The sequence below is a fragment of the [Clostridium] celerecrescens 18A genome (genome assembly GCF_002797975.1).
GTDB classification, from domain to species: domain Bacteria; phylum Bacillota; class Clostridia; order Lachnospirales; family Lachnospiraceae; genus Lacrimispora; species Lacrimispora celerecrescens.
Genome location: NZ_PGET01000001.1, coordinates 3,344,947 through 3,402,617 on the forward strand (window position 1 = coordinate 3,344,947; position 57,671 = coordinate 3,402,617).

Consider the following 57,671-nt stretch of genomic DNA (forward strand, 5'->3'; position numbering starts at 1 on the left):
TAAGCAGCAGCACCCTTCTAACAGCGCTTCGCAGCCATAGGCAAGAAGCTTTTTCACCGCTTCCTCCTCTCTGGTCCGCTTTTCCACCAGCCGCTGAAAGAAGCTTTCCATTAAAATGTCCTTGTCGGCAGACACACTCTGCTTTAACATCTCCACCTCCTTACGGTGGTCCTTTTCCTTTATGATTTTTCCCCTGATCTTAAGAGCGATTTCCTTCAGCTCATTCATATCAATGGGCTTTAACAGAAAATCCTCTACCCCCAGCTTTACCGCCCGCCTTGCGTATTCAAATTCCCGGTAACCTGTGATCATGATCACATGAATGCTTTCATCCAAAACTGAAATATGTTCCGCAAGCTCCAGACCATCCATATGGGGCATATTGATATCCGTCAAAACCAACTCCGGCTTTCTGTATTTTATAAATTCCAATGCTTCCGCACCGGAGGAAGCCTCCCCAATGACTGAAAATCCATGATCTTCCCAGGGAAATCCCCGTTTGATCAGCACCCGTTCCAATTTTTCATCATCCACAATCAGTACCTTGATCTCCATGCTCCACTCCCTTTGCTTCCATTCGTTTTACTCGTACTGCTATTTCCGTCCCATTTCCGATTTCACTATGGATAAGGACCGGCTGCCTGATCCCATGGTAGAGGGTGATCCGCTGCATCAGGTTATAAAGGCCGAATCCTGACTTACCGGTCACTGTCCTGCCTTCCATGATTTCTTCGATCTTTTCCTCGCTCATGCCGACCCCATCATCAGACACCAGAAAAATAATTTCATCCTCATCGGAAAAGGCCTTGATGGAAATGGTTCCTTTTCCTTCCCTTGGCTTAATACCATGGTGAACGGCATTCTCCACCAACGGCTGCAAAAGCAGCTTTAATATCCTGCAATCCTTCACCTCATCTTCTACATCCATCTCTACCTTTATTTCATTGTCATATCGGATATTTAAGATAGTCAAGTAGCTTTGTATGCAGCTTATTTCATCCTTTACCGTAATAAAATCCAATCCGCTGTTTAAGCTGTTCCTGTAAAAGCTTCCCAGAGCCTGAGTCATTTTAAAGCAATTATCATAATCCCGCATGAGAGCAAGAGCGGATACCGCATCAAGGGTATTGTACAGGAAATGGGGGTTAATCTGGGCCTGAAGCAGATCCAGTTCCACCTTTGCAATGATCTGCTCTTCTTCCTTCACCTTTTGGATCAGGTTTTTAATGGATCTTGCCATATGATTAAATACCCGCTTTAAATTATTGATCTCATCTTTCTGCCGGTCCACCTCCATTTCATCAAACTGACCTTTTTCCACAAGCATCATATGCTTTTCCACCTTTAACAGGGGATGGAAGATAAAACGGGTGAGCATGACCGAGCAGATGAAGACAAAAGCAACGTTCATACACATGATCAGCAGGATTACGGTGGAATAATAGGGCGCCATGGCTGTCATATTATCCAGTTGAAAGGATCCGGCCAGTTTCCAGTTTTCTATGCCGATGTCCTGAGTGATCACCAGCCGGTTTTCGCCGTTCCGCTGTCCGGGATTCCCAGGGGCCACAATGTATTCATCCTCATCACCCAGGATATAAAAATCACTGTCACTGGAATTGCTGACCCCATTAAAGTAATTGCGTATTGTCTCCTCATTGACCGTAACCAGCAGGATGGCCAAAGGCTTATATGTATTTTCATCCCGGATCTCCCGGATATAGGTAATATAAGGGGTATCTCCATAAAATTCAATGACCCCCTCGCTGCCTTTCATAAAAAAACCGTTTCCCCTGTGCTCACTTAAGTGCCGGTACCACTCAGACTCCAGAATCTTTTCTCCGTCAATACCCTTGGGTGTCTTTTTATAGGAGCTGTACACATTATGATAGGAATCCATAATTAAAACGCTGGAAATATATTCTCCTGACAGGATCATATTCACCAGACTTTGCTTGATGGTTCTCTGGATCGACGGATCAATGGCCCTGTTATCCACATTTCTTAAAGCCTCCTGAACATTTTTGTCAAAATAGATCAGGTTTGAAAACTGGGTCACATTATCAAAGATCAGGGACAAATTTCCCTTAAGGGCGCTGACCGTCTGAGTTCCTGCTCCCATAATTTCTTTTTTCGTGTAGGAGCTGTTAATAACAGATATGACCGAAAAGGTGATTACAAAGGATAATAATACGACCGTTAAATACATAATCAGGATCTTTGTCTTAATCCTCATATTCTTCCATACATCCATCAGACCAGCCATAGCAGCCTCCCCATTCATATGATTTTTCACCCTTATTCTAGCGAGTTTGGCAGGGGTTGTCAAAAGAAAGTTCGGATCATTTCATTCCGGTGGTTTTCTTAAAGTATATCCCAGGCAGACGAATTACTGAATTTAATTATTTTGCTGAAAAGGTTATTTTTTTTACTTTGTCAGATTCCTTTTGATAAAAACTCCGCTTCCCTGCGTTGCTTTTCTTCTTTAGATTGATTATAATGAATTTAATTTGTGAAAGGAGAACCCCATGCTGCCAGATTATCATTTTCATACAAACTTTTCAGGAGACTCCGAAACCCCAATGCGGGCCCAATTGGACCGGGCCATAAGCCTTGGAATGACTTCCCTCTGTGTAACGGACCACCACGATTATGACGTGGACTCAATCATCGATTTTACCCTTCAGACAGACCAGTATTTTGAAGCAATGTCTGCCTTAAGGGAAGAATACAAAGACCGGATCGACCTTCGCATAGGGATCGAACTGGGACTTCAGACCCATTTAATAGAATATTACAGGGAGTTGTTAGCAAGCTATCCCTTTGATTTTGTCATCGGCTCCACCCACTTTATTAACAGAAAAGATCCTGCTTATCCGGAGTTTTTTAAAGGAAGAGAGGAGCAGAAAGCATATCTTCAGTATTTCCAGGCCACACTGGATAATGTGAAAAATATTGATAACTATGACGTAGCAGGCCATATCGACTACATCGTCCGTTATGGCCCGAATAAAGCCCGTTACTACAGCTATGAAGCATACCGTGAAATTTTAGATGACATTTTAAGAGCGATTATTGAGCGGGGCAAAGGAATTGAATGCAACACAGCCGGTTTCCGGAAAGGGATCGGTCAGCCAAACCCATGTAATGATATTTTAAAGCGCTATAAGGAATTAGGCGGGGAGATCATAACCATCGGTTCTGACGCCCATATACCGGAAGATCTAGGGGCAGACTTTCAGACAGCGGGTGAACTTCTAAGGCAATGCGGATTTTCCTATTATACGGAGTTCCGCGGGCGAAAGCCGGAATTTAAACCCCTGTAAACAAATGAGAGAAACCATACTTGGAATGGAGAATTGCCATGAATGTATTTAATATTATCGGTCCTGTTATGATCGGACCTTCCAGCTCCCATACGGCCGGCGCTGCCCGCATCGGTAAAACGGCCGCCCTGCTTCTAGGTGCTCCTGTTGCAAAAGCAGATATCCTGTTTCACGGCTCCTTTGCAAAAACCTACAAAGGGCACGGCACGGACAAAGCCATTGTGGGGGGGATCTTAAAACTGGACCCCTGGGACCCGGGAATCCGAACAAGCCTTGATACCGCCAAGGAACAGGGGATATCCGTCACGATCCATACCGGAATCATTGAAAATGCCCATCCAAACACGGCGTTGGTCACCCTTACCTCAGATCAGGGCAGTACCATCTCCGTCCAGGGAGCATCTGTAGGAGGCGGCAACATCGTCATAAACAAGGTAAATGACATGGAAGTTTATTTTACCGGGCAGAATACCACCCTGATCGTCATGCACCAGGATGTTCCCGGAATCATTGCTCATGTGACGAACCTGGTGGCCGTGGGCAATGCCAACATCTGCAATTTCCGCTTAAACAGGCAGGAAAAACGCGGACTTGCCATCATGACCATTGAAATGGACTCTGACTTTGACCAGTCTCTGGTCTCCCAGATCCAAACCATCCCTTATGTATACAACACGATTTTGTTAAAATTAAACTGACCAGGAGGAACCTATGCAATTAAAATATAATTCCGTGGAAGAGCTTGTGGCCGCCGCTTCATCTTCCAATAAAAAAATATCGGAAATTGTGATAGAGCAGCAGGCCGAGGATATGGAGACCAGAACGGAAGATGTCTACTCCACCATGGAAAGCAGTTTTGAGGTTATGAGGCAGTCTGTGTTAAACGGCATGGATGAAGCTCTCCGTTCTTCCAGCGGACTTTCAGGAGGAGCCGCCGCCAAATTAAAAAAGGCGGTAGAGGAGGGAAAAAACCATTACGGCCATCTCCTTGGAAATGCCATCAGCATGGCTCTTGCCGTGACGGAATACAATTCCTGCATGGGTCAGATCGTGGCGGCTCCTACGGCCGGCTCATGCGGTGTCATTCCGGCAGCTCTCATTTCCGTTATGGAAGAATTTGACTTACCAAAACATGATATCATCATGTCCCTGTTCACTGCATCGGCCATTGGCATGGTCATTGCCAAATGCGCCAGCATCGCCGGAGCGGAGGGAGGGTGCCAGGCCGAGGTGGGATCCGCGTCCGCCATGGCTGCTGCAGCTCTTACGGAAATCTTTGGCGGAACGCCTCAGATGGTTTCCGACAGCTGCGCCATCGCCCTGAAAAATACCATGGGTCTTGTGTGCGACCCGGTGGCAGGTCTGGTAGAGGTTCCCTGTATTAAACGCAATGCCATGGGAGTAGCCAATGCATTTACTGCTTCGGAGCTTGCCTGTGCCGGTATCACAAGCGCCATTCCCGCAGATGAGGTGATCTTTGCCATGAAGCAGGTGGGAAACCTCATGTCCTCTTCCTTAAAGGAAACTTCAGAGGGCGGCCTTGCCGCGACCCCTACCGGCTGCCGCTTACGTAAGCAGATCTTCGGATAAGCAATGAATACCATAAAAAACCGGAAAACAGCGGCAGACTCTTCCGCTGTTTTCCGGTTTTTTCTAATAATTATATTTATCAAGCTTCTTTTTATAAATTTCAATAACTCTTTTCATTGCCTCCTGGCCAGGAGCTCCAATGGTCATTCTTTTTTCCACACAGGTTTTTAAGCTGATGGCGTCATAAATATCTTCCTCAAACACCGGGCTGATGGCCTTATATTCTTCCAGACTCATATCATCCAGGGCAATGCCCTTTTCAATGCAGAAAAGTACAAGCTGTCCAACGATTCCATGGGCATCCCGGAAGGCTACTCCATGATTTACCAGATAATCAGCCGCATCGGTTGCATTGGTAAAACCGTTTTTGGCGCTGGCTTCCATCACATCCTTTCGGAAGGTCATGGTGGAAATCATTCCTGTAAACAGGGCAAGGCAGCCTTTCACCGTGTCAATGGCATCAAAGGCCAGCTCCTTATCCTCCTGCATGTCCTTGTTGTAGGCAAGAGGTATTCCCTTCATGGTGGTCAACAGCGATACCAGGGCACCGTAAACCCTGCCGGTCTTTCCCCGGATCAGTTCCGCTATGTCCGGGTTCTTTTTCTGAGGCATGATGCTGCTTCCGGTACTGTAGGAATCATCAATTTCCACAAACCGGTATTCATTGGTATTCCAGATAATGATCTCTTCGCAGAATCTGCTTAAATGCATGGAAATGGTGGATAATGCACTTAAAAGCTCGATTAGGTAATCCCGGTCGGCCACGGAATCCATGCTGTTAAGAGTCGGCCCTGCAAATCCCAGAAGCTCTGCCGTGTATTCCCGATCCAGTGGATAAGTGGTACCAGCCAGGGCGCCAGAGCCAAGGGGACAATAGTTCATCCTCTTTTTAATGTCATGCAGGCGGGAATGATCCCTGTCAAACATTTCAAAGTAAGCCCCCAGGTGGTGAGCCAGGGTGATTGGCTGCGCTTTTTGCAGATGGGTAAATCCAGGCATGTAAGTGTCAAGATTTTCCTCCATGAGCTTTAAAAGCTCAGAGAGAAGTCCAGCCACCAAAAGGGTAAGCTCATCGATCTCATCTCTGGTATACAGCTTCATGTCAAGAGCCACCTGGTCATTGCGGCTCCGTCCGGTATGAAGGCGCTTTCCAGCCTCCCCGATCCGTTCCGTTAATACTGCTTCCACGAAAGAATGAATGTCTTCATGTTCCCCCGTTATTACCAGGGCTCCGCTTTCTAAATCCTCCCGGATCTCCATAAGGCCTTTTACGATCTTATCTTTATCTTCCTCCGTAAGAAGTCCTTGTTTTGCCAGCATCTTCACATGAGCAATGCTGCCCTCAATATCCTGATGATAGAATTTTTGATCAAATGATATAGATGCATTAAAGTTATGAACCAGCTGATTGGTTTCTTTTGTGAAGCGTCCGCCCCATAGTTTCATAATTGAGAAATCTCCTTTCCTTTGTATTGCTGCTACGATTTAATTGGTAGAGTGAACCCGCATGGGTCTGCGCTTTTTCCCTATTCCTGAGGATATACCTGCAAGTATCAGCAGAAAGACCACGCTTCCAGCCGTTATGATACCCCCTGTTTTAAGTCCCTCTGGCATATATTCCAGAGAAATATCATGGGTCCCGGCAGTCATATGCACGCTTAAAAACGTATCAAATAATTTATAAGGCTCTACGACTTTTCCGTCAACCCTGATCGTCCAGCCCTTGTCATAGGGAATGCTTAAAAACAGCAGGCCGGCCTTATCAGCCGTAACGGTTCCCTGTATCTGCGTATCCGTCCATTTTGTAAGCTTCATGGAATTCCTGTCTAAAATGTTGTACACAGACTCAAGGCCCTCAGGAATAAAACGGTAAGCGACCGCTACCAGATCCTGATCATTGTCATCGTTTCGCAGGGTAATCTTTTCCCCTGCTTTTAAATAGCCCAGTTCCAGCAGGTAGCCGCGGCTTACATTATCAAAGTTTTTGGTCTTTTCTCCTAACAGGGCATTTACCTTTTCCACCTTTTTATTGCTGACAAATACATAATAGTCTCCATCCGCTTCCGGTGTAAACGTAAAGCTGGTTCCGGTGATTTCACTTGGAACCTCAGACAGTACCGGATTGGCTCCTAATATCACGGAAAAATCATTCTGTACCTCCGCCGGATTTGTTAAATCCAGCTGCCAGTTATCTTCAAAGTCATATGGTAACACAAACCCCAAAGACAAGGCATAGGTATTTTCCCGGAGATACATCTCATCCTTTGAAGCAACCGGTACGGATACGCCATCATCCTCAGTTTCTTCCGAGTAAAGCCCGTATTTGACCGCAAAAAGGGCATCTATCAGGGGCGTGCTTCCCGTAATGCTGTAAGCATTGGTAGAGCTTTCACAGCCCAGCTTTTTAAAGAATGCCGTAAGATCTGCATTGGCTGTGGAAGAAAAGAGGGAGACCGTAGGAAAATTCAGCCAGGCACCGTCATTTTTTGTTTTTCGGGTAACCTTTTCGATCCGGTAAAAAGAGGTACCCGGCATCAGGCTTTCTGCCAGCTCCGAAGAAGCCTTATTATCCTTTACATAGCTGGTCCTGCTGGTGGTCGTCACGCTGGTGACCGTGGTATTAACCGCGGCTTCTAAGGAGACCACACCAAGAGCCAGTAGTACCAACACATTCCGGCTGACTCCCCTTTGGTAAAGGCTGATAAGGCCGGCATAAATGGATAGGAACAAAATAGCCACATAAAATACAGAAAAGTGATAAGCCTCATCCGTTATAAGCTTCTGCGCCATCAAAACAAAGATCACCGAAGCAAAAAAGGCAATTACAACATGCTTCCATGGAATCTCATGCAAGTGAATGTAAGCCTGATAGCAGGTAAACAGCATGAGAAAAATATAAATAAAAGACTGTCTGCATGGCAGGCTGTTTGGATAATGAAATCCATGCCAGATAAAATTCAGTGTATTAACGGAAAAGCTGGCAAAGAAAAACAGCAGCAGGGAGCACATAACAATCTTTTCCTTCTGTCTGATCTGTTTACAGCCCAGGTAAAGAAGGAAAAACATAAGAACTGCCACACCGCAGTAGATATTAGGCCAGTGGTCCAGCCCGATTTCCGGTTCCACCGCCGGAAGGTGTCTGGCGATCATGTCAAATATGGAAAAGTAAGAGCTGATTGTCTGGGGAAAATTAAAATCTCCCGATGCAGTTGACTGCAGCGCATAAATTTCAGGAAGCAGAACTACAGCAGAAAGACTTCCTGCTAATAAGGAAAACAGTGCAAACAGTCCCCCGCGGATAAAGATTTCCTTCCAGGATCTCAAGCCTTCTAATATAAGAAGAGCAATAAAATAGAATACCATAAAAATACATATCATAATGGATATGTAATAATTTGATAAAATTGATAATCCCAGTGTAATACAGTATAAGAAACATTTCTTTTCTTTTACCAGCTTCTCAAGGCCCAGCATAATGAGCGGGAATAGCAGAATGCAATCCAGCCACATGATATTCCAGCTGTAAGCCGCCATATATCCGGACAGAGCATATAAGATGCCAAAAAAAGCGACTCCAAAGTCCATGGTCTTGTTATGCCTGCGCAGATACCAGGAAAAGGAAAGTCCGCTTAATCCGATCTTAAATACGATCAGATAGGTCATAAATTCAATGACATAATTCTTCGGGCAAAGTACCAGCAGCCAGTTTAAAGGGCTTGCCAGATAATAAGCATAAAGAGCTGCAAAATTCACGCCCATTCCGATATCCCAGCTGTAAAGAAGGCTTCCTCCATGGGTCAGTTTATAACGGAACTCAGAAAAAAACGGAGCATACTGATGATACATGTCAGTCCTTAAAAAGCTTTCCTCACCAAAAGGAAAAATCCCCCGCTGGGCAAATATGATGACCATGATCACCATTGGCACGAAAAAAGCTGCAAGGAGTCCGTCGGAGGGCCTTACCAGGCTGTTGCCTGTCCCCTCTTTTTTAGCGAATATCCTTTCTTTGTAGCTTTCTAACTGCCCGGTTTCCAATTCTTCCTCAGCTTCATCGTTTTCCGGTTCCTCCTGAATGTCCATGAAATCAGTAACAGGAACGGCCTCTTTCTCCTGCTCCAAGTTTTCTCTGTAATTCAAATCATCATAATCCAGATCTCCATCATACAGCTCCTCCATCCCGTCAACCGGAATATCAAGGCGTATCCTGGGCGCAGAGGCTAGGTCAAATTCCTGTTCTGCTCTCTCCTCTATCGGATCGTAAGCTACCTTCTCCTTATCATTTCCTTGCTTCAAGTCATTTTCCCCTGTTGTAATTTCTTTTTCACCTGATGTCATTCGCAGCATATCCTCTAGTTCTTTCGATATCTTTTCAATCTCGTCATCGTGTTCCATTTCATTTACCTCTCTTTACAGGGGTTCTTCCTCTCTCTTCCGGAATATGAAAACCTTGCTGAATCCATAGTTTGCAATTACAACAACCACGGATACCAGAATTTTACTTACATATTCATCCATTTTGAGCCAGGAAACCATTATCACCATAAGAATCATTTCCATGACGCCTGACGCTGCTCTGCATGCAGTAAACGATAGAATCTCCTTCATGACAAAGCTCAGATGCAGGTCATAGCTTTGAAAAACAAAGATTTTATTTACAACAAAGGCAAAGAGGACGGAAACAACCCATGCTGCCGCAGTTGCGGCACGGTAGTCAATGCCCGCCTTCACCATAAACCAATAGACAACCCAGTTAACCAGGGTCGTCAGCACTCCAAATATCAAATAGGATATGACTTCCCGGTTCATGACCTTGTCCCAGATTTTTCTAATCATCTTTTCTCTCCTGCAAAATTAGATTTCCTCTTTCCTGCCCATACTTTTTGGGCATACAGGCAAACCCGCAGGGTGTCTCCTCTTTCCTGCCCTTACTTATTGGGCATACAGATATACCCGCAGGGTATTTCCTCTATTGTATTATAGGGAAAGAAAATTGTAAAGGGATTCTAAGGCTTCCCAACCAGAAACTCCCTGGCTCCCTGGGAATAGTAAACCTCCCCATCCTCTGTAATAAATACGCCGTATACGCCATCCGTGGAATCCAGAAGCTCCATTCCCTTATTAAGGCCAAGGGAAAAACAGGTGGTGGAAAGGGCGTCCCCGTCTGTGGACAACTCTGACAAAATGGTGACGGACACAAGCCCATTTTCATATGGGTAGCCATCCCCCGGGTTTAATATATGATGGTAGTTCACACCATCTTTAACAAAATGACGCTCATACACTCCTGATGATACCACAGACATGTCGTTGATATTCATGATCTCTATGGTTTCATTCCGGTCTGCATAGGGCTTTTGAAGGCCGATTTTAAATGGTGTTCCGTCAGGCTTCTTCCCTACACAAAGGACATTTCCGCCCAGATTGATCACGGCACTCTTTACTCCCTGTTCTATAAGAAAATCCTTCATCCGGTCCGCAATATATCCCTTGGCGATTGCCCCAAAATCCAGGGAAGTATCCGGGGATAAAAATGTAAGTGTATTTCCCTCAAGTTTTAAATTCCGGTAATCTATCTTTTTCCTGGCCTCCTGGATCTTTGCATCAGGCGGTACAACCGGATCAGGGGCTGTAAAATCCCATAGAGAAGACAAGGGCTCCACGGTAATGTCAAAAGCCCCGTCTGATATCTGGGAATAATAAAGGCCCTTGGAAATAAGAGCCACCACATCCGGGGATAGTGTCACGGTATTTTCACCGGCAGGTCTGTGATTTAATTTATAAACCTCACTGCCCTCAATGGTTTTACTGAAAATATTTTCATAGGACCGGCATAAATCCAGACAGTCAGATAAAATTTTAGGATCGTCCTCATCGTAAAGAGTCACAGTTACAAAGGTGTTCAGCATAAAACCGGATTTGCTGAGCGGTTCCACCCTTCTTTCACAGCCCATAAGCAAAAGAGCTGTTATACCTGCGATCAAAACAACTGCTCTCCCTTTTTTCATCCCATATCCTCCAGCTTCTTACATGCTTCTTCGGTATGATCAAGGAACATCTGGCGTACTCCCTCCAGTTCTCCCATGCCCTTTAACCGGCAGACTACCTGAAAGCCGTCAGACTCCAGCTGGCTTTTCCAGGATTCTTCTCCGTCTCCTGCCATATCATTGTGGGCATGGTCACCGGATACGATCATAAGCGGCTGCAGCACCATACGGCTGGAACCGGTTCTCTCAACCTCTTCTTTTAAGGATTCAAAGGTTGGTTCCGCCTCCACGGTTCCTATATGATACCTGTTGTATCCATTCTGCCTGAAAACCTCCGCCAAACGCGGATAGCACTCATTTGCCTCATGCTCCGTACCATGTCCCATGAGTAGAATCTCCGTTCCTTCTCTGTCATATTCCTTCGTGTCCTCTGCCAGCACACTGCAAAGCCTTTTATAGTCCTCTTCCTCTGAAAGCAGCGGCTTTCCCCACAGGATCCGGCGGAACCGGTTCTCATATTGTTGCACGGCAGCTACTATACCGTCATTCTCTTCCCCTCCCATAACCAGGGTGGGCTGCACGACCACACGCTGAAATCCTTCCTGTGCCAGCTTTTCTAAGGCTTCCCCCACACTGTCTATGTAAATGTTGTCTCTTTTTTTCAATATTCCGATAATGATCCGGCTTGTAAATGCCCGGCGCACCTCATAATGTGTAAATTCTTCCTTAATGGACTGCTCAATGGCTTCTATGGTTTTCATTCTGCTTTCATGATAAGTTGTCCCAAAACTTACTACTAAAATTGCCTGCTTCATTCTGATATCCCATGCTTTCTGTTATGGTTCGGTTTGCTTAAACTTCAATTATTTTCCCGATTACCATATCATAGATGAACTTTACTGTCAAACCTCTTTTCACGCACAACAGGCGCAAAACCAAAGGGTTTCGCGCCTGCCGCACACATTGCATTCATTTACTGGAGATTATTTAAAAATCTACCTCTTTATCATAGTAACAACAGGTTAACAGTTTCTCCATCTCAGCGGCCGTGATCGGTCTTGGGTTGGAGCCGGTGCATGCATCACCTACTGCCAGCTCTGCTACTGTCCCTAATTTATCATTGAACTCTGCTTCGTCAATGATTCCGCCTTCGTATTCCTTAATACAAGCAGGAATATTCAGCTTTTCGTTCATGGAACGGATCTCTGCGATCAATGCATCAACCAGTTCCTCATCATTATTCCCCTTCAGATCAATGAAGCGGGCAATATCTGCATAACGCTTTGCAGCCTCCGGTACCTTGGAATTAAATTTAACTACCTTAGGCAGGTACATGGCGTTTGCACATCCATGAACAATATGTCCCCCTGAATAAGCAGCGCCTGTTTTATGAGCCATGGAATGAACAATGCCTAAAAGGGCATTGGAGAATGCCATACCGGCAAGACACTGGGCATTATGCATACGGGCACGTGCTTCCATGTCCCCGTTATAGGAATCAATTAAGTCATTATGTATCATCTTAATAGCATGAAGTGCCAAAGGATCGGTGTAGTCACAATGGAGGGTTGATACGTAAGCTTCCACCGCATGAGTCAGAGCATCCATACCGGTATGGGCGGTCAGCTTCTGAGGCATGGTCTCAGCCAGGTCCGGATCAACGATTGCGATATCCGGTGTGATATTGAAATCTGCAAGCGGATATTTCACTCCTTTTTTATAATCCGTAATGACACTGAATGCCGTTACCTCGGTAGCCGTACCGGAAGTGGACGGAATGGCGCAGAATCTTGCCTTTGTTCTCAAAGTCGGGAAATTAAAGGGAATGCATAAGTCCTCGAAAGTGGTATCAGGATATTCATAAAATGCCCACATTGCCTTTGCCGCATCAATAGGAGATCCGCCGCCGATTGCAACGATCCAATCCGGCTCAAATTCCCGCATCATTTCTGCACCTTTCATCACCGTATCCACGCTGGGATCCGGCTCTACTCCTTCAAACAGCTTTACTTCCATTCCGGCTTCTTTCAGGCATGTCTCCACCCTGTCAAGAAATCCAAAACGTTTCATGGAACCGCCGCCGACAACCACGATCGCCTTTTTTCCTTTTATATTCTTAAGCTCTTCCAGGGCGCCCTTTCCGTGATATAGGTCTCTCGGTAATGTAAATCTAGCCATCGTATAATCCTCCTTGTGAGTTTCCAGTTCTTTGCTATAGCTGTATTGTAGCTCAAACAGACAGGAAATACAAAGGTAAAAAAATATATATCAGTATATAAATACTGATATATATTTAACGTTCTTATTTCAAAAAAATATTCTTCACTGTTTCCAGCTGATTCAGAAACCCTTTATCCCAGTCTGTAAACGAATATCCCTTTCTGTAGATCAGCGCATCCTGATATGTCCCGGCCTTTTTTTTGCACTGCCGTTCCACCAGACCATACCTTGTAAGGAGCTCTTCTGGCATGGGAGAGACCCACATATACGTGTGAGGATCTTCCTCTAAAAGGTCGAACTGGCTTCCCCGTTCAAATACGTAAACATGTTTTTGGGATTCTGAAACCTTTCCTTTCTTTTCAAAATTCTCCCGGCGGCCAGATGGCCCGTCGCCATGGGCAATCTCAATATAAGGCAGCAAGTCTTCTCCCATGATTTCCTTTTTCCCTGCCAGGGGATGATTTCCGGACATGAGAAGCCTTAGGGAGTATTCCAGAACCGGCTCCAGTAATAGGCCCTTTGCCACAGCTGCCTGGGCATAATATCCTTCTAAAGAGGACTGATACCGGATAATACCCAGATTATATTCTCCGGTTTCCACATCCTTTAAGGTATCTGCAGAATTTGTCTCCCTCAGCCACACATTCATTCCCTCTTCCTTATCCAGGCTTCGGATAAACCGGGAAAATGCAAGGCTTAAATAACTAGCCCTTGGCATAGAAAGGGAAAATTCCACCCCTCCCACCTGATCTGGTTTATATAGATGTTCCATCTTTTCGATCTGGTCCAGGACATTTCTGGCATGCTCCAGAAAAATCCTTCCCCTCGCCGTAGGAACCACGCCCTTGGAAGTCCGCCTGAAAATCGGTGCGCCAAGGCTTTCTTCCAACGTTTTAATCGCCTTGCTTAAATTAGGCTGGTCCATGTAGAGGTTGGCAGCCGCCTTGGTTATGGAACCTGTTTTTTCCACCTCCACGGCATATTGTAACAATACAGTATTCAATTATCTTCCTCCTCAGTCCACTGACTGCCTTCTTTGTCAACCTCATAGAGATATTTGGACAGAGCCGCAAGCGACACAGCCATGTTCTCATTCTGCACCAGAACATGGTCTGGTACGGTTAAGTGGGTGGGAGCAAAGTTCCATATGGCCCTTACACCGCCGCCTACCAGGCGATTGCATACCTCCTGGGCATATTCCGCCGGAACCGTGATGATTCCGATGTGAATGTTCATTCTCCTGCAGAGGTTTTCCAGCTTGTCCATGGGAAAAACCGGCTTGCCCCCTGTTTTTGTATTCACCCTTCTTCCATCGGAATCAAAGGCCAGGACAATCTCCACTCCGTACTGCTCAAACCCTTTGTAAGACAGCAAGGCTTTTCCCAGGGATCCAACTCCTACCAGAGCCGCCTGGTTCGTATTATGGAACCCTAAAAACTCTTCCATGTCTCTGATTAGGTCCTTCACCACATATCCCAATTTAGGCTTTCCAGCTGTTTTTGCCACCATCGCCAGATCCTTGCGCACCTGGACCTCATTTAGCTGAAGATCCAGAGCAATGGCCGGCGCTGATATTGTCTCTGTTCCTTCCCTGTATTTCCGTTCCAGATAATGATGATACATTGGAAGACGCTCCAGGGTCTTCCTGGATATGCCTCCTACCAAGTTTTTTTTCTCTTCCATAAGCGTGCCCCCTACCTCTTATTAACTACAGGATTCTACATTCTCCCTTAACATAAGTAATCTTGCATTCCAGTCCTTAAGACTCCCCCTCATAACGAAGGTCCGTAAGAAGCATGGCGTCGCCGAAACTGAAAAAACGATAACGCTCTTTAATGGCTTCCGCATAGGCATGGAGCACATGATCCCTCCCTGCAAGAGCGGATACCAACATTACCAACGTAGATTCAGGCAAGTGGAAATTCGTAATCAGACAATCCAGAATCGTAAAACGATATCCAGGATAAATGAATATCTCCGTCCATCCGCTTCCTGCCTTTAATATCCCCTCTTCCGTAGAGGCAGACTCCACCGTACGGCAGCTGGTGGTTCCCACACAGACAATGCGGCCACCATTTTGCTTTGCCTCATTGACCTTTTTTGCCTCTTCCTCTTCTATAATATAGAATTCAGAATGCATATGATGCGCTTCGATCTCATCTACCTTCACCGGACGAAAGGTTCCAAGCCCCACGTGAAGAGTTACATGGGCGATGGCCACCCCCATATCCTCAATTTCCTCTAACAGCTCTTTTGTAAAATGCAGCCCTGCGGTAGGCGCCGCCGCTGATCCTTCATGCTTTGCGTAAACCGTCTGATAACGGTTCTTATCCTTTAGCTGGTGGGTAATATAAGGCGGCAGAGGCATCTGCCCCAAACGATCCAGTATTTCTTCAAAAATCCCCTCATAAGAGAACTGGATCAACCGGTTTCCTTCTTCTACCACATCGATCACGGTTCCTTTTAACAGGCCCTCTCCAAAGGTTATCACGGTTCCCACCTTTGCCTTTTTTCCCGGTTTTACCAGGGTTTCCCAAATATCATTCTCTTTTCTCTTTAATAAGAGGATTTCGATCTTTGCCTCTGTTCCCTCTTTCACTCCAAACAATCTGGCCGGAATGACCTTGGTATCATTAATGACCAGACAATCCCCTTTCCGCAAGTAGGAAAGGATATCCCTAAAATGTCTGTGCTGGATCTCTCCCGTATGTTTATCTAAGACCAGAAGCCTGGATGCAGAACGGTCCTCAAGGGGGTCCTGGGCAATCAACTCCTGCGGCAGATCAAAATAAAAGTCCCTAACGTTCATTAACTTGCTCTCCTTTACCAAAAATGCTCCTCTGCAGGGTGCCACGCAGAGAAGCATCTGTTTTACGTATTGTTTGGTTGGCTGACTGAATCAGTTGTATCCTCCGGTTCTTCCTTCTCATCCATCAGTATGTGATAGACAGCCAGAAGATTTTCGTCAGACTTTAAAGCATTCTCAAGACCGCCGTTTACCTCTTTTGCCTGCTTTTGCACCGCCTCAGACTGGTTTGCCTTCTCCATAAATTCAGATTGTTCTGCGCTGGTATCTGCAACCAGATAATAGCTACCATCTGCTGCCGTTTTTACATAACATACAACAAGACTGGGCGCCAAAGTTTCAGCCTGACGGAATTTGATATCAAATCTGGCATATACCACATAATCGCCCTCTTCCAATCCGGTTGCCGTATAGCATACCAGGTTTTCAAAACTCTGGTAAAATTTCACTTCCTCTTCCATTCTGGCTCCCTGTTCTCTTATAGCCTCTAAAGAACCGGTATTGCCAAATACCTTTGAAAGTGCCTCTATATCACAGGTCTTCCTGGCTTTAAAGTAAGCTTCCATCAGATCATGAATTGCCGGTATGGCCTCTTCCTGCAGCGTAATTTCCTTTGCTGCCTCTGATGGCGTGCCCTCTGCCTCTCCTGGATCCACTGCTTCCGTGGATGCATTAGCCGAATTATTTCCTGTCTGTTCGGGCTTATCCAAAACAATAACGGCAAAAATCAGTATAACCGCTGCCAAGGGAAAAAACAAAAATTTCAGCAGCCGTCTGATTTCTTCCTTGGAAACGTTCTTCCATTTTTCAATTAAGTCCTTCATATGGGCTTGACCTCCTGGAGAATCAATCTCCTTTTCATTCTAACAAAAAAACAGACAAAAATCAACAAATACTATTGCGCTTTAAAAGAATCTATAGTAGAATATAAAAGATGCATCTGTAGCTCAGTGGATAGAGCAGTGGCCTCCGGAGCCGCGTGCGTAGGTTCGATTCCTATCAGATGCACTTTTTATTTTCTGGATTATTTATCTAAAACCCTTGATTTTACGGGCTTTCTTATACCTATCCGTTTATTAATCCCATGTCAAAGCCAGAGCTTTTCCAATTTTCATTCCTGTGTTAAGAATAAGACATAATATTATGAATTCCACTTTTACAGTGTATTTCATGTTGTCCTCATTATATTCCTTAATTTTACATTTCGCATTCTTTTACTCTTAACAGAGAATCATCTATCGGTTGTTTAGTCTCTGTCCCATTGTCTGATAAGCCCGTCTTACGATTGCCGGTGAATTTAACATTCACCACTTGATTAAATCCTGAAGTCTCTTCATTTCTCTGTGTTCAAATCCCAGTTCTTTTAAAGCCTTACAAATACCTTCTGCATATCCCCAATGCCTGTCTGATTTTCGCTGACTCCTCTCACAGCCATACATATCATCATTTTTAAAACACTGCCTTACAATTTTAAACTCTTCTCTTGACTGTTCTGCTATTCTGATTGCTTCATATAGCAAATCCTCACATCTTAAAGTTTCACGTTGTGTCATAGTGCAATCCTCCTGTGCTAAACTATAATATACTTTCTATCATTAAGCCGCTGGTAATTATTTCCAGAAGGGGCACATAACATGTGTTTTATCTAAATCTATTCTTGTTGTAACTCTGCATCAAGCAGTTTACATAAACAAACCTAAGGAGGTATCCATATGGTATACGAAACATTTCTGGAAACGATCAAACATTCCCTGAAAGAAAGGCTGGGGCCGGAATTTACCCTAACGCTCCAGCCTGTCACCAAGAACAACGGGCTTATCCTTAATGGGCTATGCATTGGGAAAGCCAACGAACGGGCAGCCCCCACCATCTATTTAAACCATTTCTATGAATCCTATCAAAAGGGCAGGCCTTTTCATGCTATCATTGATGACATTACGGCTCTTTACCAAAGCAGCCCCCTGCCGGATGAACTTCCCATTGAAGAATTCCTGTCACAGGAACAGATTACGGAAAAAATCATCTTCAGGCTTATCAACGAACCGGCCAACCGGGAACTGTTAAAAGAAGTCCCCCATATTTCTTATCCGGAACTGGATCTATCTATTACATTCTACCTTTCCCTTCAAAGAGACGAAGACAGTCACCTTACCGCTCTCATCCACAACCGCCATCAAAAAGCCTGGAACCGGTCAACGGAAGAATTATTCTTAGCAGCCAGGTCAAATACGCCCCGCCTTTTTCCATCCCGTATCCGTTCTCTTTCCGAAGCCATAAAGGACATTGTAAAAAAGTCGTCCGAACGTGGAATGAACGAAGAATCCCTGGAGGAATTCTTTGATATCACGCCTCTGTCTCCTCCTATGTACGTACTGTCCAATTCCTCTGGATTAAATGGAGCCGGCTGCCTGCTTTATGAAGGCATATTAAAAGACTTCGCATCATGCACCGGCAGCGATTTAATCATACTGCCTTCAAGCATTCACGAAGTCCTTATCATTCCATATAGTAAAGATATTTCTTTTGATGAATTAGCAGAAACCGTTTTCTCCATTAACCAGGAAGAAGTACCAGAAGAAGACCGTCTTTCCAATCACATCTATTTCTATTCCGGAAGCAGCGATAAGCTGTCCATTGCATTCACCTCTTCTGCCCCAATCGGAACAAAGAATCCATAATAAAGATAGCCATTGCTATGGCGCCCGAAACCTGCAGCGTTTCCACCAGATAATGACTGGAAAGCTCCGGGTTGTTTGCGATCACATAGGATACGCTCCGGTAAATGGATGTTCCCGGGACCGACGGCAGGATGCCTGCCACCAGGAACACTGTGACCGGAGCTTTAAAAATCCGTGCAAAGATGTGGCTGGATAAAGCCACCAGCAGACTGGATAAAAAAGCCGCAGCTATGACAGAACCGGATGATGCCTGCACCAGAAGATAGACAAGCCAGCTGGCTGCTCCGATTCCTCCCGCCAGAATCACATGCCTTTTGGGAAGCTCCAATATTAATGAAAAGCTGATTACCGCCAGAAAGGCTCCTATCGTCTGTACTACCATGACAGCCCTCCTGTCATCCACTGAAATAAGCCCATGCCCGCTCCCACGCCTGCAGCTACTGCAAGTGCGATCACTACCGCCTCCATGATTCTTGCCGTTCCCGAGGCATAGTCACCATTTAAGGTATCCCGGATCGCCGTAGTAAATATAACACCGGGAACCAGAGGCATGATTGCTCCGATAATAATGATGTCACTTTTGATTCCCGGCATAAGCCACTGTCCAATAAAAAGAGTGGTGACTGCAATTAAGAATGCGCATAACCCATTGGCACAGAAATCATTAAGCCTGATCCTTGCGGAAACCTCCATGGCTGCTGCTAAGGATATTCCAGTCACAGCCGCCGCCAGGCAGTCTCTCGCCCCTCCCCCCAAAAGCAGAGTGAAAAATACTGCCACTCCCATGATTCCAATGTCCTTTAGTCTCCGCCCGTACTGAACCGAATCCTGTATCTCCTTCAATCTCCCATAGGCTTCCTCCACCGTCATACGGTCCTCACACAGCATTCTGGAAACATCATTGACCAGGTAAACTCTGTTTAAGTTGGTGGATCTTACCGTAACCCTTCTCGCTACGGTTATTGCCTCAATGGCGGGGTCATTAAGGGACGCAAAAATCCCTGTAGAAAAAACTATGGCTTCCGCAGTATTCCTGCCTGCCTTTCGTAAAATGTGATCAATGGTATTCTCCACCCTGTAAATTTCCGCACCGCTTACCAGCATGATCTCACCTGCCAGAACCGCAGTTTCCACAAGCAGCTTATCATTCATAGGCTTATTCCTCTATAAGTTTAAAAAATAAGACTTCCAATCTGAAATACCAGTACAGAAGCAGCCCAAGCCACCGCCAACTGGAAAAACACCATGCCGAGGGTCCATCTCATAGAACCCGTTTCTTTTTTAATCGTTGCCACAGCTGCAATACAAGGAGAATACAGGAGGCAGAAAATCATCAGGGCATAAGCATTCACGCCTCCGAAACCAACCCCCCCAAGAATTCCTGACAATTCCCCCATTCCTGCAGCGGAATTTATATTGTTGATCCCAAAAAGGACCGAAAAGCTTGAAACCACCACTTCCTTTGCAGAAAGCCCGGAAATAAGGGCTACTGCTATCCTCCAGTCTCCAAGGCCTGCAGGGCGGAGAACAGGTACTAACACTCGTCCGATGGCGGCTGCAAAGCTCTTTGAAACATCTGTCACAAATCCTGAAGGGCCGCTGTTTAATACAAACCAAAGCACAATGGTCGCAAGGAAAATGGTAGTTCCCGCCTTCCCTAAATAATCTCTAACTTTGTCCCATACATAAATCGCTACCGTTCTGCCGTTTGGTGTCTTATACTCGGGAAGCTCAATAAGCAGGGTATCCTCTTCCTCTGCCTTAGTCATCCGGTGGGTCACATAAGCGATTGTAATAGCAACCATGAGTCCAATGAGATACAGGGAATAGGCTGCGATCAAAGCATGCTTCGGGAAAAACATCTGGGAAAACAGTACGTAAATAGGGAGCCTGGCAGAGCAGGACATAAAGGGCGTTATTAAAATAGTCCTCTTCCTGTCCTTTTCACTGGGAAGTGACCTGGCCGCCATAACTGCCGGAACGGTACAGCCAAACCCCAGAAGCATGGGAAGGAATGCCTTTCCGGAAAGCCCTACCCGCCCCATGATCTCATTCATGACATAGGCAACCCTGGCCATATATCCGCTGTCTTCCAGAAAAGCCAGCGCAAGGAACAGAATAAAGATATTGGGCAGGAACGTCAGAATTCCTCCTACTCCGGCAATAATTCCATCTACTACCAGAGAAGTGATCCAGGCAGAGGCATAGATACTTTCCATAAACTGCTGCATATAGGCGGAAAGAAAGCTTAATGTAATTTCAAAATATCCCTTTAAAAAATCTCCGACAGTAAACGTCAAAAAGAACACCAGTGCCATAATACCCAGAAAAATCGGCAGCCCTAAAAAGGGATGGGTCAAATATTCGTCGATTTTATCCGTAAACGCAGCTTTTTGTTCCTTGTTCACCAGGCATTCGTGGATGATGCTTTCTATATAATCGTATTTCTGGTTGATAATTTCCTTCTCATAATTATGGTCAATGATATTGCTTAAATCCAGGGGATGATCATTCCATACTTCCTCATCATATTCCAGGAATTTAATGGCATGCCATCTTAGATTATCCATCTTCCCATAATGAGCCTTTAACACAGTTTCTATCTTGGAAATTTTGTTCTCAATTTTAGGCGTATAATTTACGACCACGCCTTGAGGGCCTTCTTCATAATGATGAACCACCGCATGAAGCAAGACATCAAGTCCGGTCCGTTTTCTTGCAGAAACCGGTACCACTGGAATAGATCCCAGCATCTCAGGAAGACGATGCAAATCAATTTCCATTCCCCTGTCCTCAACGATGTCCATCATGTTAAGGGCTAAAATGACCGGCTTTTTAAGTTCCAGAAGCTGAAGGGTCAAATAAAGATTTCGTTCCAAAGATGAGGCGTCAACCACGTTGATGATCACGTCTATCTCTCCGCTTTCCAGACATTTTCTTGTTACTATTTCTTCCAGAGTATAGCAGGTGAGGCTGTAGATCCCAGGAGTGTCTATGACCCGGATGGGGCGTCCCTTGTAGCTAGTCTCTCCTTCCACTCTCTCCACAGTGACACCTGGCCAGTTGGCCACCTTGAGCTTTGCTCCAGTAAATGCATTGAATAAGGTTGTTTTCCCACAATTGGGGTTACCTACAAACCCGACTCGAATCGTTCTGTTTTCCTTATTCATTATTCGCAGCCTCCCTGATTTCAATTCCTTCTGATATCCTTTTTCCAAGAGCAAGGCGGGTACCCCTGACCTTGATAATCACAGTACCGCTTCCCTTCTTATTCATCAGGGTAACAGGCGTCAGCTCATTAACTCCAAGAGCCTCCAGCCGCCTGGTGATGGCATCCTTTACCATCACGCTGTAGACGATGTAGGTTTTTCCGATTTCTCCTTCATGCAGCTTCATAATAATCTCCTCTGGATGCAGCCATTTTATGCCGATGACGTTCTAAGACTCCTGCCTTAGATGCATCCATTGAGATTTTACTCTTATTGAGAATCATTGTCAATACCATTCATCTGTTCCAGCAACATTTTTATTTCTTTAATCTTCCATCTCCTGAAGCATCTTTTTAACCTGAACCATCCGGTCACGCAGCTTTGCCGCTTCCTCAAAGTTAAGTTCTGCCGCTGCCTGGTGCATCTTCTTTGTAAGCTCCTTGGAAAGCTTTTCCAGTTCCTTGACATCCATGGATTCCGGATCCTTCTTAAAGTCCTTCTCATCCTCAATGGCTGCCTTTGAGATCGCGATGAGATCGCGAACCGACTTTTTGATGGTAGTAGGAGTAATTCCATGTTCCTCATTATAGCGCTGCTGGATGGCCCTCCTTCGGTTGGTCTCCTCAATCGCCACACGCATGGAATCCGTTACCTTATCTGCATACATGATTACATGACCTTCGGAGTTTCTGGCCGCCCTTCCAACGGTCTGGATCAGGGATGTTTCCGAGCGGAGAAACCCTTCCTTATCCGCATCCAGAATGGCCACCAGGGTGATCTCCGGAATATCAAGGCCCTCACGCAGCAGGTTGATTCCCACCAGCACATCAAACACATCAAGACGCATGTCCCGGATAATTTCGGAACGCTCCAGAGTATCAATGTCGGAGTGAAGATATTTTACCCGGATCCCCACTTCTCTCATATAATCGGTCAGATCCTCGGCCATACGCTTGGTCAGAGTTGTGATCAGCACTTTGTTTTTCTTCGCTACTTCCTTATTCACCTCGGAAACCAGGTCATCAATCTGTCCTTCCACCGGCCTGACATCGATTTCAGGGTCAAGAAGTCCAGTCGGCCGGATGATCTGCTCCACTCTTAAAAGCTCATGCTCTGCCTCGTAAACAGATGGTGTGGCGGAAACGAACATCATCTGATTGATCTTGGATTCAAATTCCTCAAAATTCAATGGCCTGTTATCAAGGGCTGACGGAAGGCGGAAGCCAAAATTCACAAGCGTTGTCTTTCTGGAACGGTCTCCCGCAAACATGCCCCGAACCTGAGGAAGGGTGATGTGGGATTCATCTACCATGATCAGAAAATCCTCCGGAAAATAATCGATCAGAGTACAGGGCGGCTCTCCTTGCTTGCTTCCAACCAAATGTCTGGAATAGTTTTCGATTCCGGAACAAAAGCCGGTTTCCTTCATCATCTCCACATCAAAATTCGTCCGTTCCGAGATCCGCTGTGCCTCTAAGAGCTTGTCCTCACTCTTAAAATAAGCTACCTGCTCCTTTAGTTCATCCAGGATGGTCTGAGCGGCCCGCTCCATTTTCTCCCTGGACACAACGTAATGGGATGCCGGAAATATGGCCACATGCCCCAGATCCGCCCGGATCTCTCCTGTCAGTGTATCTATCTCTGTAATGCGTTCTACTTCGTCTCCAAAAAACTCGATCCGGTATGCCTCGCTGCCGGAATAGGCCGGGAAAATCTCCAACACATCTCCCCTTACCCGGAAGGTACCACGCCGGAAATCCATATCATTCCGGTCATACTGGATATCGATCAGCTTATGGACCACTTCATCCCGGTCCTTGATCATGCCAGGCCTTAAGGAAATAACCATTTCCTTATAATCGATGGGGCTTCCCAAGCCGTAAATACAGGAAACCGATGCCACGATAATCACATCGCTCCGCTCCGAAAGAGCAGCCGTGGCCGAGTGCCGCAGCTTATCAATCTCATCATTAATCGCCGAATCCTTCTCAATATAGGTATCTGTAGAAGGCACGTAAGCCTCCGGCTGGTAATAATCGTAATAGGAAACAAAATACTCTACCGCATTATCAGGAAAAAATTCCTTGAACTCGCCGTAAAGCTGGGCTGCAAGCGTCTTATTATGGGCAATGATGAGAGTGGGCCGCTGCAGCTTCTGGATTACATTTGCCATGGTAAACGTCTTTCCAGAGCCGGTAACTCCTAATAATGTCTGGAATTGATTGCCCTCTTTGAATCCTTTCACAAGCTGGTCAATGGCCTCAGGCTGATCACCGGTAGGAGCATATTCTGAATGTAACATAAAGTCCATGATTATTTCACCTCCAACAATGTCTATCTCAGCCAATTATAGCATATGGCCGTAAAAAAGTATAGCGAAACAGGGAACATCTGTTCTTTTAGTATTGTAATTCTCCTTCTTTTAGTATATCATACATCCTATACTATCAAACAGCAGGAGGACTATTTATGTACAGTTTTAATAATGACTATAGCGAAGGGGCTCATCCAAAAATTTTAGAAGCCATGATCAATGGCAACTTAATCCAAAAAACCGGATACGGAATGGATGACAACTGCAGCAGTGCCCGCGCCCTCATCAGAAAGGAAATCGGCAGAGAAGATGCAGATGTCCACTTTATTGTAGGCGGCACCCAGTCCAATCTGATCACCATCGGTACAGCTCTGCGCCCCTGGCAGGCAGTCATTTCCACGGATAAGGGTCATATAAACGTTCATGAGACAGGAGCCATTGAAGCCACCGGGCATAAGGTCTTAGCCATGCCAAGCAAAGACGGAAAGCTGACTCCTGCCCATATCAAGAAAGCACTGGACCTTCACACTGATGAACACATGGTACAGCCGAAAATGGTCTATATCTCCAACTCAACGGAAATTGGTACCCAATACAGCAAAGCAGAGCTGGAAGCTCTTCACCATATCTGCCGACAGAAGGGGTTGTACCTGTTTTTAGACGGAGCTCGCCTTGGAGCGGCGCTCACAAGTTCTGTAAACGATTTAACTTTGCAGGATATTGCAAGGCTTACCGATGTATTTTATATTGGCGGAACGAAAGGAGGCGCGTTGTTTGGAGAAGCCCTGGTAATCTGCCATCAGGATTTAAAACCGGACTTCCGGTTTATGGTAAAGCAGCGGGGAGCCATGTTGGCAAAGGGCTGGCTCTTAGGGATCCAGTTTGAAGAGCTGTTTTCCAACAACCTCTTCTATGATTTAGCCTCTCACTCAAATGAGATGGCAGCCATCCTGAGAAAAGGAATTGAAGCATGCGGATATTCCTTTTACTCTGACTCCATGACAAACCAGCTTTTCCCCATCCTTCCTGACCAGGTGATTGCAAAGCTGGAAAAAGACTTCCTCTTTTCGGTTCAGGAGCGGATCGATGACAGCCATACCGCCATCCGGCTGGTTACCTCCTGGGCTACCAGCGAAGAAGCATGCCGCCGGTTTGTCAGTCTTCTGGAAACATGCTGATGGAAGAAGCTATATATAAAAGATAAAACCTTCTATGGCCAGCAATTTAAATTTGCCGGCCATAGAAGGCTTTTTCCTTTTACAATCTAGTTAAAATCTAATGATTTTCATTCAGCACTTTTATAGCTTCCGCAAGCTGATTGTCTTCACTATGCTCTATTTTGATCTTTGTTTTTAACTCTTCTTTTAAATCAACTGTAACATCAGGCTCCAAACCTTTTCCATGGAGGTCAAAGCCGCTTGGCGTGTAGTAATGAGCCACAGTCATCTTAATAGCCGTACCATGGTCTAGAGGAAACAGTGTCTGGACGATTCCTTTTCCAAAGGTTTTTGTACCCACAAGTTCCGCCCTTCCATAAGCCTTTAGCGCCCCGGAAAATACTTCGGAGGCACTGGCGGACTGACCATTGACTAAAACTGCCATGGGGATATCTACCTTATGACCGTCAGAGGCGTAATACTGCTCTCCTTCTCCGTTCTTATCTGCCATATAGACCAGGAGCGTTTTATTCTTCTTGGTTTTTTCCAGGTTGGGATTATCAATTACCAGATCGTCCGGAAGGATATAATCCAGCATGGAAACCACCGCATCCACAACTCCTCCAGGATTGTTTCTCAAATCCACGATCATCTTTTCCATACCCTGTTTTTCCAGATCATCAATGGCGCTCTTAAACTGACCTGCTGTAACCGTATCAAACTGACTGACCGATATATATCCGATATTGTCTGCCAGCATTTCATGCTCCACCGTAGGAACTGTGATCTGACGGCGCTCCATTGTCATATCAATGTAGGCTCCGGTATCTGGACGAAGAACTGTAACGATTACCGACGTTCCTTCTGCCCCTTTGATATGATCCTTTACCACCAGCTCCAGATCCATACCGGTCATTTCCTCATCGCCCACCTTGTAGATCAAGTCGCCTGGCTGCATTCCTGCCTCAGCCCCAGGTGTTCCTTCAAAGACCTTAGTCACCGTAATGATTCCAGTTGCAGCACTCTGGCTGACCATGACTCCGATCCCGCAATATTCTCCAGCCGTATCCTCTACTAACTTTTCATACTCGTCTGCGGTATAATAGACCGTATAAGGATCCTCAAGTCCATACAGCATTCCCTTGTATATCCAGTCTTCCACATTTTTCGTATCTTCATTAAAGAGATAATACTTATCGATCACGCTCTGAATCGTCTGGATTTTGGCTACGATCCGGTTCATATCCAGGTTGCCTTCCTGATTTTCTGCCTGAACGGATTCGGCTGTCTGACCCTTTCCGTCAATTGCAGCCCTGCCAATCAGAAAGATTCCCAAAGACATACCCACAATTACAAGACCTGCCAATGTGGTCAGAAGCGCTCCTACTAGGGCGCCTTTCCAAAATTTATTCTTACTTTCCACTGTTATTCTCCTATCTAGCTCTTTATGGGCTTGCGCATTTCACCGGATTTACATGGAAGCTGTCTGCCTGATCTCAAAATGGAGATAAGGTCCTGTGGAATATCCAGTATAACCCACATTTGCAATTACCTGCCCCTGCCATACTTCCCGCTTACCAATAACCGCAAACGGTGCATATAAACGGCATAAACTTCTCCGCCAAAAGAGATTATGATATATGCCGGCAGAATAACTGTATGTAGATATAGCCGCTTCCAGCGTTAATAACCGCAATGTTCCGGCTTAACGCGGGCAGAGCCATATAAATTTAATATTCCCCATACCAACCGTATTATACGTTTTCCGGCCTGCTTCGCTGCAGCGATGGTTTTTTTCGGCTCAGAAAAGCTCTCTGTTGGGCCCCAATCTGTTTTCCGTAACTGGAAAGCTGAGAATTTTTTCCTTGGCCGGATATCACTCTCCGGCATTTTTCTATCATATGCAGCAATGCTGCCAATATATTCCACGTTCAAAAGTTGGAAACTGGCCCTTATACTTTTAAATGCTTCCGGATAGTAAAGAAGCTTACAAAAAAACCGATTCCAACGCCAAGGGCCAGCGCCGTTGCCGCCATATAAGGGAATATGGCTTCCACCGGAAGGAACTGAAACAGCCCTGATAAGATGCTGAACTTTGTGACCACGTATTCAACCGTGGACCGATAAAGGAAATAAATCGATATCAGAGGAATGCAGGCTCCCACCAGTCCGATGATAATTCCTTCCACCACAAAGGGTGCCCGGATCATATAATTGGTGGCGCCAATTAATTTCATGATCTGGTTTTCATTCTTCCGGAAAGCCGCTGCCACTGATATGGTATTGCTGATCAGGAATATAGCTACTGCCAGCAAAACGCCGATGATCAGCATGGAAAGAACTCCAATCACCTTGCTTAAGCTATTCATTCCCTCTGCTGCGGTTTTGGAATAATTAACCTTTCTGACACCTTCAATGTTCTTTAACCAGTCAACAACCTGGTCCTGATCCACCAGGTCCTTTAAAAATATGGTATAAGAAGCTGAATTGGCCAGCGGGTTGTCTTCCTCAAATCCTTCCGCAAGATCCTGCATATCACCGAAGTATTCCTGCTTCGCATCCGCCCATGCATCCTCTGCCGATGTGAATGTCACTTCCTTCACATCGTCTCTGGCTTTGATCTTATTGCCGATTTCCTTGATCTTATTCGAATCCAGCCCATCATCAAAAAACACCGTGATTCCCACCGTGCTTTCCGTATTCTTAATCACATATTGCACGTTAATAACAATAGAAAAAAACAGGCAAAACAAAAAGATGCAGGCAGAAACCGTTGCAATGGATGCCAGGGAAAACAAAATGTTCCTGCATATATTATTTACACCTTGTTTCAGGCAATACCAAAATGTACTAATTCTCATATGTATAACCGCCTTTTTTCTCGTCGCTTATGATGGTTCCACGGTCCATCACAATCACCCGTTTTTTCATTCGGTCTACAATTTCCTGGCTATGGGTGACAACGATTACCGTTGTTCCCAGCTTATTAACCTCATTTAATAGCTTCATGATCTCCATGGAGTTGTGTCCATCCAGATTTCCGGTAGGCTCGTCTGCCAACAGGATTTCAGGACGATTAATTAAAGCCCTTGCAATGGCGACACGCTGCTGCTCACCGCCGGATAACTGCTGAGGAAAAAATTTGTATTTTGAAGAAAGTCCCACCATCTTTAACATGGCGGGAACCGACTCTCTTATGTTTCTTGTTGATGCACCGATCACCCGCTGCGCAAAGGCTACATTTTCGTAGACATTCCGATCCTTTAGCAGACGGAAATCCTGGAAAACCATGCCAAGCTTCCGCCGGTATTTGGGAATGAAACCTCTGGGCATCTTGCTTAGATTCATATCGTTCACAACTATTTTACCGGAGGTAGGTTCCACCTCTTTTAACAGCATCTTTAAAAGTGTGGATTTGCCTGAACCGCTGCGGCCAATGATAAAAACGAATTCCCCGTCCTCAATGGTCATGCTGACATTTCGCAGCGCCTTATTTCCGGCCTCATATGTTTTGCTTACATTCCATAGTTCAATCATTTCAGTCCTCTAATTTTTGTGCTTTGATTACTTTTGCTTTTGGGCGGGTGGGGAAAAATCGAAATTGGGACCCTCTCCCCCGCAGTGAAACCTCGATTGCGCTTTGCACCATCTCGGTTAACGGGCTTCGCCCTATGAAAAGAGGCAGCTATACAACTGCTTTTGTGCAAGCACAACGCAGCTGTATAGCTGCCTCTTTCGCACTGCTCATAGCCAGCGTTAATAGTCCTGATTCTCCATATATTTCATGTATTTAACTACCATCAGGGCAATCTTAAAGGTGATGGCATCTTCAAATACACGCAGATCCAGGCCGGTACTCTTCTGAAGCTTGTCTAACCGGTAAACAAGGGTATTCCTGTGAATATACAGCTGTCTGGATGTCTCTGATACATTAAGGCTGTTCTCAAAGAATTTATTAATTGTTGTCAGTGTTTCATCATCGAAATCATCCGGTGACTTGCCGTCAAAAATCTCTTTGATGAACATACGGCACAAAGGCAGCGGAAGCTGATAAATCAGACGTCCGATTCCCAGTTTACTATAGGCAACCACATTTTTATTGCTATAGAAAATCTTGCCAACATCCATGGCCATCTTAGCTTCCTTATATGATCTGGAAACCTCTTTGATCTCGCTTACGATCGTACCAAATGCAATATGGACCTGAGTCATCGCCTCGGTATTGAGCATGTCCAAAACAGTATTGGCAGTCTTTTCCAGATCCTCGTAAGTTTCGCCTTCTTTTACTTCCTTAACAAGAATGATATTCTTCTCATCAACGGCAGTAACAAAATCTTTGGTCTTTGCAGCAAATAAGTTGCGAACGGTCTCCAGTGCGTTCACATCTTTTTCATGCTGGGTTTCAATAATGAATACAACTCTCTTGATGTTTGTTTCAATATGAAGCTTCTTTGCTCTGTTGTAGATATCCACCAAAAGCAGATTGTCAAGCAATAAGTTCTTAATAAAATTATCCTTGTCAAATCTTTCTTTATACGCAACAAGCAGGCTCTGAATCTGGAAAGCGGCCAGCTTGCCGACCATATAAACATCGTCACTTCCACCCTTTGCGAGAAGAATGTATTCTAACTGGTGCTCATCTAGCACTTTAAAAAACTGATATCCCTGGATTACCTGGCTGTCGGCCGGAGAATCCACGAACGCCAGGATTGAACTTTCATAATCTTCCGCATCAGGAAATGTGGTTGCCAGTACCTTTCCTTCTGTATCACAAATACACAGATCAATTCTCGTAATCCCTTTTAATCCTTCAATGGTTGTTTGAAGTATTTGATTCGAAATCATGGCATATTCTCCTTTTTCGTAAATTTACCTTATTATATATTAAAGCAAAAAGAAAAAAAAAGCAAGCGGGTAGAATAACCGCTTGCTTAAATTTTCATAAATTTTAGTTTAAAACTACGATTTCTGTATCTTTATCGAATACATGGATCTTTGTTAAGTCAAGAGCAAGCTTAATTGTATCCCCTGGTCTTGCAGTTGTACGAGGATTTACTCTTGCAGTAAAGTTTACATCTTCCACATCAAAGTATAAGTAAACTTCAGCACCTAATAATTCATAAACTCTGATCGTAGCGTCAATTACACTTTCCGGAGAAGATGCAAGGAAAGCTTCCTCATCATGTAAATCTTCCGGACGAATGCCTAATACTACAGTCTTACCGATATAACCGGCATCCACTAATTTTTTCGCTTTTCCTTCTGGAAGAGCGATTGTATTTCCGCCAAATGTTAAAGTAACGTCGCTTCCTCTCTTAGCTACAGTAGCTTCGATTAAGTTCATCTGAGGAGCTCCGATAAATCCTGCAACGAATTTATTACCTGGCTTATCGTATAAGTTCTGAGGAGAGTCAACCTGCTGGATAACGCCGTCCTTCATTACTACGATTCTGGTACCAAGTGTCATAGCCTCTGTCTGGTCATGAGTTACGTAGATAATGGTTGCCTGAAGTCTCTGATGCAGCTTGGAAATCTCAATACGCATCTGGCCTCTCAGCTTTGCATCAAGGTTGGATAAGGGCTCATCCATTAAGAAGACCTTTGGATTACGTACAATAGCACGTCCCATGGCAACACGCTGTCTTTGTCCACCAGATAAAGCCTTTGGTTTACGGTCTAATAAATGCTCAAGATCAAGGATTCTTGCAGCTTCATGAACCAGCTTATCAATTTCATCCTTTGGAGTTTTTCTCAGTTTCAGACCAAACGCCATGTTATCGAATACTGTCATATGAGGATACAGAGCGTAGTTCTGGAATACCATTGCGATATCTCTGTCTTTTGGCTCTACATCATTCATTAATTTTCCGTCAATGTAAAGTTCTCCGGAAGAAATGTCTTCCAGGCCTGCAATCATACGAAGAGTTGTGGATTTACCGCATCCAGATGGTCCTACGAAAATTACGAACTCCTTATCAGCAATATCCAGATTAAAGTCCTTAACTGCTTCAAATCCGTTAGGATATTTCTTGACGATGTTTTTCAGTGATAAACTAGCCATCTTACTAATCCTCCTAAAATAAAGTGTTTATGCTCTGATCTGAACCGACAGCTCTCATTGCTGCGGCCCTTGTTCTGAAACAATCATACATGAATTATTTTTCTTTTACCATATTGTTATTTACCAAAATACAATTCTGGCTTTTGGCTAATTTGTATAACGGGTTTTAAAAATGATTGAAACGTCAAAATATCAAGAGAAACGCTCCAATATTTCTGTTTATATTCGATAGCCAGGGAGTATTTTCGCCCTGTTTTGGTCAGAAATCACAAGACGGCGCCAATAATTTTGGCACCGTCTTGTAAAACTTATAGGTTATATTATGAAAACTAAAGAGATGTTTTCATAATCGGATGTACGGCAGTTAATGCACTGCCTTTTATCAGAAATCTAAAAAGCGATTTCTGATAAGTAGTATTATGAAAACTAAAGAGATGTTTTCATAATCGGATGTACGGCAGTTAAATGCACTGCCTTTTATCAGAAATCTAAAAAGCGATTTCTGATAAGTAGTATTATTGCTTTCTCACAAGTACGTTCAGCCATTTTACGTCAGAATGACCAGAACGTACATCCTCTGTTTCCCAAAGCTTTACGATCTCAAACCTTCCATTATCTCTTAAGAGTTCAGTCATGGAATCCGCCGTAAGGTCACAGAAATACCGTTTTCCTCTGAATCCCTCAAAGTCTCCCAGTTTAAAAGACATATAAAGAATTCCCTTATCATTTAAGGCCCTTGCTATCTTTGTAAGAATGTCAGAAAGTTCCTTCTTTGGAGTGTGAAGTAAGGATGCGCAGGCCCAGATGCCATCAAATACATTATCAAAATCTATTTGTTCAAATGTCATCTGAAGCACTTCCAGACCGGTATGGATTTCTGCCAGCTTACACATCTCTTCCGATGCATCAAGTGGTGTCACATCGTATCCCAGTTCATAGAAAGACAGGCTGTCCCTGCCTGATCCGCAGCCTAAGTCCAGAATCGTATCACCTTCTTTCAGAAGATCCAGAAATTCCTTCATAATTCCTGACATATCCTGGTTCACTGTTTCTTCAAATTCCTTTGCCGCATACTTATTATAATAGTCTATCGAGTCCAAAATAATCCTCCTGTTATCCTTTTACCCGTTATCTGATTCTCTCTATTTTACTTTCTGATATCCTGATTTTGCCTTCTTTCAGGAGATGTCCGATTGCCCGCTTAAATGCATTCTTACTCATAGAAAATTCCCGCTTGATGATCTCCGGATCCGCCTTATCAGTAAACGGCAGACTTCCGTCAAACTGCGTTTCTATAATCTCAAGAACCTTACCGGAATCCGTATCCATCTGGATATAAGCCTTCTGTCTTGGACTTAGATCCAGCTTTCCGTCTTCTCTTACCTTCGTTACCCTTGCAGTTACTGCATCGCCTTCCCGATAATTTTCAAAAACTTCTTTCCGGGGAATCAAACCGTAATACTTATGATCTACCGCTACAAAGGCTCCCAGGTTTTCATTGATTTCATAAATAATCCCGGCCACCTGATCATCCTTCTTATAAGGGGACTGATTGCTCATATAGGTATATACCCTCATAGTAGCCGCCAGACGTTTGCTTTTATCAATGTAAAGGGCCACTAGTACCTTCTCACCCTGCTTTACCTTATGGGTCTGCTCTTTAAAAGGAAGAAGCAGATCCTTTTCAAGCCCCATGTCGAGAAATGCACCGATTTTCCCAACTTCCTTCACTTGAAGCACAGCCGTCTCACCTGCCTGAAGCTTTGGTGATGCCGTAGTGGCTATCAACCGGTCTTCCGAATCCTTATAGATAAATACAGGGATCCTGTCTCCAGGCCCGGCTCCCTCCGGCACCTGTTTTTTGGGCAGAAGAACGGAAACCTCACTTCCTGCTTCCTCCCCCAGATAAACGCCGAACTCCTTGACCCTCTGAACGACCAGGGTCTGCATCTTTCCTAATTCAATCATGTTACATCCTCTCTGTTGTTCCCCGCAGCCAGATGACTGCGTAAGCTGCACCCTGTTCATCACACAGGGAAACCGTATATCCTTCCTCTGTCCGGCTTATGCGGGGATAAACTACATCTCCAAAGACTGCCGCTTTTTTATATTCCACTCTCAGTTCGGAAACCTCCATTTCATCCGGAAGCACCTCTCTGGCAATCTCCACATATTGAGCGTTATTGACATGATGATTCGTGTCAATATGATGCTTTCCAATGGTAACCGGCTCTATGTCTTCATATTCCTCCGGTAATTGGATCTTGCGTGAAGCATAATCCATGGAAAGCCGCTCTTCATTTCCGTTTCCATATCCCCGGAGGTCTTCCGGTTCAATTTTAACTGGACGCCCCTTTTCCGTATCAAACAAAAACCATACGGAATTAGCCCTTACAAGGTACTCTCCGGCCCGATCACATATGGTGAAATTCCGGTATCCGTAGAATCCCTTAAAATCATAAGGCCAGGTACCTACCACAATCTCCTCTCCCAGCACGGGATAACGGTCCACCACGATCTGCCAGGAGGAAAGCCACCAGGCCTTATGCCGGTCTGTTAAGTAAGAAATCCCAAGACCAATATCCTCAGACTGAAACGTAGAACAGTCCTGGAGATAATTCATAATACCTGTTAAAGTCAGTTTTCCGCATTCATCTGTCTCACTGTAGCGGACCCTGCTGCCAAATGTATACATTACACACCTCTCATCAAAATTATATAACATTATAAAGCATTTTCATGCTCTTGTCCAGATAAACCAGAAAGAACCCTGTCCCGTTTTTTTGAGAAATACTATCAAATAGGAAAGCTTTAACAGTAACTTAACAACCGGTAATACAAAAAACGGAACCTTATAGGGTTCCGTTTTTCAGACTGGGCTACAAGGATTCGAACCTTGAAAATGACGGAGTCAGAGTCCGTTGCCTTACCATTTGGCGATAGCCCAAAAATCTATTTTTTACCACTAGTTTCATATTCTATCACAAGCATCGTCATATTTCAACACAAATATCCAAAGTTTTTATAGAAACTTTTAATTTATGACCAGTTAAGTCATAGAAAGGCAGCCGCTCACAAGCTGCTGCCTTTTTTCTCTTTCCATGATGTCATGTATAATCCTGTAATTTTTATTTGAAGTCGGCCCTTTTAGGTGATTATATTTTAGAAAAGCGTCATGAGAATCAGCAGACTCTTATGCTAAAACCTGTCTTCCCTTGGTGGGGACATAGCTGGACCCTAAGCGCCTGGAGACCTGGTACCAGATTAAAAATACGTTCCGTTCCATAGGGCAGATCCAGCCCATAAGGCGATTCCACCATGATGGCAGTATGTTCCTTTTGAATCTTTAAGGCATTTCCATGTTCAGACACAGCGGCTGGTTCATCTGCGCCGCTCACCACAGGACAGATCAGAATTCCCTCCTCAAATTCCGCACATATGCTCAGCCGGTTCTCTTCAAACTTGTAACAAAAACAATACTTCTGCTCTCTTCCCAGTGCCCTTTTATGATGAATATCCTTTAATATACCGCTGACAGTAACTGTATCTCCCTCTATGGAAATCCTGGCACAGTCTTCATAAAGGCTGCTGTAGAGAATCCCGGCCGTTTCCCCTTCGATTCTCAATGCCAGGCATTCCTGCCTGACCCGGAAGGGCGCTTGCATGTTGTTGGGTTCTTTCATATTATACAGGTTCATGCCGGCGCACAGTAACGTACCAGCCTGCTCATGATGAAGAAGCGACAGAGTTCCGCCGCTGGCATGGCCTCCAGGAAGATATTCCCAGTCATAGGCCGTCACCGTGGCTGTCATGGCCCCTTTTGTTACCAGCCAGCTTTCCACCTCCGGATAATACCGGATCTTTTCTTCCCTCTGCCGGGGCAGACGCACCTCTTCCTTCCCTTCTCTCCACAGTTCTCTATCTAAAACTCCCGCAAGCACCTTAGCGTGGGTAAACGTGTGGTGGATACAGGCTGCCTGACCTGCAAGTCTATAGTGGGGACCGCCAGCCAACAGACCGTCATGAGTACATTCGTTCAGAAGCTTCAAATTCTTTGCTGCTGCTAGAGCGAAGTCCTGATTCCGATCCGCCAGGAGCAGATACCCCAATCCGCAGCCATCGGATGTGCGGCTTCCCCAATAGCTCCATTTATAATTTCTGGTTCCAAAGCTGTTGTCCCAAGCACCGTTTTCCAGCAGAAAGGACAGATGAGCTCTCAACCCTCTTTCTGCGACTGCAAGCACCTCTTTATCTCCTTTTAAATGACCATAGAGTGCCAGCGACGGCAGTGTCTCCTCTACATTGTAACCGATATCAACCGGACGGCAACCCCTGGGACTTTTCCGTTCATGAGGTACTCCTTCCCCAAACAGCAATCCACGTTCCGTCAGCATAGCCTCGGCTATCTGTACCAGTTCTTCCGCCTTTCTTTTAAAACTCTCTTCCTGCAAAACCAGCCCGCATTCATACAATGCCAGAGCGTTAGATACCGGATAATTGATGTTATTATCCTTTAATGCATCAAACTGGTATAAGAATTCCGCCCCCTGCCTTAAACGCTGCTTCCATTCTTCTCTAGTCTTTTCAGAAAGAAGGTCTTCATGAAACAGCAGACAATCTGCAAGCTGAATAACATTAAAGACTGTGGTTCCTGTCCATCCGGAGTCGATATCATTTAAAAATGACCCATCTGCCTGGGAAACCGTTTGTTCAGCCCATGTAAAAAGTCTCTCAGCGGCAGCTACCCATTTCTCTTCCTTTTCCCTTGAAGCCATGCATAAAAATGGATACATGGCTTCAAAACAACGTCCATGGATCTTCCCACACGCAGGACATAAGAGTGCTCCATTAAGTCTGGGATCTCTAAAATTCTTTATTTGAAGGCGCAGCAGGGCTTCACACCATTCCTTTAAAAGGTCCCTGCATAGTTTTTCCATATCTTTTCCTGTCATTTTTCTACCATCGGCCCCTGTCTGAATATTTCACAATTCTTGATGCTTTGTTCTTCCTTTTTCCTGTATTCGGTTTAATCCGTTACTTTCACGGCCAATTCTTTACCAGTAAGGGTTCCAAGCGTTTTTTAATCTCACAAGCCCTTCCAGATAATAATAATCCCCCCAGAGATTGCATTCGTCGATGCCGTGATCGATGCAGTCGTTGTAGGGAGTCTTCCTTCCATATACCCCGTGCAAAAGCAGCCCATCGGATATTCTTTCCGATTTGGCGGCACAGGTGTTATAAAGAGCCTTTATCAGCCGCCGGGCAACCCCTGTATAATACAGGGCTTTTTCTTCCGGCAGATACTTGGCCATTTCCAGCATGCCGCAAGCTGCTACAGCCGCCGCAGAGCTGTCCCTTGGTTCCATGCTGCCGTCTTCAAAAGTAAAGTCCCAGTATGGAACTAGGTTACGGGGCAGATGCTCCATAAAATATTCGGTTACCTTTTCAAACAGACCAACATATTCCGGATTCTTCGTATAGCGATAGCTTAAAGCAATTCCGTAGATTCCCCATGCCTGGCCTCTGGACCAGGCGGAGTCTGCGGAGTACCCCTGGTGGGTGACTCCCCTTAGGGGTGCTCCTGTTTCCGGGTTAAAATAAAATGTATGGTATGTGGAGCAATCCGGCCGAATGAGCACTTTAAGGGCCGTATAAACGTGAGCTTCTGCCTTTTTTGCATACTCCCCATCCCCTGTCACCTCTCCGGCCCAGTACAACAGCGGAAGATTCAAAAGACAGTCTATGATCAGACGGTAATTGTCCGGTTCATCCAGCTTTCCCCATGCCTGCAAAAACTGTCCCTTTTCATGGAAACGCTCCAGAAGCTTATGGGCCGCCAGCAACGCTGTTTCCTTTGCCTTTTCGTCACCGGTTAATTTATAAGCTGCCACACAGGATGGGGTATAGAGAAAACCAAGATCATGAGTGTCCGTTTCGATCTGGTTCTCGATCCGGTACCGGAAATCGTCTACATGGGCAAACGCCGTCTGTTTCATCTCTTCATCCTTTGTGCATTCATAGGACAGCCACAACTGTCCCGTCCAGAAGCCATTGGTCCACTGATTATTTGATGCTTCCGTATAGAAATTGCCGGTGCTGAATATATGCTTAAATCCCCGTCCAAATCTGGACATGGAAAAACGGGTCTGTAAAACTGCAGTTTTCAGGGCCTCTTCCATTTCCGCCTGTGTCATCACTGGATAGCTTAATAATTCTTCTTTCTTCATAGTCCTCTCCATTCCTCTTCAGATTATGGTGCTTACGTTCAAATTCTGCCTTTTCTCACATTCCCCAAAGGTTTCAACGCTGGTCTTAATCAATGTCTCCCCCGGTTCAATAATCTTAACCAGCGCCGGGATCCTGGTATTTCTGTATAACAGGTTGGTATTGGGGGCAGCTTCGATTAGAAACGGTTCCATTACTCCTTCCAGTGAAACCAGGCGGCAGCCATGAAGGGGACTTTTCACTTCAATCAATCCCTTTCCCATCTCCACATTCAGACCTTCTTCCTGCAGGCTGACCGCAAATCCACAGTCATAGACAGTGAATTTTCTATCACTTTTTATCCTATGAATTCTCATATGTCCTTCCTCCACAGGCAAGATCTCCGTTACCACCGTAACGCCTGACAAGGGGCTCCATTGGGAAACGATCCGGTCCCCTTCTACCTGGTAACAGATGCTGCGGTGCCTGACGTAGACCCGTTCTTCTCCCTCCGGAACAAAAGCCAGCATGCTGTCAGGTGCCGTTTCCGAGAGAAGATCGCCGGAATGAGCCACAGAAAAGGCAAATGATGTGGAGTAGGCAAATTTTCCATACTTTTCTGTAAAATGCCCCAACAGATTTTTCCCATAAACGGCAGGCACATAGGCCGTCACTTCTTTTCCCCGATGTTGTATGAGCATATCTGCTCCTGGAATCCTGTGAAGACACTTCAACCCTGGAAGATCTTCCTCCTCAGCTTCCCAGTAGGGATGAGTATCAGGAAGCGCCAGCAGAAGAAAAGTCTTCATGCACCAGTAGGGGCTTCCCGGAGCATTGTACCGTTCTGCCATGGTCAGGTTGGGATAGGCGTATCCTACGCTTAAGGTCCCGTCTCCGGCAAAAATATCCTGGACCAGCCAGTATCTGATGTTCCGGTTGATTACGCCCTTGATCACGCCGGGTTCAAAGGCCTGAATTCCTGAAAACAAGGTTGCCGGCCAGAATGCTGCCTGTGCAAAACGATAAAGCAGAGAACGCCCATATGGAATCGCCCTGCCATATTCATCAAACCAATAAATATAATCACCAGAAAATTCCAGAGCCCGTTGCTTAAACCGAAGACACCTTGTTAAATCCTCTCCTTCTGCAAATACTGCATACAATAGGCTGTAAAACTGCATGGCAAAGGCGCTGTAATAGTCCTTTTGCTCCGACACCCCATCCACATACCAGCCGTCTCCCAGATAACATTCCTCCAGATAGTCCAGATCACACCGGAGCTGTCTTTCGCTGTACGGTCGGCCTACTGCCTTTAAAGCCAGATTGACCAGAATTCGAAAGTAATACCAATTGCATTTGGGAAGCTCATGGTTATTGATCTGATACAGCCACGAGCTGAAATTTTCTTTTTCTGCCTCCTCAAGAGGCTCCCACAGCATCTGGGGAGTAAGCAGCAGCCCAAAGGCCATAGGCGCCATTTCTACAAAACGCTGGTCGCAGTCTTCACAGTCCCCCCAGTATTCCGGACTTTCCGGATCAGTACCGACCGCAATTCCTTTCCGGTATGCATCCTCAAACATCTTATCGCGTCCACCGCCTGCCCAGAAAGGAACCAATCCCCATAATGGGCGTGCAATCGCTTCTATTTCTATTACCTTTTGGGAATATCCGGCTCCGGCGCCTGAAAGCCTGATTCCCGCGCCTGTGGTGCTGAATTTTACCCGGAGGGGATTGAGCATTTCTATAAACAGATTCTGATAGTCCTTCTTTGTCTTAAGCCGCATTCCCATCTTCCCTTCTCAAATGATTCTTTATCATGTTACACCACAGGAAACTTTTCGTACCTGTCCCGGAATCCTTGACCGTCAAAGGATTCCAATGTGATCAGATCCCCGGTGGCTTTCATATGGGAGGCCAGATGTTCTGCCAAGGTTTTTGCAATTCCGTCATATTCCCGGTCAAACATCAGATTGTTCGTCTCCTGTACATCCGTTTCCAGATCATACAGCTCATAATACGTCTCATCCTTAAATAAATCTACAATCAGCTTATAGCATCCCTGCACTATACAGCGTTGAAAATTAGACCTGGATCCGTTTCCATCGTACTGGATCAATGCAACCCCCCCGTTTTCATCTTCCTTTTCTCCTTTAAGCAATGACATCAGCGAAGCCCCGTCCATTTCGTTTCCGGCCTCCATGTGCAGATATTCACACAGGGTGGGCAATACGTCAATGTGGCTTACCACCTGATTGTAGGACTTTCGGGCCGGAACAAAAGACTTGGGAAATTTTATGTATAACGGTACCCTTGCCGATTCCTCGTACATACACATCTTTTGGAACAAGCCGTGGGATCCCAGCATTTCTCCATGATCACTAGTAAAGAGAATCAGGCTTTCTTCATAAATCTCCTGGTGTTTCAGCTCTTCCAGAATTCGTCCGACGCAGTGATCCAGCAAGCCCACCAGGCCAAGATAAACCCTCCAGGCCTCGTTCCAATGTTCCCTGCTGTAGCGGGTTCCAGCAATTCCTGTGACATTATACATCTGAAGTGGAGACTGTCTAGGATAATACTTCCCCACATTTTCCGGCAGCCGGAAGTCCTCTGTACTTACCTTTCCATACCAGGGTTCGGGAATGTGCAGCGGCGGATGAGGAGCTAGAAACATGGCGTTTAACAGCAGCGGCTTCCTGGAATCCCGGTTTTTCAGCCCTTCCAGAGCTTTTTCCGTAAAATAGGAATCAAAATAATACATGTCTCCCGGTTCATACCGCCCTGTTTCCGCATTGGAATAGCTGCTTACTCTGGTAACCTTCCCATCCACCATTTCAGCAGCCTTGGTGCGAAACCTTGGACCACCAGGCATTGGTTTTCCGGCTTTATTTAAAAACTCCTTATAACTTTTTTCCGTTGAAAGCCAGCGTGTCCCGGAATCCACGCGGTCCTCCGGTTTCCCGCCTTCCGTAAATAAATGCTGTTTGCCACTGTGTATACTATCCCAATCCTGTTCCATGATTGTGTATAAATAGTTTATTCCTGTCCTGACGTGCCCGTATCTGGCATCAGCCGGCTCCCACGGATTGATCAGAGAGCCGTTTCTGTTGGGATAGGTTCCGGTGAAAAAAGCTCCCCGGGCGGGCACGCACAGAGGGGAGGCGCAGTATGCGCGGCGAAAGGAGGTTCCTTCTTCTGCAATGGAATCAATATTGGGAGTAAATCCTCTGCCCAGCACATCGCAACGCAGTTGGTCCGCCATGATGATGATAACATGTGGTTTCATTTGCCTTGTCTTCTCCTTTTTTTATAAAGAGCCGTACATAAGTGCGGCTCTTTTTCCTTTTACTATTCTGCGGAATAGCGGTCATATGCATCTTTATAGATCTGAATGTACTGTTCCACGTTCATGTCTTTAAGCTTTTTCTGGAACCCTTCCCATTCGTCTTCCACTCCGCCTTCCACAATCCATCCGGCATACTTCTGAGACACATAGGAATCAATGTCCGTCTGCAATACGCCGATTTCCTCAATTTCATCCTCTGTAAACAACACGTTGGGATACATTTCACCGGCAGGCACATTATATTTGGAGTAGAACGAATCAAGTTCCTTCCTCTCCGTTAAGTTGGCATTTAAATCTAGCTTATCAATAACGGGTTTCATGACCGCAAAGGTTCCGTCATTTCCCGGACTGTAGTCGTGGATTGCCGTATCCAGGGTTACTCCCTCCGGAAGCTGCATCTGATGATAGCGGCCTTCAGCAGTCTTTTCCATCACGCGGCCCAAAAGGCCCTGGCAGATTTCCAAGGACACCCCCGGATCATAGGACTGATCAATCCAGCGCATCAGCACTTCCGGCTGTTCTGCTTTACTGGTAATTGCAAAGGAACCCTTGGAAATGATCTTCGCATCTACCGTTCTCCAGATTCGCTGTCCGTTGGTATTGACAAGGGGTGCCATGACCACATAATCATCTTTGTTCGCCGCCGCAGTGGCATTGCCGCTCCAGCCTAAGAACATGCCCACGATCTTGCCAGGATCCTGGATCTTGGCTACATAAATGTTAAAATCATGGGTGAACGCCTCCTTGTCCACCAGTCCCTTTCCGTACAGAGAGTGAAACCAGGAAATAGCTTCCTTATATGGTTCTGTAGACGGTGTATAGACAACCTCCCCGTCATTGACCACAAAATGATAGATGTCATCCAGCTGTCCGAAGGTTCCAAACAGGGACTGGATCCCCTGCTGGCGGTTATATGGATCGCTGGAGCTCATGCGGAAGGTAAAGGGAATTTCATCGTTAGGATTTCCGTTTCCATTAGGATCTCTGTCTTTGAATGCCTGCAAAACGGCTTCCAGCTCTTCCTTTGTTTCTGGAACTTCCATTCCCAGATTATCAAGCCAGGTCTTATTAATGAATAGCTTGTCATGGGTTGTTGGATTCAGTTCGTTGATGGTGGGCAGAGAGTATATATTGCCGTCCGGCGCAGTGATCTGTTTCCTGTACTGGGGATTCTCATCCAGAATTGCCTTTAAATTTGGTGCATACTGGTCAATTAAATCATTTAACGGGATCAGCATTCCCTGTGACGCATATTTGATAATATCCACATCTTTTAAAATGTCCTGTCCATAAAATGCGTCCGGAAGAGTATTGCTCGCAAACAACAGACTCTTCTTCTCATTCCAGCCGTCGTCTGAGGACATATTCCAGTTAATGATCACATTTGTTTCCTTCTCCAGCTTCTGGAAAAACTCCAGTTCCTTAAAGTTCTTATTCTTTTGTGTGCTGGCTGCAATTTCATAGGTGACCGGTTCGTTTACAATGGGAAGGCCATCCATATTTACCTCAAATGCCATCTGCTGCCCTCCTGCCACTGATGAATTGGAAGCTTGCGGCGCTGTGGCATCATTAGTTGCTTTTGGAACGCAGGCAGTTAAGGCCAAAGCCATAACCGTGATTGCAAGCAGTGTGTTCAAAAATCTCTTTTTCATTGCTTTCCTCCTGAATTATATAGTTTTATATGTTTTTACACGATCAGCCCTTGATAGAACCAACCATAACTCCCTTTGCAAAATGCTTCTGCAGGAACGGATAAATAACCAATACCGGCAGGGTGGATACGATTATGACACCGTACTTGATCAGTTCTGCTGCCTTCTGCTGTTCTATGATGCTGTCCACATCACCGAGACCGGAAGCTTGATTCTGAAGCAGAATGTTTCTTAATGTAAGCTGCAGCGGATACAGTCCCTCATCTCTTAAGTAGATCAAACCGTTCATAAATTCATTCCAGTGAGCCACACCATAATAAAGAATAAGAACCACTACAATCGTTTTGGACAAGGGAAGTACAATGCCGAAAAAGTATCTGATATGGCTGCACCCGTCTATGGATGCCGCTTCGTACAGCTCTTCCGGTATATTATTGCTGATATAATTAATGGCAATAATCAGGTTGAATACATTAATGGCCGGAAGCAGAACCATGACCCAGGGAGTATTGTACAGATGCAATCCGTTCATCCACAAGTAGGTAGGGATCAGCCCTCCCTGAAAGTACATGGTGAACATCACAAACAGGGTAAGCATTTTTTTTGCAAAGAAATTCTTTCTGCTTAAGGGATAGGCTAGCATCATAGTCATAACAACGTTGATGGTGGTTCCTACAACCGAATAAAAAATGGTGTTGCTGTAAGAGCGCCAGATTTTAGTATTTTCAAAAATTTTCTCATAACCAGTAGTATTGAATCCCACGGGCCAGAATGACACCTGGCCGTTGTTAATGGCAACCGGATCAGATACTGATGCGATCACAATAAAGTATAGCGGATACAGTACACATACGGTAACCAGGGCTAGAATAAGATAATTAAAGATATCAAACAGGCGGTCGGCAGGCGCCTGGGTTTTAAAGCTTCTGCGCAGTCTCTTTTTTTTCAGTGTCATTTCATCCTCCTTACCACAAGCTGTTATTTGTCGTTTTCATTGCAATGCGGTTGACGGTGACCAGAAGCAGGATGTTGACCAGATTGTTAAATAAATTGATGGCCGCAGAATAACTATATTGTGCATCTATCATACCAACTTTATAAATGTAGGTCGATATGATTTCACTGGCCGCCAGATTCTGTGCGTTCTGCATCAGATAGGCCTTCTGGAATCCCAGGTTCATCACCTTGCCTACTTCCAGGATCAGCATCATCACGACCGTGGGTAATATGCCCGGAATGTCAATATGCCAGATTCTTTGCCACTTATTAGCTCCATCCACCTGGGCCGCCTCATATAGATCCGGGCTGATCCCAGCCAATGCCGCAATGTAAATGATAGCGCTCCAGCCTGCGTTCTGCCAAATTCCTGATATGACGAACGTCAGTTTGAAATACTTTGCATCTCCTAAAAAGAAGACCGGATCCCCTCCTAACATCTGGATCACCTGGTTAATGATTCCGTTTCTCGGTGATAAAAATATGTACAGCATACCGGTTAAAACAACGATTGATATGAAGTGAGGACAATACACAATGGACTGTACAAATTTTCGGAACTTATGATTCCTTACCTGATTCAGCATGATTGCCAGAAAAACCGGTATGGGAAAACCCAGCACAATTTGTAAGAAGCTTAATCCCAGCGTGTTCTTAATTAACGGCCAGAATTGAGATGATGAAAAAAATCTGTGAAAATGCTTGAAGCCGCACCACTGGCTCCCCAAAATTCCGTCTACCGCTTTAAAGTCCTTAAAGGCAATCTGCACCCCATACATGGGTATATAATGAAACATAATAAAATACAAGACAGGAACCGTGCATAATACCAGGAGCTGCCAGTCACGCCTAAGCGTCTGTTTCACCCTGTAAATCCCCGGTTTCCTGAATACGGGTCCGACCGTGTTTATCGTGTCAGTTTTCCCCCTCATTCCCTGAGACCTCCTCCGTGATTTATTTGTCAGACCCCAGTATAGGAGAAGTCCCGGAACTTTTCAATTCACATTTTTTGCCTTTGGTAGGTCTCCTACCCGATCATCTTTTGCCGTATCTTATTTCAGGCCCACATAGTTGCCATTTTTTGCGTCTTTGCAGAATTTGTACTATATTTTATAAGGCTTTCCAACATTTTTTATCCATCTTTCCAACATGCACTTTTCCATTCTTATCTCTTTGCTTGAAAGTGTTGTGCATTTACCATATAATAAATATTGTTAAATACTAAAAATAAGGCGGTATGATCTTATGCAGAAACATACAAAAAAACGAAAATTCGGAGAGCACTATATCCGCTATCTGATTTCCTATATGACGGTTCTTTTAATCCCTCTTGTGATTCTGACCTTCTTCTATTCTTCCCGTTTCATGAAGAAATTCTATGATGAAATTTATGAAACCGTGGATTTGGAGCTGCTGCAGATCTGCACTCAACTGGATAACGAGCTGGAGTCTATGGAGAACATCGTGGGGCAGATCACTTTGACAGGCACCTTGAATAAAGCTTCCGAGTCAGACTCTCCCCTGGCCTTAAGACCGATCATCACCTATCTGTCGGCACTGACTACCGCCAACCCCTTTATCCAGGACATAGTCCTGATCCTGGATGGAAAGGAATACGTCACCACCAGCTCCACAACCTGTCAGAAGGACTATTACTTTAACCGGATTCTCCAGGTTCCAGGAATGAATTCCAGGGAATTTCATGACCTGCTGCAAAACAGTACCTCTTCCTTCTGCCTTCCCCAGCAAAAGCTGCTCAATTTAGACATCAGCCCTGCGGAGGCAAGGGTAGTTTTATTCTCTTATCCCCTATTTACCGATTACCAAAAACACGAGGGAACAGTACTTTTTTATGTAAAGAACAGTTCCATTGAGGCACTTTTAAGCCAGAAGCTTAAAAGCTATCAGGCACAGATCTATATCCTGGATCAGAATGGTGCCGTTGTTACCACCTGGGGAGACCAAGATGTAATGCGCGACAGACTGGGCCGCTTCCTGGGAGAATCCTTAACCCTTTCTGCTGCAGAACGGATCGGTGGAGAGGAATACGTTGTCCGCACCCATCGGTCAGGAAGGAATAACTGGACGTATTTGGCCTTTATTCCGGACAGGCAGACAACCTTTTCTCAGGTAAATTCCATCATGAGAGAATTTTTGATGGCCATCGTGGTAATCCTGCTTCTTGCCAGCTTTACCATTTTCTTTTTACAGAAGGTAAATTATGCGCCCGTTCGACGCCTTCAGGACAGGGCAAAGCTGATTTCCCCTGATGGGGGCTCCTCGGATGAACTGGAGACCATTGCCGATGCCCTGGACTATTTATCCATTCAGAACAGTTCTCTGTCCACACAGCTTGCAAACAGCCTTACGGCTGTAAAAAACCAACGGCTGTACCGACTGCTGAGCGGAACTTATGCGTCCAGAGAAGATTTCAACCTGGACTGTTCAGAGCTGGACCTCTCTCTGCCAAATGGGTATTTTACAGTCAGCATCATGATGCTGCATACGCCGTCAGAGAACTTAAGCGGGTTGGCCCAGGAAATAAAAAAGCAGTTTTCTGTTCCTTATATTTATTATTACTTGCAGAACTTTTATCCAGATCAAATTGTTTTGCTGGTAAATCAGCCAGAACGTTCCCTCGTATCCACCAAATTCTTTGCAAACGTACAGAAATACCTGTCTAAAAAATACGGACTTATAACCACCATTGGAATCGGTCAGCAGGTAGATAGCACACAGCGCATTGCCCAGTCCTATATGGAAGCAGTCAGCGCTCTGGATTACCGGTTCGTAAAGGGCAACGGCACTGTCATTGAGTTCCGGGAGGTGCTGGGACCGATCCATACAACAGTTTTTTATCCCCATAAAGAATTTGAAACCCTGCGAAACGCGTTGCTCTCTCATAATGAGCAGAACATAAGGGAAGCCATTCAGAACATCATAAATTTCATGGAGCAAAGCCAGCTTCCCTTATATCTGGCCAGAAGCATTTGTTTTGACTTGATCCATCTGGTCAACGAGCATTGCCGGGGGCAAAAAAACGCGGCTTCCAATTCACCGCTTGAACTGTCCGGCATGGAAACCGCTCAGGAAATAATCCGGCTGCTTCATACCTGGAGTGAAAACCTTCACGGACTTACAACAGCCGCAGGAAAGCGAGTGGTTCTTGAAGAGATCATAATTTACCTCAATGAAAACTGCCTTCACTGTGATTTTTCCGTTTATGAAGCCGCTGGGCATTTCGAAATGACGCTGCCGGCCTTCAGCAAGTTCTTTAAAGACCGAACAGGGCAGAACGTGATGGAGTATACTATTCGCCTGAGGATGGAACGGGCAAAGGAACTTCTTCGTACAACGGACCTTCCCATAAAAGAAATTTCCGAAGCGGTAGGATACTATAATATCTCAAGTTTTACAAGACGCTTTAAAATAAACCAGGGGGTCACGACCAGCGAGTACCGGAAGATTTCGTCAGAAGAAACATAGTGGTTGGTATATGGAAAAAAAGAAATATCTTCTTCCCTTTACAAAGATTCTGAGAAAACATATACAAACGAACAGCAATACGCTTATCAGAGTGCAAATAAAAAAAAGTCTATAAATACAAGGATTGTCCTTATACATATAGACTTTCTTTACCTGGGCTACAAGGATTCGAACCTTGAAAATGACGGAGTCAGAGTCCGTTGCCTTACCATTTGGCGATAGCCCATTAACACAACAAATGAGATTATACAAGATTTTTCTTTATTAGTCAAGCTTTTTTCAGCTGTTTTATCTTGTAAATATTAAAAAAATACAGTTGATTAGTACAGTTGAATAAAATAAATACAGAGAAATTATATATTCTAATACAATAATGGAAACAAAACAAGATGAGATCCTGTCCTGCAATGTTTCAAAGTCGGTACTTAAAAAGCTGGCCTCATTAAATCTCTTAAATTACATTGTATGCTTTGTCTTTTACCAATAAAATATACTCCTACTTATAGCAAACAGTTTTTATAATTAAAGCTGTTTGCTATAAAAGAAGCATATGGGATGGTCGCACCCGGCTTCAATTATACATTCCATATAAGAGATTGTCCGGGCGGCAGAAGATTTTTTATTCGTAAATTTTCTTTCCAAAGATCTTTTCCAGTTTTTCAAGCGGAAGCTTAGGCGTTCTGTCTTCCCTCAGCAGACCATTTGTCTCCTGCATGACATCCGTAAGCTGCGTATAACAGAAACCAGAAAATTTTCTGCTTTTAATCAGGAAATCCGTAATTGGCTCCAGACGTTTTAAAAATTCCTCTTCGCTTCCCACCTTATTGTAATATCCCCAGCCTTTCTCTTCAGCAGAAAAAGCAATGCCGCCATACTCTGTCATCAGAACAGGCTGCCCCAGATACTTCTGCCCATCCGCCAGAACAAAGCGGCGTTCCGCATAGCTATTAAGGATATCTTCCAGACAATCATATTTTTCTTCGGTTTCCGGCATCAGTTCATAATCATGTAAGGCCAGAATATCGGTATGCCCGGTCTGTTCCCAGCCGTCGTTTCCACTGACCGGTCTGGTTTTATCCAGAGCTTTGGCCTGATAAAACAACATATTGGAAAAGCTCTGCTGGCTCTTATCCGTTTTTATGTTTCTCATTCCCCAGCTTTCGTTCGCTGTCACCCATGTAATGATGGATGGATGGTTATAATCCCGTTCAATGAATTCAGCAAGCTCTCTGGAGGTACTTTCCACAGTATTATCTGTATACATATAGCAGCTTGGCATCTCTCCCCATACAAGAAATCCCAGTTTATCGGCCCAGTAGTAATATCTTGGGTCTTCAATTTTCTGATGTTTTCTGGCCCCATTAAACCCCATGTTTTTTGAAAGCAGAATATCCTTCCGGATGGATTCCTCATCCGGAGGTGTGAGAAGACTTTGACTCCAATACCCCTGATCGAGAACCAGCCTTTGATACAACACCTCTCCGTTTAACAGAATTCTCCCATTTGAAACGCAGACAGACCGAAGACCAAAATAACTGGTTACCTTATCATTTTGAAGAGTTACTTCCATCTCAATCAAATTGGGCTTTTCCGGCGTCCATGTCAGCTGATCCCGGCGCAGATCCAAGTCCGGCAAAGCCAGAATTCCTTTTCCATAGCCGTTTTCACAGGATATTATCAAACTGCCCAGATCCATTTCCATAACGCCTTCTGCAGGAAGGCTATGAAAGGAAACCTCCGCGGTCACACGCTCCATAGAGGAAATAAAGATTTCACATAATGCTTCATTACGTTCCAGATCCGGAGTTGCCTTTATTCGTTTTATATAGGGTTTTCCCGCATATTCCAGCCAAACACTCTGCCATATCCCAGTTGTCGGAGTGTACCAGCAGGCAAAATTTTCACCTGTCCATGTCTGCTTTCCTCTCGGTTTATCCGCGTCACTGTAATCCATGACTTTAACCGTAATGATATTCTTTCCTTCGGAAACCAGTCCGGTAATATCTGCCTCAAAGGGAGTGTGGCCTCCTCTGTGGCCGCCTGCATAGGTTTGATTGATATAAACCTCTGCTTCATAATCCACAGCTCCAAACTTTAAAAGCAGGCTCTTTTCACTTAATCTGCCTTTTTCCACAACAAACTCTTTCCGATACCACACAATATGGTGGACCCTAGTATCACCGATTCCACTCATTTCGGACTGATAGCAGAACGGAACCTGAATTTTCCGGTCAAATACCGGTTGATCAAAGGAAAAATCCCATTCTCCATTCAGATCCATCCAATCTTCCCTTTTAAAATCAGGTCTTGGATAATTTTCAATGACCATCATCATTCTCCTTTGGATTTTCTAATTTCAACTTTAGACAAAGCTTTGTATTACCCCTTTAAACCGGAAGTACTGATGCCTTCCACCAGGTATTTCTGCAAGCAGATAAAGATAATGACTGCAGGCAGGATTGATAAGGTTGCCATTGCAAACATCGCGCCGTAATCGGAGGAAGAACCCGGATCACAAAACAACTTTAAGGCAAGGCTGACCGGATATTTGGCAGACTCATTGATATAGAGCAGGGCGGAAAGAAAATCATCCCATCTCCACATAAATGAAAAAATACTGGCCGTAATTAACGCCGGTGATATTAGGGGCATAATGATCCTTGAAAATATGCCATAATAAGAGCATCCGTCAATCTTGGCTGCCTCGTCAAGCTCACGAGGGATTCCATCTATAAAATTAATCATCATGTAAACAAAGAATCCCTGAATCGCAAAACAATAAGGAAGAATTAAGGGTTTATAGCTACCTACCCACCCTAATTTCTGATACCACAAATACTGTGGTATCATCAGAACCTGAGCCGGAAGCATCATGGAAAGCAGCATAGCCACAAACAAAGCTCTTCTGCCAAAAAATCTGCATCTTGCCAGGCCATAGGCCACCAAAGCCGAGGAAAAAACAGTTCCCAAGGTTGCTGCAACGGCTATAAACAGGGAATTCTTAAAAAAAGTTGCAAACGTAATCTTTGCAAAGCCTTTCCAGCCATTGGTATAATTGGAAAGCACAAATTTTTCCGGAATCAGCTGGCCTGCTGTCAGAAAGATGGTATTGGTTTCCTTAAAAGAACTCATAACCATCCAGACCAGAGGATAAATCATCACAAGTCCCAAACCGCAGACAATTACATGGTAAAAAATTTTTCCTGTTTTTCTTTTGGTTTTCATCTGTCTACACTCCTTCCGAATAAACCCAGAATTTCTTAGTTGCGAACAGAATCGCTGTAATAAGGCCTATAATTCCCAGCATTACCCAGGCCAAAGCTGCCCCGTATCCGGTATTATAGAACTCAAAGGATTGCTGGTACATATAAACGGTATAGAACAAAGTGGAGTTCAGCGGTTTTCCCTGGGTAATAATAAAACACTGTGTAAATGCCAGGAAACCGTTGATCATCTGCATCACCAGATTAAAGAAGATGGTGGGTGTTAAAAGAGGCAGAGTGATCTTGAAAAACTGAGAAAATTTATTAGCGCCATCTACTCTGGCAGCCTCATAAAGTGTTACAGGAATCTGCTTTAAAGATGATAAGAAAATCAGCATAGAAGAACCAAATTGCCAGACTGCCAGGATAATAAGGGTCCAGATGGCCGTATTCTTATTTCCAAGCCATGCAAAGCTGGTCTGAATCCCCATAATACTTAAAAGGTGGTTGACCACACCATCGGTGGCAAACATCCGCTTCCAGAGAATGGCGACTGCCACAGAACCTCCAATGATGGATGGAAGATAGTAAGCCGCCCGGTAAAAGCCGGTTGCCTTTGTTGTATTAAGCAAAAGCATGGCCACCATAAGTGCAAAGATCAAACGCAGAGGGACAGATACTAAGGCGAAATAAAACGTGACCCCTATGGTTTGAAAAAATACTTTATCATCAGTAAACATCTTTATGTAATTTTTCAGTCCTGCAAAAACAGGCGGTGACAAAATGTTGTAATCACATAAAGAATAGTAAAAGGATATTCCCATAGGCACCACCATGAACAACAGAAAGCCGATGATAAACGGAAGACTGAATACCACTCCTGCTGTACTTTCTTTGTTAAGGAAATGCCTGAGGCCTGCCCCTTTGTTGTCTTTCATAGACGTCCTCCATTCATGGATAAAAGTTTACTTAGTCGGGCGGATATTCCCAATCCGCTTCGCTGTTTGTTCACAGCGTGCCTGCTTCACCAGGCACAAGTAAGTCCCCACCCATCACTTATGCCTTTCCGGCATTGAAAGCGGGGACTTACCTGACTTATTATTTTTTGTTCATGATATTATTAGCCCCGTTATAGAATTCTTCTGCGGCTGTAGCTGCATCATATGCTCCGTAGCACAGCTGTTCCTGAACCTGATTTAACAGATTGGAAACCTCACTTGCGCCATCTGGCTGGGGTGGATTGATCGGAGAACAATTAGGGGTTACAACCTCATTGATATAACGGATCACTTCCTGGTCCACATCACTCATCTTAGGTGCAAGCTCACCGGAAATAACACTGGAGGCCGGAACTCCTCTTTCCCCCAGCAAAATGTTGTTTGCCTCGCTGGAATTCGTTAAGAAGTTGAGAACCTTAACTGCTTCTTCCGGATTCTTTGTATGAGCGCCGACAGAGAAAAACATGCTGGATTTTAAATAACCGGATTTCTTGGGATCTGCTGACGGCCAGGTGGTGATACCGATTTCCATCCCCTCCGGAGCTGCTTTTTGAATAGCAGTCAGCTGATTAGAGTTATAAAACGCACACCAGGACATGGTTTCAGGGCCTGAGCCGTAAACCAGAGGTTCCTGTTCCACGGAACCGATGGAAAGCTCTGCAAATACACCTGGATCAATAAACCATCCTTCCTTAATTCCCGTCTCATACATCTGGAAAAATGGAAGATAATCATTAACGGTTCCGCCCATATTTTTGTCTCCATAGAGAACAACATCATAGCTTCTCATAAAATAATCAAGATAGGCTCCCGCATTATAATAAGCAATGTTTGTTTTATACCCCGTCTTCTCGTAAACCTGGCGACACACATCCATGAATTCATCCGTGGTCATGTAATCCTTAATTTGAATGCCGTTTTCCTCCAGCAAAGTCTTATTATACAAAAGAGAAGGCGCATTAATTCCCGCACAGATTGCATAGACTCCGCCATTCACCGTACCGCTTGCTATGGTATTTTCTGAAATATTAGAGACATCCAGGGTTCCATCTTCAATATACGGTTTTAAATCTACCAACAGTCCGTTTTTTACATATTGATCAATGAACGAGTAATCCATCTGAACAAGATCCGGAATCGATTGTCCTGCTGCGGAAGTAGCCAGTTTGTTCCAGTAGTCAGACCACTCGGAAAACTGTCCTTCTATGGTTATCCCCGGGTTCTGCTCCGCGTATAAGTCTAAGGCAGCCTGAGTTTTCTCGTTTCTGACCTGATTTCCCCACCAGCTCATGGTCAGCTTAGCATCCCCACCTGCACTTGCTGCGGTAGTGTCTTCTGCAGCAGAACCTGCCGTAGTATCTGCAGTTGTGGATGTGCCGCCTCCGCATCCGGCAAGTGAAGCTGCTGCTATGGCTGCCGCCAATAGTAACGCAATTCTTTTCTTCATGAAACCTTCCTCCATTCATTTACTTTTGCTGTATCAAGCGTCTTCATTATACTTCCCACGATTATTCCAGTAAATGAGTAAAACCGGGTTCCAAGTTGAAAAAACCGTGTTGTCTGTATAATTTGAATAGTTCTTTTCCATAACCGGTTGTTTTACTGAAATGTTTTCTATATAATTTACCTGTCATCAGTTCAGAACGCGAAAGGCGGCCCTTTATGAAACAGTTTATTAGAAATCTCTCTTTAAAAAAGAAGATTCATTCCATTGTATTTCTTTGCATTATCCTTTTGGCTTTTATTTCACTCTTCAGTATCCACTTGGTTTCCAAGGCCCATCAAAAGGTGCTCTATCAATCTGTGGCCTCATCCTTGTCCTATACTGCCAAAGAACTGAATAACCGTCTGGATAATATTTCCACCATGGCTGATATGTTTCTGGCTGATACCATTATTCAAAATGGACTTGGGACTTTAAAGGATTCTCCCAGCGTTCAGGACCGTTCCATTGCATACAAAGCTCTTTACGGAACTTTAAATGAATATTATTTTACCTTCCGAAAAAACAATATTAACTATATGAGTCTTTATCAAGACCGTTTCTCCATTCATACCCATATTTCGGCGGAAAATATTCTTCCGGAATCCGTCATTCAGGACCTTGTCACAAGAGGGGAAGAGGCCAAGGGACGTACTCTCTGGATTACCGATTACAGCGAAGAATACGGCCTGTTTATGGTCAAGAACTTACGCCGGTCGGAATATTTAAGTCTTGATTCCCTGGGAACGCTTGTTGTCAGCTTAAATATAAACGGACTGGTAAAAGCTGCCACCAGTACCAGCCACTTTTACGATGACACCCGTTATATCCTTTACGGTCAGGAGGACTTAATCTATAATTCCTCCAGTTTAAAAGCCGGTGAAATGTCACTTTTTGATAACTTTTTCCATTCCAGATATGGTCTTGTAAATCCCGATGGAAACAGCTTCTTTTACGTAAAAGGAATCATACCGGAATTTGACTGGGATTATGTTTGTCTGATTCCATATGGCAGCATCGCGGATTCTCTCCGTACCAGCTTAAAAATCTGCCTCACAATCATTACAGTCTCCATAGGATTAGCTATCCTGCTCTCATCTGCTTTGATTGACTCTATCACAAGGCATTTTGACAATCTGATTTTAAAGATGGAACGCTTTGCGGCCGGGCAAACCGAAACTCCGCAGATTTCCTACGATTACAGCAAACGTACCGATGAATTGGGCATTCTTCACGCCTGTTTCGACCAAATGGTGGATAAAGTAAACCAACTGATCCGGACCAACTACTTAAACGAAATCCTTATAAAGGAAGCTCAGCTAAAGGCCCTGGAGACCCAGATGAATCCACACTTTTTGTACAACACCCTGGAATCCATCAACTGGAGGGCAAAGTCCATTGGGGCAAAAGATATTTCTTCCATGACGGAATCCCTGGGCACGCTCCTTCGCATTACACTGGACCAGAAGCACAAGGAAGTTCCTTTATGCCGGGAACTGGAACTTGTGCAATGTTATATGACAATCCAGAAATACCGCTATGAAGACCGGCTGGAATATGAGATATCAGCTCCCCAAAATCTTTTCCAATGTGCTGTACTGAAGCTAACCCTCCAGCCGCTGGTGGAAAATGCCATCCGCTATGGATTGGAGGAGAATACGGAAGAATGCCGGATTCAGATTGTTGCTGAAACAGACGGTTCTACCCTCTTTGTTTTTGTTAAAAATAACAGTTCCTTCTTTGAAGAAGACCTTTTAAAGAAACTAAAAACCCATAAAATAGAACCTCATGGTTTCGGGATCGGACTTTTAAATATACTGGACCGAATGGTGCTTACTTATGGAGAGGGCTACGGGCTTACTCTCTATAATGAGGAAGACCAGGCCGTTGCCCAGTTGTCTTTTCCCCTCAATCCAACGCCTGAAACCGCTTCTGATACGAAAGGAGAGTGCAAATGCTGAAATTAATTATTGCCGATGATGAACGAATGATCCGGGAGTCTATTTCCTCTCTTATTGATTGGAACAGCCTGGGCATCGAACTGATTGGAACCTGCCGTGACGGTATTGAAGCCTATCACATGATTCTCGATGAATCGCCAGATATCGTTATGACTGATATACGGATGCCTGGCCTGTCAGGATTAGAGCTGGTAGAACGGATTTCCCAGGCCGATATGGATACCCAGTTTATTCTGTTATCCGGCTTTGGAGAATTTGAATATGCAAAGCAGGCGATGAAATACCGGGTCCATCATTATCTTCTCAAGCCATGCAACGAGGAGCAAATCATGGAAAGCATGCGGGATGTGATCCGGGAATACTATCACCGCCAGGCATTTCAGGATCTAAAAGAACGCCAGAAAGCGCTGACCGCCAATCTGCACCACAGCATTCTGGCAAATATTATCAACGAACAGATTTTTCTGCCTGAAGCGTCAGAATCTACCTGGAATGCCTATTCCGGATTTATGGATTTTTATAATACGGGATATGAATTGTGTTATCTCCACTATCTGGAAGAAGATCATTTTATCTCTGTCTTAAGCCACATTTACGATTACATGGCCGAACATGCACCTGGTATAGAACTATACAGCATTTATGTAAAGAACTCCCTGATTCTGTTTTTCGAAGGATATCAGGTCTCTTATGATAAATACGATTTATTTATGCACAGCTTAAATCCGAAGGTGCAGTCAGTGGAATTAGATTATAAGCGTTATACCTTTTCCAGTCTGGGAAAGCTTTTAGAAACCATGATTACAAAAATCAAACGTTACGGAATCATCTATTTTATGAATGGACTGCAGCCAGTCCCCACCTGTAATTATAAAAATTTGATATCTGAAATAGAAGAGCTGACCACGCTTTTAATTGAAGCAAGCGGCTCAGCGCTGAAATCATATCAGGAGGAACTTACTGCAATTTTAAATGACATCAGCAATCCCGATTTTTTAAAGCAGGCAGGTTCTAGGATACTGATTAAATTTGCCACAGAAAGCAACTACCTATCATCCGTTGATACCACGGAGTATCTGATGGATTTAAACCAGCAGACTGAGGTTGGCAGCATACGCGCTTTGCTTTGCGAAAAGCTTAACGAGATCTTAAAAGAGCCGTCCACCCTTTCCCAGCGCTACAGCCCTTTTATTGAAAAGGTTATGCAGTATGTAGAAGAACATCTGGATAATCCCAATCTTACATTAAAATCCATTGCAGAAAATTATCTGTTTATGAATGTGGATTATGTAAGCAAACGGTTCAGCAAGGAAACGAAACAAAAATTCTCAAACTACATCACCATCCTGCGCATCCAGAAAGCCAAGCAATTATTAGCAGAAGGTCATACCGAACAAATTCAATGGATCGCTCAGCAGGTAGGATGTGGAAATAACCCCCAGTATTTCAGCCAGATTTTCAAAAAAAATACGGGGATGACACCTAGCGCATATGCAAAAAAGTTAAACGGAGGAGAATGACATGACAAACAAGGAATTATTGCCGAAAATCCATCTTGTAATGGACAAGCTAATGAACTTAGGAGGGGCTGACTATGAAAATGACCGCTCTGTCGGTAAGGAAGAGGCAAGCCGCGGCATCATTGCCAGAGACTTTGGGATCGAAGAATGGGACTGGCCTCAGGGTGTAGGACTTTATGGTCTTTTAAAGCTTCAGAGATTTTACGGAGATAACCGTTACTTAGAATTTTTTGACAGCTGGTTTGAGAACAATTTAAAGAAAGGACTGCCCAGTAAAAATATAAATACGACTGCCCCTTACCTGGTTTTAGCCGAACTGCTTGATGATCTTAAAAACCCGGAATACGAAAAGCTATGTCTGGACCACGCCCACTGGCTGATGGCCGGACTTCCCAAAACAAAAGAAGGCGGTTTCCAGCATGTGGTGACTGCCATCGGAGACCGTAACGGCGTCCTGTTAAATGATGGAGAAATGTGGATTGATACATTATTCATGGCAGTTTTGTTTTTAAATAAAATGGGCCATCGTTTCCAGGATCAGGAGTGGATCGGTGAGGCTCTTCATCAGGTATTATTACATATCAAATACTTATATGACAAGCATACCGGGTTATTCTATCACGGCTGGAGTTTTATGCTAAATAATAATTTCGGAGGAGTCTTCTGGTGCAGGGGCAACTCCTGGTTTACTTATGGTATTCTGGAATTTATAGAGTCCTACGAAGGTACTCTTGACCAGGGACTTCTCACTTACCTGACAGATACCTTTAAAGCCCAGGTGAATGCTCTGACAGGCTTACAGGCTCCTTCTGGTTTATGGCATACCGTTCTCACTGATCCTTCAAGTTACGAAGAAGTATCTGGCTCGGGAGCAATCGCCGGTGGTATTTTAAAAGGAATTAAAATGGGGATTCTTGATGAATCATATCATGACTGTGCAGACCGGGCTGTTAAGGCGGTATGTAAAAACATAGGTGAAGACGGAACCGTGTTAAATGTATCCGCAGGAACCGGGATGGGCTATCATGAAGATCATTATAAAAACATTACCATTCGCCCCATGGCCTACGGACAATCATTGGCTTTGATCTCACTGGTCGAAGCGTTGAATTAATAGCTAATCAGATATTCGAAATCCGCGCCCCTGCTTAATGAGGTTAAATATACATACAAAAAAACCAGTAAATCTTACATTTACTGGTTTTTCATATCACTGGGCTACAAGGATTCGAACCTTGAAAATGACGGAGTCAGAGTCCGTTGCCTTACCATTTGGCGATAGCCCATCAGTGCAACGAATGTATTATACTATAGCTTTTCATTCTGGTCAAGTACTTTTTTACACTTTATTTCCAAAAACAAACCATCAGGAAGAGCTTCCTGATGATACAGGCTCTTCCTGATTTTTTGTTGTATGAGGCTCTTCCTGGGAACCGTTTTTCCCGGTTTCCGTCGCATTCTTAGTTGTCTCAGGCGGGCT

At 44.6% G+C, this 57,671-nt stretch carries 48 protein-coding genes and 4 tRNA genes (2 of these 52 only partly in view); 10 read left to right on the top strand and 42 right to left on the bottom strand.

The window, feature by feature from the left end:
• Window positions 1-555, bottom strand: the start of a protein-coding gene (locus H171_RS15195) for a response regulator (protein ID WP_100305912.1). Its footprint begins 915 nt before the window's first position; the window shows 555 of its 1,470 coding nt (coding positions 1-555); the start codon lies at window positions 553-555; the stop codon falls past the left edge of the window.
• Window positions 527-2,266 carry a cache domain-containing sensor histidine kinase gene (locus H171_RS15200; protein ID WP_166433628.1) on the bottom strand — a complete coding sequence of 580 codons (1,740 nt, stop codon included), beginning with the start codon at window positions 2,264-2,266 and terminating at the stop codon, window positions 527-529. The genes H171_RS15195 and H171_RS15200 overlap by 29 nt, the downstream gene beginning before the upstream one ends.
• Before the next feature lie 262 nt (window positions 2,267-2,528).
• On the opposite strand from H171_RS15200, the gene H171_RS15205 reads away from it, so the two are divergent.
• From H171_RS15205 to sdaAA, 3 genes are read left to right on the top strand one after another with little or no spacing between them, the layout of a single operon-like run.
• On the top strand, window positions 2,529-3,326 hold the full coding sequence (locus H171_RS15205; protein ID WP_100305914.1) for a histidinol-phosphatase HisJ family protein: 798 nt from the start codon (window positions 2,529-2,531) through the stop codon (window positions 3,324-3,326).
• A 38-nt stretch (window positions 3,327-3,364) separates the two neighbouring features.
• The gene (gene sdaAB, locus H171_RS15210; protein ID WP_100305915.1) at window positions 3,365-4,024 is read left to right on the top strand and encodes an L-serine ammonia-lyase, iron-sulfur-dependent subunit beta; all 660 of its coding nucleotides are present in this window, start codon (window positions 3,365-3,367) and stop codon (window positions 4,022-4,024) included.
• Between the two features lie 13 nt (window positions 4,025-4,037).
• Window positions 4,038-4,916: an L-serine ammonia-lyase, iron-sulfur-dependent, subunit alpha gene (sdaAA, locus tag H171_RS15215; protein ID WP_100305916.1), complete on the top strand. Its 879-nt coding sequence runs from the start codon at window positions 4,038-4,040 to the stop codon at window positions 4,914-4,916.
• 63 nt (window positions 4,917-4,979) lie between these two features.
• Here sdaAA and argH read toward each other — a convergent pair whose 3' ends face one another.
• The 10 genes from argH to H171_RS15265 all read right to left on the bottom strand — a co-directional run bounded on the left by argH (window position 4,980) and on the right by H171_RS15265 (window position 16,750).
• Window positions 4,980-6,362, bottom strand: a complete 1,383-nt coding sequence (gene argH, locus H171_RS15220) for an argininosuccinate lyase (RefSeq protein WP_100305917.1) — start codon at window positions 6,360-6,362, stop codon at window positions 4,980-4,982.
• 39 nt (window positions 6,363-6,401) lie between these two features.
• Entirely contained in the window at window positions 6,402-9,308 is a 2,907-nt protein-coding gene (locus H171_RS15225) for a YfhO family protein (protein WP_100305918.1), read from the bottom strand.
• A 15-nt stretch (window positions 9,309-9,323) separates the two neighbouring features.
• Window positions 9,324-9,749: a GtrA family protein gene (locus tag H171_RS15230; RefSeq protein ID WP_100305919.1), complete on the bottom strand. Its 426-nt coding sequence runs from the start codon at window positions 9,747-9,749 to the stop codon at window positions 9,324-9,326.
• Between the two features lie 170 nt (window positions 9,750-9,919).
• A complete protein-coding gene (locus H171_RS15235; RefSeq protein ID WP_100305920.1) occupies window positions 9,920-10,921 on the bottom strand; it encodes an FAD:protein FMN transferase in 1,002 nt (333 codons plus the stop codon).
• Complete coding sequence (locus H171_RS15240; RefSeq protein ID WP_100305921.1) at window positions 10,918-11,715, bottom strand: sirohydrochlorin cobaltochelatase; 798 nt, start codon at window positions 11,713-11,715, stop codon at window positions 10,918-10,920. The genes H171_RS15235 and H171_RS15240 overlap by 4 nt, the downstream gene beginning before the upstream one ends.
• A gap of 172 nt (window positions 11,716-11,887) precedes the next feature.
• Entirely contained in the window at window positions 11,888-13,078 is a 1,191-nt protein-coding gene (locus tag H171_RS15245) for an iron-containing alcohol dehydrogenase (protein WP_100305922.1), read from the bottom strand.
• 124 nt (window positions 13,079-13,202) lie between these two features.
• A complete protein-coding gene (locus H171_RS15250) occupies window positions 13,203-14,123 on the bottom strand; it encodes a LysR family transcriptional regulator (protein WP_100305923.1) in 921 nt (306 codons plus the stop codon).
• The gene (locus H171_RS15255) at window positions 14,120-14,803 is read right to left on the bottom strand and encodes a redox-sensing transcriptional repressor Rex (protein WP_100305924.1); all 684 of its coding nucleotides are present in this window, start codon (window positions 14,801-14,803) and stop codon (window positions 14,120-14,122) included. The genes H171_RS15250 and H171_RS15255 overlap by 4 nt, the downstream gene beginning before the upstream one ends.
• Window positions 14,804-14,879: 76 nt before the next feature.
• The gene (gene queA / locus H171_RS15260) at window positions 14,880-15,929 is read right to left on the bottom strand and encodes a tRNA preQ1(34) S-adenosylmethionine ribosyltransferase-isomerase QueA (protein WP_100305925.1); all 1,050 of its coding nucleotides are present in this window, start codon (window positions 15,927-15,929) and stop codon (window positions 14,880-14,882) included.
• A gap of 62 nt (window positions 15,930-15,991) precedes the next feature.
• Window positions 15,992-16,750, bottom strand: a complete 759-nt coding sequence (locus H171_RS15265) for a hypothetical protein (protein WP_100305926.1) — start codon at window positions 16,748-16,750, stop codon at window positions 15,992-15,994.
• A 112-nt stretch (window positions 16,751-16,862) separates the two neighbouring features.
• On the opposite strand from H171_RS15265, the gene H171_RS15270 reads away from it, so the two are divergent.
• A tRNA-Arg gene (locus H171_RS15270) sits at window positions 16,863-16,934 on the top strand.
• Window positions 16,935-17,230: 296 nt separating this feature from the next.
• Here H171_RS15270 and H171_RS15275 read toward each other — a convergent pair.
• Window positions 17,231-17,479, bottom strand: a complete 249-nt coding sequence (locus tag H171_RS15275) for a hypothetical protein (protein ID WP_100305927.1) — start codon at window positions 17,477-17,479, stop codon at window positions 17,231-17,233.
• A gap of 159 nt (window positions 17,480-17,638) precedes the next feature.
• On the opposite strand from H171_RS15275, the gene H171_RS15280 reads away from it, so the two are divergent.
• Entirely contained in the window at window positions 17,639-18,604 is a 966-nt protein-coding gene (locus H171_RS15280) for a DUF5688 family protein (RefSeq protein WP_100305928.1), read from the top strand.
• Here H171_RS15280 and H171_RS15285 read toward each other — a convergent pair.
• From H171_RS15285 to uvrB, 5 genes are all read right to left on the bottom strand, one after another.
• Window positions 18,567-18,986 carry a threonine/serine exporter family protein gene (locus tag H171_RS15285; protein ID WP_100305929.1) on the bottom strand — a complete coding sequence of 140 codons (420 nt, stop codon included), beginning with the start codon at window positions 18,984-18,986 and terminating at the stop codon, window positions 18,567-18,569. The two genes, H171_RS15280 and H171_RS15285, sit on opposite strands and share 38 nt — an antisense overlap.
• On the bottom strand, window positions 18,980-19,756 hold the full coding sequence (locus H171_RS15290; protein WP_100305930.1) for a threonine/serine exporter family protein: 777 nt from the start codon (window positions 19,754-19,756) through the stop codon (window positions 18,980-18,982). The genes H171_RS15285 and H171_RS15290 overlap by 7 nt, the downstream gene beginning before the upstream one ends.
• Window positions 19,757-19,776: 20 nt before the next feature.
• The gene (gene feoB, locus H171_RS15295; protein WP_207655196.1) at window positions 19,777-21,774 is read right to left on the bottom strand and encodes a ferrous iron transport protein B; all 1,998 of its coding nucleotides are present in this window, start codon (window positions 21,772-21,774) and stop codon (window positions 19,777-19,779) included.
• Window positions 21,767-22,000: a FeoA family protein gene (locus H171_RS15300; RefSeq protein WP_025231470.1), complete on the bottom strand. Its 234-nt coding sequence runs from the start codon at window positions 21,998-22,000 to the stop codon at window positions 21,767-21,769. Before H171_RS15300 ends, feoB begins: the two co-directional genes overlap by 8 nt.
• Before the next feature lie 138 nt (window positions 22,001-22,138).
• Complete coding sequence (gene uvrB / locus H171_RS15305; protein WP_100305932.1) at window positions 22,139-24,124, bottom strand: excinuclease ABC subunit UvrB; 1,986 nt, start codon at window positions 24,122-24,124, stop codon at window positions 22,139-22,141.
• Between the two features lie 158 nt (window positions 24,125-24,282).
• Between uvrB and H171_RS15310 the strand changes: the two genes are divergently transcribed.
• On the top strand, window positions 24,283-25,305 hold the full coding sequence (locus H171_RS15310; protein ID WP_100305933.1) for a threonine aldolase family protein: 1,023 nt from the start codon (window positions 24,283-24,285) through the stop codon (window positions 25,303-25,305).
• Between the two features lie 97 nt (window positions 25,306-25,402).
• Here H171_RS15310 and H171_RS15315 read toward each other — a convergent pair whose 3' ends face one another.
• The 17 genes from H171_RS15315 to H171_RS15400 form a co-directional block, all read right to left on the bottom strand.
• The gene (locus tag H171_RS15315; RefSeq protein ID WP_100305934.1) at window positions 25,403-26,707 is read right to left on the bottom strand and encodes a S41 family peptidase; all 1,305 of its coding nucleotides are present in this window, start codon (window positions 26,705-26,707) and stop codon (window positions 25,403-25,405) included.
• A 48-nt stretch (window positions 26,708-26,755) separates the two neighbouring features.
• Window positions 26,756-26,980, bottom strand: a complete 225-nt coding sequence (locus H171_RS25095; protein ID WP_456300621.1) for a M23 family metallopeptidase — start codon at window positions 26,978-26,980, stop codon at window positions 26,756-26,758.
• Between the two features lie 256 nt (window positions 26,981-27,236).
• On the bottom strand, window positions 27,237-28,145 hold the full coding sequence (gene ftsX / locus H171_RS15330; protein ID WP_025231465.1) for a permease-like cell division protein FtsX: 909 nt from the start codon (window positions 28,143-28,145) through the stop codon (window positions 27,237-27,239).
• Complete coding sequence (ftsE, locus tag H171_RS15335) at window positions 28,135-28,821, bottom strand: cell division ATP-binding protein FtsE (RefSeq protein ID WP_025231464.1); 687 nt, start codon at window positions 28,819-28,821, stop codon at window positions 28,135-28,137. Before ftsE ends, ftsX begins: the two co-directional genes overlap by 11 nt.
• Before the next feature lie 219 nt (window positions 28,822-29,040).
• Window positions 29,041-30,129: a PucR family transcriptional regulator gene (locus tag H171_RS15340; RefSeq protein ID WP_025231463.1), complete on the bottom strand. Its 1,089-nt coding sequence runs from the start codon at window positions 30,127-30,129 to the stop codon at window positions 29,041-29,043.
• A 103-nt stretch (window positions 30,130-30,232) separates the two neighbouring features.
• Window positions 30,233-31,345 (bottom strand): ABC transporter ATP-binding protein, encoded by a 1,113-nt coding sequence (locus H171_RS15345; RefSeq protein ID WP_100305936.1) that lies wholly within the window; start codon window positions 31,343-31,345, stop codon window positions 30,233-30,235.
• Between the two features lie 515 nt (window positions 31,346-31,860).
• Entirely contained in the window at window positions 31,861-32,445 is a 585-nt protein-coding gene (locus H171_RS15350) for a class I SAM-dependent methyltransferase (protein ID WP_054791550.1), read from the bottom strand.
• 28 nt (window positions 32,446-32,473) lie between these two features.
• Window positions 32,474-33,313, bottom strand: coding sequence for a CvfB family protein (locus tag H171_RS15355; protein WP_100305937.1), 840 nt, complete (start codon window positions 33,311-33,313; stop codon window positions 32,474-32,476).
• Between the two features lies 1 nt (window position 33,314).
• A complete protein-coding gene (locus H171_RS15360; RefSeq protein ID WP_100305938.1) occupies window positions 33,315-34,040 on the bottom strand; it encodes an acyl-[acyl-carrier-protein] thioesterase in 726 nt (241 codons plus the stop codon).
• A 179-nt stretch (window positions 34,041-34,219) separates the two neighbouring features.
• A tRNA-Gln gene (locus H171_RS15365) sits at window positions 34,220-34,292 on the bottom strand.
• A gap of 235 nt (window positions 34,293-34,527) precedes the next feature.
• Entirely contained in the window at window positions 34,528-36,282 is a 1,755-nt protein-coding gene (locus H171_RS15370) for a hypothetical protein (protein ID WP_157803171.1), read from the bottom strand.
• Window positions 36,283-36,399: 117 nt separating this feature from the next.
• Window positions 36,400-37,572: a glycoside hydrolase family 88 protein gene (locus H171_RS15375; RefSeq protein ID WP_100305940.1), complete on the bottom strand. Its 1,173-nt coding sequence runs from the start codon at window positions 37,570-37,572 to the stop codon at window positions 36,400-36,402.
• A gap of 18 nt (window positions 37,573-37,590) precedes the next feature.
• Window positions 37,591-39,333, bottom strand: coding sequence for a DUF2264 domain-containing protein (locus H171_RS15380; RefSeq protein WP_100305941.1), 1,743 nt, complete (start codon window positions 39,331-39,333; stop codon window positions 37,591-37,593).
• A 35-nt stretch (window positions 39,334-39,368) separates the two neighbouring features.
• Window positions 39,369-40,832 carry a sulfatase family protein gene (locus H171_RS15385; RefSeq protein ID WP_100305942.1) on the bottom strand — a complete coding sequence of 488 codons (1,464 nt, stop codon included), beginning with the start codon at window positions 40,830-40,832 and terminating at the stop codon, window positions 39,369-39,371.
• Between the two features lie 62 nt (window positions 40,833-40,894).
• A complete protein-coding gene (locus tag H171_RS15390; protein ID WP_100305943.1) occupies window positions 40,895-42,544 on the bottom strand; it encodes a type 2 periplasmic-binding domain-containing protein in 1,650 nt (549 codons plus the stop codon).
• Window positions 42,545-42,587: 43 nt separating this feature from the next.
• A complete protein-coding gene (locus tag H171_RS15395) occupies window positions 42,588-43,499 on the bottom strand; it encodes a carbohydrate ABC transporter permease (protein ID WP_100305944.1) in 912 nt (303 codons plus the stop codon).
• A gap of 10 nt (window positions 43,500-43,509) precedes the next feature.
• A complete protein-coding gene (locus H171_RS15400) occupies window positions 43,510-44,472 on the bottom strand; it encodes an ABC transporter permease (RefSeq protein WP_100305945.1) in 963 nt (320 codons plus the stop codon).
• A gap of 313 nt (window positions 44,473-44,785) precedes the next feature.
• Here H171_RS15400 and H171_RS15405 point away from each other — a divergent pair, with 313 nt between their 5' ends.
• Window positions 44,786-47,026 carry a helix-turn-helix domain-containing protein gene (locus H171_RS15405; protein WP_100305946.1) on the top strand — a complete coding sequence of 747 codons (2,241 nt, stop codon included), beginning with the start codon at window positions 44,786-44,788 and terminating at the stop codon, window positions 47,024-47,026.
• Window positions 47,027-47,179: 153 nt separating this feature from the next.
• On the opposite strand, the gene H171_RS15410 is transcribed toward H171_RS15405, so the two are convergent.
• The 5 genes from H171_RS15410 to H171_RS15430 all read right to left on the bottom strand — a co-directional run bounded on the left by H171_RS15410 (window position 47,180) and on the right by H171_RS15430 (window position 52,674).
• Window positions 47,180-47,252: transfer RNA gene (locus H171_RS15410), tRNA-Gln, on the bottom strand.
• A 393-nt stretch (window positions 47,253-47,645) separates the two neighbouring features.
• Window positions 47,646-49,361 carry a glycoside hydrolase family 2 protein gene (locus H171_RS15415; RefSeq protein ID WP_100305947.1) on the bottom strand — a complete coding sequence of 572 codons (1,716 nt, stop codon included), beginning with the start codon at window positions 49,359-49,361 and terminating at the stop codon, window positions 47,646-47,648.
• Window positions 49,362-49,405: 44 nt separating this feature from the next.
• A complete protein-coding gene (locus H171_RS15420) occupies window positions 49,406-50,251 on the bottom strand; it encodes a carbohydrate ABC transporter permease (RefSeq protein WP_100305948.1) in 846 nt (281 codons plus the stop codon).
• A 4-nt stretch (window positions 50,252-50,255) separates the two neighbouring features.
• Complete coding sequence (locus H171_RS15425; protein ID WP_100305949.1) at window positions 50,256-51,167, bottom strand: carbohydrate ABC transporter permease; 912 nt, start codon at window positions 51,165-51,167, stop codon at window positions 50,256-50,258.
• A gap of 160 nt (window positions 51,168-51,327) precedes the next feature.
• Entirely contained in the window at window positions 51,328-52,674 is a 1,347-nt protein-coding gene (locus H171_RS15430) for an ABC transporter substrate-binding protein (protein WP_100305950.1), read from the bottom strand.
• A gap of 215 nt (window positions 52,675-52,889) precedes the next feature.
• Here H171_RS15430 and H171_RS15435 point away from each other — a divergent pair, with 215 nt between their 5' ends.
• Genes H171_RS15435 through H171_RS15445 form a run of 3 tightly spaced genes read left to right on the top strand, consistent with a single transcriptional unit; the run spans window position 52,890 to window position 57,305 of the window.
• Entirely contained in the window at window positions 52,890-54,671 is a 1,782-nt protein-coding gene (locus H171_RS15435; RefSeq protein WP_100305951.1) for a sensor histidine kinase, read from the top strand.
• Complete coding sequence (locus H171_RS15440; protein ID WP_100305952.1) at window positions 54,665-56,191, top strand: response regulator transcription factor; 1,527 nt, start codon at window positions 54,665-54,667, stop codon at window positions 56,189-56,191. The genes H171_RS15435 and H171_RS15440 overlap by 7 nt, the downstream gene beginning before the upstream one ends.
• A 1-nt stretch (window position 56,192) precedes the next feature.
• Complete coding sequence (locus H171_RS15445) at window positions 56,193-57,305, top strand: glycoside hydrolase family 88/105 protein (protein ID WP_100305953.1); 1,113 nt, start codon at window positions 56,193-56,195, stop codon at window positions 57,303-57,305.
• A 99-nt stretch (window positions 57,306-57,404) separates the two neighbouring features.
• Here the strand turns inward: H171_RS15445 and H171_RS15450 are convergent.
• Window positions 57,405-57,477 (bottom strand) — tRNA-Gln (locus H171_RS15450).
• A gap of 80 nt (window positions 57,478-57,557) precedes the next feature.
• Window positions 57,558-57,671, bottom strand: the final stretch of a protein-coding gene (locus H171_RS15455; RefSeq protein ID WP_100305954.1) for an anti-sigma-I factor RsgI family protein. The gene runs 1,356 nt beyond the window's last position; the window shows 114 of its 1,470 coding nt (coding positions 1,357-1,470); its start codon lies off the right edge, out of view; it ends in the stop codon at window positions 57,558-57,560.

Excerpts from the sequence above, each read along its gene's own strand:
- argH (WP_100305917.1), bottom strand. The coding sequence starts at position 6,362 with ATGAAACTATGGGGCGGACGCTTCACAAAAGAAACCAATCAGCTGGTT.
- H171_RS15200 (WP_166433628.1), bottom strand. The coding sequence starts at position 2,266 with ATGGCTGGTCTGATGGATGTATGGAAGAATATGAGGATTAAGACAAAG.
- queA (WP_100305925.1), bottom strand. The coding sequence starts at position 15,929 with ATGAACGTTAGGGACTTTTATTTTGATCTGCCGCAGGAGTTGATTGCC.
- ftsE (WP_025231464.1), bottom strand. The coding sequence starts at position 28,821 with ATGATTGAACTATGGAATGTAAGCAAAACATATGAGGCCGGAAATAAG.
- H171_RS15425 (WP_100305949.1), bottom strand. The coding sequence starts at position 51,167 with ATGAAAGACAACAAAGGGGCAGGCCTCAGGCATTTCCTTAACAAAGAA.
- H171_RS15385 (WP_100305942.1), bottom strand. The coding sequence starts at position 40,832 with ATGAAACCACATGTTATCATCATCATGGCGGACCAACTGCGTTGCGAT.
- H171_RS15275 (WP_100305927.1), bottom strand. The coding sequence starts at position 17,479 with ATGACACAACGTGAAACTTTAAGATGTGAGGATTTGCTATATGAAGCA.
- H171_RS15285 (WP_100305929.1), bottom strand. The coding sequence starts at position 18,986 with ATGGTAGTACAGACGATAGGAGCCTTTCTGGCGGTAATCAGCTTTTCA.
- H171_RS15230 (WP_100305919.1), bottom strand. The coding sequence starts at position 9,749 with ATGATTAGAAAAATCTGGGACAAGGTCATGAACCGGGAAGTCATATCC.
- H171_RS15415 (WP_100305947.1), bottom strand. The coding sequence starts at position 49,361 with ATGATGATGGTCATTGAAAATTATCCAAGACCTGATTTTAAAAGGGAA.
- H171_RS15445 (WP_100305953.1), top strand. The coding sequence starts at position 56,193 with ATGACAAACAAGGAATTATTGCCGAAAATCCATCTTGTAATGGACAAG.
- sdaAA (WP_100305916.1), top strand. The coding sequence starts at position 4,038 with ATGCAATTAAAATATAATTCCGTGGAAGAGCTTGTGGCCGCCGCTTCA.
- H171_RS15360 (WP_100305938.1), bottom strand. The coding sequence starts at position 34,040 with ATGTATACATTTGGCAGCAGGGTCCGCTACAGTGAGACAGATGAATGC.
- H171_RS15240 (WP_100305921.1), bottom strand. The coding sequence starts at position 11,715 with ATGAAGCAGGCAATTTTAGTAGTAAGTTTTGGGACAACTTATCATGAA.
- H171_RS15430 (WP_100305950.1), bottom strand. The coding sequence starts at position 52,674 with ATGAAGAAAAGAATTGCGTTACTATTGGCGGCAGCCATAGCAGCAGCT.
- H171_RS15440 (WP_100305952.1), top strand. The coding sequence starts at position 54,665 with ATGCTGAAATTAATTATTGCCGATGATGAACGAATGATCCGGGAGTCT.
- H171_RS15390 (WP_100305943.1), bottom strand. The coding sequence starts at position 42,544 with ATGAAAAAGAGATTTTTGAACACACTGCTTGCAATCACGGTTATGGCT.
- H171_RS15375 (WP_100305940.1), bottom strand. The coding sequence starts at position 37,572 with ATGAAGAAAGAAGAATTATTAAGCTATCCAGTGATGACACAGGCGGAA.
- H171_RS15380 (WP_100305941.1), bottom strand. The coding sequence starts at position 39,333 with ATGCGGCTTAAGACAAAGAAGGACTATCAGAATCTGTTTATAGAAATG.
- H171_RS15245 (WP_100305922.1), bottom strand. The coding sequence starts at position 13,078 with ATGGCTAGATTTACATTACCGAGAGACCTATATCACGGAAAGGGCGCC.
- H171_RS15345 (WP_100305936.1), bottom strand. The coding sequence starts at position 31,345 with ATGGCTAGTTTATCACTGAAAAACATCGTCAAGAAATATCCTAACGGA.
- sdaAB (WP_100305915.1), top strand. The coding sequence starts at position 3,365 with ATGAATGTATTTAATATTATCGGTCCTGTTATGATCGGACCTTCCAGC.
- H171_RS15300 (WP_025231470.1), bottom strand. The coding sequence starts at position 22,000 with ATGAAGCTGCATGAAGGAGAAATCGGAAAAACCTACATCGTCTACAGC.
- feoB (WP_207655196.1), bottom strand. The coding sequence starts at position 21,774 with ATGAATAAGGAAAACAGAACGATTCGAGTCGGGTTTGTAGGTAACCCC.
- H171_RS15235 (WP_100305920.1), bottom strand. The coding sequence starts at position 10,921 with ATGAAAAAAGGGAGAGCAGTTGTTTTGATCGCAGGTATAACAGCTCTT.
- H171_RS15420 (WP_100305948.1), bottom strand. The coding sequence starts at position 50,251 with ATGAAAACCAAAAGAAAAACAGGAAAAATTTTTTACCATGTAATTGTC.
- H171_RS15290 (WP_100305930.1), bottom strand. The coding sequence starts at position 19,756 with ATGAATGATAAGCTGCTTGTGGAAACTGCGGTTCTGGCAGGTGAGATC.
- H171_RS15435 (WP_100305951.1), top strand. The coding sequence starts at position 52,890 with ATGAAACAGTTTATTAGAAATCTCTCTTTAAAAAAGAAGATTCATTCC.
- H171_RS15340 (WP_025231463.1), bottom strand. The coding sequence starts at position 30,129 with ATGATTTCGAATCAAATACTTCAAACAACCATTGAAGGATTAAAAGGG.
- uvrB (WP_100305932.1), bottom strand. The coding sequence starts at position 24,124 with ATGGACTTTATGTTACATTCAGAATATGCTCCTACCGGTGATCAGCCT.
- H171_RS15280 (WP_100305928.1), top strand. The coding sequence starts at position 17,639 with ATGGTATACGAAACATTTCTGGAAACGATCAAACATTCCCTGAAAGAA.
- H171_RS15370 (WP_157803171.1), bottom strand. The coding sequence starts at position 36,282 with ATGGAAAAACTATGCAGGGACCTTTTAAAGGAATGGTGTGAAGCCCTG.
- H171_RS15405 (WP_100305946.1), top strand. The coding sequence starts at position 44,786 with ATGCAGAAACATACAAAAAAACGAAAATTCGGAGAGCACTATATCCGC.
- H171_RS15355 (WP_100305937.1), bottom strand. The coding sequence starts at position 33,313 with ATGATTGAATTAGGAAAGATGCAGACCCTGGTCGTTCAGAGGGTCAAG.
- H171_RS15205 (WP_100305914.1), top strand. The coding sequence starts at position 2,529 with ATGCTGCCAGATTATCATTTTCATACAAACTTTTCAGGAGACTCCGAA.
- H171_RS15255 (WP_100305924.1), bottom strand. The coding sequence starts at position 14,803 with ATGGAAGAGAAAAAAAACTTGGTAGGAGGCATATCCAGGAAGACCCTG.
- ftsX (WP_025231465.1), bottom strand. The coding sequence starts at position 28,145 with ATGAGAATTAGTACATTTTGGTATTGCCTGAAACAAGGTGTAAATAAT.
- H171_RS15310 (WP_100305933.1), top strand. The coding sequence starts at position 24,283 with ATGTACAGTTTTAATAATGACTATAGCGAAGGGGCTCATCCAAAAATT.
- H171_RS15400 (WP_100305945.1), bottom strand. The coding sequence starts at position 44,472 with ATGAGGGGGAAAACTGACACGATAAACACGGTCGGACCCGTATTCAGG.
- H171_RS15395 (WP_100305944.1), bottom strand. The coding sequence starts at position 43,499 with ATGACACTGAAAAAAAAGAGACTGCGCAGAAGCTTTAAAACCCAGGCG.
- H171_RS15225 (WP_100305918.1), bottom strand. The coding sequence starts at position 9,308 with ATGGAACACGATGACGAGATTGAAAAGATATCGAAAGAACTAGAGGAT.
- H171_RS15265 (WP_100305926.1), bottom strand. The coding sequence starts at position 16,750 with ATGAAGGACTTAATTGAAAAATGGAAGAACGTTTCCAAGGAAGAAATC.